Origin of the sequence: Lewinella sp. W8 (assembly GCF_004375085.3) — a bacterium.
In the GTDB taxonomy this organism is placed as follows: domain Bacteria; phylum Bacteroidota; class Bacteroidia; order Chitinophagales; family Saprospiraceae; genus Neolewinella.
Genome location: NZ_SNAQ03000002.1, coordinates 288358 through 346028 on the forward strand (window position 1 = coordinate 288358; position 57671 = coordinate 346028).

A 57671-nucleotide genomic window follows, 5' to 3' on the forward strand; every position below is an offset into this window, starting at 1 on the left:
CAGGATAATATTGTAGCGGTGGTACCACAGAATATCAACCGTATTGGTGAAGGCGTCAGTATGAGAAATCCACTGCGCTTCGCTCCGCCAGCCCAGGTTGTTGGCGTTGGCGCTGTGGATCAGCCCACCGGCGAGGTTGTCACCCATAGGAACCCAGTAGTGCTCGCCGGCTCGTGCGGTATTGGCGATGGTCGAGCCGCCCGGCAATACCGTTTGCGATTGGGCGTACTGCGTCCGGTGCATCCCGTTGATGATCAGGGACATATTAGCTTCGGTTGCCAGGGCATCTGCCGTAGAGATGGCATCCGTGGGGCTGGTATTCAGGAAATCCTCTTCGCAGGAGGAGTACAGCACCACCACGGCAAAGAGAAGGAAAGAATATTTTAAGTAGGACATCATTTTAAATGACTTTGAAGTTGGTACAAAGATTAGGTTGGGGTGGCAGGGGTGAATGGTATGGGAGTTAGTTGCTAACACCGATCATTATCATTCACCCCAACGAGTCCACCGCAACGCGTTCTAAGTAGTTTAAAAGTTGCCGTTGATCCCAACGGAGATGATCCGGGTAGGAGCAAAGGTGTTTCCGGCCGGCGTACCCGCGAGGTTGAACTGGGGGTTCAGGCCGCGGCGGGCAGCAGAAACGAACAGGTTCTCTCCGGTAACGGATAACCGCAGGTTTTCCATACCGATCCTTTGGGTTACGGCGTCACCGAACGTATAACCCAAGTTGATGTTGCGCAGGGAGAAGAACGAGGCGTCCGTCAGGAAGCGAGAAGATGCGGTGCGCACCAGCAGGTTGTTACCATTCTCCATCCGGGGAACGTTGGTGATGTCGCCGGGCTGACGCCAGGCGTTCATGATGTCGGGGTGCAGGGAACTTCCGTAGTTTCCACTGTGCATCATCGCAGCGTAGCCGTTGTCGAGGACGTAGCCACCGATGCCGAAGTTGGTCAGAATGTTCAGCGAGAACCCTTTGAAGAAGATGTTGGTAGAAACGGATCCGTTCACGTCGGGAACGGAGCTCTTGTCGAGGTAAGCTCGTTCCGTGTCCTGCCAGTCGTTAGTCACGGCGTGAGAACCATCTTCTTCCAGCACGGGGATGGTGTTGCCATCGTCGTCAAATTCATAAACGAAGTACAACTGGTCGCCAGTCGCGGGGTCTACCCCGGCGGTATGGAACATGTAGAAGTCGTAGCGGGAGCGTCCTTCTTCCCAGCGCTTGGTGCCCGTAACCACTGGCTCCGGCAGGCTGGTGATCTCGTTTCTGAAGGTAGAAGCCGTTACCCGAACGTTCCAGCGGAAATCAGGGCGGGTAATCAGGTTGGCCGTCAGGCCAAGCTCAATCCCGGAGTTTACCATGTCGGCAATGTTGGCGGGAATGGAGTTGGCACCGTTACTCAGCGGAATGGGCTGATCGAACAGCAGGTCGGTAGAAGCACGGTTAAAGTACTCCAAAGAGCCATCCAGGAAGTTGTTGAACAAGGTGAACTCAAGGGCAACGTCAAAGAGCTCGGTGGTTTCCCACTGGAGTTGGTCGTTACCGATTTCAGAGAACACAATGGCCGGGTTACCAGCGTTAGAGGTCAGGTCAAACAGGGCGCGGGAAGCAAAGAAGCCCAGGTTGTCGCTACCCGTGAGGCCGAAGGAGGACCGTAGCTTCAGGCGATCAATCCAGGAAACATTCTGGATGAACTGCTCCTGATCGAGGCGCCAGGAGGCACCTACACCCCAGAAAGCACCCCACTGGGAGCCGGGGCTGAAGGCCGAAGACCCGTCATACCGTCCCGAAAGGCTGAGGTAATATTTACTGTCAAAGTTGTAGTTCGCCTGGGCGAAGTACCCCTCAATGCGCTTAACGGTGGTGGAGCCACCAACGCTAACTGGCGAAGCAAAGTTTGCGAATTCGAAGATGCCCTCTGCCGTTTGATCGACGGCCAGCGCGTTGTTGCTGCTAAACGTCCGATCAAAGCTTTCGTGGCCGAGCTTAATGTCCAGGTTGTGCAACCCACCAATGTTGGTGGTGTAGTTCAACTGCTGCACAAAGTTCTCAATTTGCCGGCGGAAACGAGTTTCGCTGTAGCGACCGGTTGGCTGAGCATCACCAATGATGTTGTTTTCGTACTCCTTCTCCAGACCTTCGTTGATGTCCCGACCGTAGTTCAGGCTCAGACTCAGTCCGTTGATGGGCAGGGCAACGTCGGCATAAAAGCGGAAACCGTAGGTGTTATCCCGGTCACGCTCGTCGTTGAGCAGCAATTCCTGCAGGGCGTGACGGCCCTGGTTGATGGGCCGGGAGCCAATGTTGAACTCGGGGAAACCTTCCCCGTTGTCAAATCTTGGGTTACCGGCCGCATCCAGCACGATGTTACCCTGCTGGTCGTTGACGAATACGGGGTAGATGGAACCGATGTTCTTCGCAAAGCCGAAGGGGTTCACGATGCTACCGGTACCGGCAGAACTGGGGCCGGCGGCGGTGGAAACCGTTACGTTGGCACTACCACCCAGGGTCAGCCAGTTATTGGCGTCGAAGTCGGCGTTGACGCGCGTGGTCAGGCGGTCATACTCGGAAGTTTGGATGAAGCCCCCCTCTTCCAGGTAAGAAGTAGAGAAAAACACACTGTGGTTTTCGCCACCACTGGCTACGTTGACGTTGTAATTCGTCCGGGTGTTGGGCACCTGCAATTCATCGTACCAGTTCAGGCTCTGGTAAACGACCTCAGCGTTGGGGTTGAGCCGCCCGTCCGTGCCGACAATCTGATCGTTGGGGACGTTGAAGGGGTTGTAGCCGAGGTTTTGGTAAATGTTTGCGGAGGCAAACTCGGCGCTACCGTCGGCGGCACCTGAGTTCTTCAAGGCTTCCCACATGATCTCATAGTACTCGCCGGGACTTACTTCGTCGTAAAAGGGAACCGCCGGAGATACCCAGCCGTGGTTGACGGAAGCGGAGACCTGCGTTCTGCCCTTACGGGAACCTTTCTTGGTGGTGATCAGCACTACTCCGGCAGCTGCTCTGGAACCGTAGAGGGCAGTAGAAGCAGCATCCTTAAGTACCGTAATCGACTCGATGTCTTCCTGGTTGATGTTCACCAATCCGCCGTCGAACTGGACACCATCAACGATGAAAAGTGGTGTCGCACTACCGTTCAGGGTACCGACACCGCGAATGAAGATTCCCGGAGAGGAACCAGGACCGCCGTTGGCGGAAGTAAACTGAACGCCGGTAGCAACACCTTCGATGGCCGCAATCGGAGAGGTAACAGTACGTACCTCCAGGTCTTTGGCCCCGATGACGTCCGCAGAACCCGAAAAGGCCTCTTTGGTAGTCGTACCGAAAGCCGTAACGATAACCTGCTCCAGCACTTCGGCGGAGGTTTCCATCGTCACGTTAATGACGGCCCGGTTGTTGATCTCAATGCTCTGGGTGCCGAAGCCCGTATAGCTGAACTGGAGCACATTCTGGCCTTCGGGGACGCTAATGCTGTAGTTGCCGTCCAGGTCAGTAACCGTTCCCGTAGTTGTTCCTTCGACCAGGACACTAACCCCGATCAGACTCTCGCCGTCCTCGTCGGTGACGACGCCCGTGACTGTTTGTTGCGCCATGGCTATGCCCCCAACAAAGAGCATCGATATTATGGCTAATAAAAGTCTTTTCATGCTTCAATGGATTTCGATTAAAAAAATAGTGAGTAATACACTGCTCCCGAGAGAGCAGACAGGTTTTCTTTGATTAAGAGTTCATTGAAGCTTTTTCCACCAGAACAACGCGACCATCGGGAAATAGCATGACTCCGCTGATGACGCTCTCCGCCGGGTCTACCCATCTTAGGGTAGGCCGCCGAAACACTGCCATCAAATTCCTAGTCTATTTCCAGTACGTTAAAAAAAGTGCGAAAAACTCTAATAAATTCTACCCTTATGGATGTATTGGTAGATAAGGCCTAAAGAAACCGCAGCTTTCGGGAGGGAAAGTGCGACGGCACAAAACCGCGAGTGCGGTTAACTGGATGCATTGGGTCTTTCTCTGGGGGTCCTTATAAAAAAAGTAATTCTTTGGTTGATTAAGGGCATTCGTTTGGCTAACGACAAAGAATAACAAAACGCTTCCTGCGTCTACGGAAAGAATTGGATTTTGTCCCCGGGTATTCCCGCCATGCGGTGGAGCCCAATGTCCAAAAGTAACCAAAACTAACTGAGGGTCAATGGCCCTACTCAGGGTCTCGGCACCCGCGGTCCCTCGCCCAAAAAATGGGCATTTCCGCGTATCTTTCCCCTTTCACCAACCAAATGACCAAGTGTTACGAATCACGCTACTTTGCTTTTGCACCTTACTGTCCGTCGTGCTTTTTGCTCAGGACGAAGACAAGGACGCCCGGTATGAAGCGGGCTGGAACAGTCTTTCCTTCCGGTCCATCGGGCCGGCCTTCACCTCGGGCAGAATTTCCGACTTTGCCGTCAACCCCGATAATCCGAGTGAATTCTTCGTGGCCACCTCCGCCGGTGGCGTCTGGAAAACCACCAACCGGGGACTGAACTTCAAACCCGTTTTTGATCGCCAGGGCTCCTACTCCATCGGCGTAGTGGAAATGGACCCCAACAACCACAATGTCGTATGGGTCGGCACGGGGGAGAACAACAACCAGCGAAGCGTTGCCTTCGGCGACGGCGTGTATAAGAGCGTCGACGGGGGTAAGAGCTGGAAGCACATGGGCCTGAAAAACTCCGAGCACATCGGCATGATCGCCGTTGATCCCCGGGATGGCAACGTCGTTTACGTGGCAGCTACCGGTCCGCTGTGGAGCGCCGGCGGAGACCGCGGCCTCTACAAAACCACCGACGGCGGCGAGAACTGGGAGAAAATCCTGGACATCAGTGCCCACACCGGGATTCACGAAGTGCACCTCGACCCCCGTGACCCCGATCTGGTGTACGCCGTCGCCCACCAGCGCCGCCGGCACGTATTTACCTACATCAGTGGCGGACCGGAGTCCGCCGTCTACAAATCCACCGACGGGGGAGAAAACTTCCGCAAGATCATGACGGGGATGCCCGGTGGAGATAAGGGCCGCATTGGCCTGGACATTTCCCCCGCCAACCCCGACGTAGTCTACGCCGTCGTGGAGGCCCAGACCGGGCGCGGTGGGTTCTACCGCTCCACCGACCGGGGAGAAAGCTGGGAGAAAAGAAGCTCATACAGCTCCAGTGGCAACTATTACCAGGAAGTGATTGCCGATCCGGTCGACGTTGACCGCGTCTACGTCATGAACACCTTCGCGGCCGTCAGTACGGATGGCGGAAAGAATTTCGGCAACGTTGGCGAGCGGAACAAGCACATCGACAACCACGCCCTGTGGATCGACCCCAACAACCCCAACTACCTGCTCAACGGCAACGACGGCGGGGTGTACGAATCCTGGGACCGGGGACAAACCTGGCGCTTCTTCCCCAACCTGCCGGTAACCCAGTTCTACAAGGTGGCCGTCGATAACGACTACCCCTTCTACAACGTCTACGGTGGCACGCAGGATAACTTCAGCTTCGGGGGCCCCAGCCGCACCACCGAGCCCACCGGCATTACCAACCGCCACTGGTTCGTCACGACGCTCGGTGACGGGTTTGAGCCCCACGTAGATCCGACGAACCCCAACATTGTGTACAGCCAGTCGCAGTACGGTAACCTCAGCCGCTTTGACCGCGCTACCGGGGAAACCACCAACATTGTTCCCCAGCCCCCCAAGGGAGACTACTCCTACAATTGGAACTGGGACTCTCCCCTCCTGGTCAGCAGCCACGACCCCAAACGGGTTTACTACGCCTCCGACCGGGTACACCGCTCCGACGACCGCGGCCAGAGCTGGCGGGAGGTCAGCGGCGACCTGACGCGCGGCATCGACCGCAACAAGCTCAAGGTGATGGGCAAGGTTTGGCCCATGGACGCCGTGGCCAAGAACGTCTCCACCACACCCTACGGTAACATTGTGGCCCTGGCGGAGTCGCCCCTGAACGAAAACCTGCTCTACGCCGGCACGGACGACGGCCTTCTGCACGTCTCCACGGACGGGGGCGAAAACTGGACCCGTTTCGGGGAGTTCCCCGGGGTGCCGGACACTACCTACGTCAACGAAATCATTGCTTCGGCCCACGACGAAAACGTGGTGTACGTAGCCTTCAATAACCATAAGCGGGGTGACTTCAAGCCCTACTTGTTGAAGAGTTCCAACCAGGGTAAGAAGTGGCAATCCATCGCCGCCAACCTGCCCGAACGCGGCTCCGTCTACGCCATCGCCGAGGACCCGGAGGTGGCCGACCTGCTGTTCGTAGGCACGGAATTCAGCTGCTACGCCACCGTTGACGGTGGAAAATACTGGCGCAAACTCGGTCGGGGACTCCCGACCGTAGCGGTGCGGGACATCAACATCCAGGAACGGGAGAATGACCTCGTGCTGGCCACCTTCGGCCGCGGCTTCTACATCATGGATGACTACTCCGCCCTCCGCGAACTGACGCCGGAGGTCATGGAGCAGGAAGCCCATCTGTTCAGCGTCCGGGACGCCTTCCAGTACCTGCCTTACAGCCCGATCGCGGCCAGTAACACCATCTCCTGGCTCGGCCCCAAGGGCTTCCAGGGGGAAACGTACTACCTGGGCACCAACCCCAAATTCGGCGCGGCCTTCACCTATTTCCTCAAGGAGGGCTACAAGACCAAAGAGGCCCTGCGGGAGGAAGAGGAACGGGAGCGCCGCAAAGAGGGCGAAGACGTCTTCTACCCCACCTACGATCAGCTCACCGCCGAAGCGGAGGAAGAGAAACCCTTCCTGATCTTCACCGTCCGGGACGCCAACGGGGCCGTGGTCAACGAAGTACGCACCGCCGCCCAGAAGGGCATCAACCGCGTGCACTGGGACCTGAAGTACCCGGACATCGACCGGGTCAACAAGAGCAAGGGAGACCCCTCCAGCAACCTCTCTAGTGGCATTATGGTACTCCCCGGAGACTACACCGTTGAGATGTCCAAGAGCATCGACGGCACCATCACCAAGTTGGCGGGGCCCGTGGCCTTTAAGGTCAAGGATCTCGAGAACCGTACGTTGCCCGCTACCGATCCGGCGGCCATGCTCGCCTACCACCGCGAGTTGAGTGAACTGTCCAAACAAGCCAACGCAATGCGGGGCACTTACGGCGAGTTAAGTGAGCGGCTGGAGTACTACCGCGCGGCCATCCGGCTCGTGGACAATCCGAAACTTGCGGAGCAGGTAGACGCCCTGGACGAAAAACTCAAGGCTATCCGGATTGAGCTTTACGGCGACCCCATCAAACGCCAGTTGGAAATTGATCAGGCACCCTCCCTAAGCAGCCGGATCAATACGGCCATCTGGACGGGCAGCTCCTCATTATCCGACCCGACCAAGACTTCCGCCATGGTGAAGGCCATCGCCGAAGAAGAACTCGGCCCCGTGATGAACCGCCTGCAGGACATCATGGAGAACGACATTCCGGCCATCGACGCCGCCCTGGACGGTGCCCGGGCACCCTGGACGCCCGGCCGGGTGATTGGGCCGAAGGGAAAAAAGTAGGCTGAGGCTGAGGTCAAAATCATAAAGGAAACCGAGACATTGGATAATGTCTCGGTTTTTTTTGCCCCTCTGGATGCGACGGAGCGCGGGTGCAATGAATAAAGGATTGAATGACTGAAGGATTGAAGGAGCCGGTCCTCGGATGCGTCGGAGCGTAGCGGAGCTCATCCTAGGTCTCGGTGAAGGCAAGAAAAAGGAGAAATGTAGGACTAACGCATCATTAAAAATCTCCGGAAAAGACTTGCGCCCCGCCCAATCGATTTATGGTCGGGTAAGCACAAGCCGGGCTAAAAGACCAACAGGTAATAACGATGATGCGCAAAAGGTCATGATACGCCCCAGACTGCGCGACCGGCTTGCGGAGCAAGCCTTATCCAATACTCTCTCCGCTGATCAGAGCATTTTCTACAGAAGCAAATTCTATTTCCTTCCGGGCTACCCATGGCTCCTTACTCAATCCCTGGCACCTGCGTCCTCGCCCTTGCCCTCCTCCCTATGGCGTAACGCGTGCCCTTCCTCACGCATAAAGCAACAATGACCAACCCTTCCTTACCCATGCGATTGCTCCTTTTCCTGACCTTCGTCCTCATCATCCCGGCCTTCGGCAAGGCCCAGGTAACCATCGGTCTCAAGGGGGGCGGGACCATTGCCACGGTCAACGAAACCCCTACCCTGGCCAACATCACCGAAACGGGCACCATCAGCGGACTGACCGGCGGCGTCTTCCTGGAATTTGGGGAAGGCCTGGCCGTCTTCCGTCCGGAGGTACTGTTCCAGCAACGGGGCTACGATTACACCTTGGCCAACATCGACTCCACTTTTCTGGAGCAGTTCAACTATCTCGACATTCCGGTTACCCTACGGCTACGGCTGGGAAAACCGAAATTCCGTATTTACCTGGAAGGGGGCGCCAGCCTGGGCTTTGTGCTCGACGGTATCCGCCGGGCCAGCGCCAACGGCAACAGCGTGGAGACGGACCTCCTGGCCAATGGCCTGATGGGCCCCAACGACGGAGAAAGCCGCGGCTATGACCTGGCGGGTATCGTGGGCGGCGGCCTGGAATTCAAACTCGGACCCGGCCGTCTCAGCTTTGGCGGCCGCTATAATGTGGACCTCAACGACCTCTACGATTTTAAGGACCAAAGCGCCCCGCCCGACTGGCGGGAGGTAAAGTGGCGCAGCTTCGACTTCACCGTGGGGTACGGGTTTACGCTGGATTTCTTTTAGGGCAACTGGTTTCAATCGTGTGGTAAGTGATGCGTTTACTGTTATTAGCCCCGGAAGGGAAGGCCCTTTAGTTAGTAGAGGTCATAGCGCCAATCATTCTAGTTTTTTGCGTTAATGGTCGAGCCAGCACTTAGTATTGTTGAGGAAATATCTACGCGACCTTCCGTCGGGTATTGATCACCCTTCTCCGTAAAAGGTTTGCTCCGGGAACCAATCTCCCGTGAATTTGCCAAACCCAGAATCTGTGGCCTTCAGGGCCCCGGCCGGTCAATCGCAGTACCTGATTTCATACAATTCTCCCTTTCCATGAAAGGCCAGAAGTTTCGCGGAGCAATTCCCCTGACCTTTACCGTCAGTAAAAACACCGCGTATCCCTAAGTGGGCATTTCGGCTACAACCCAAAAACTCATGCTCCGTACCGCACTACTATTACCCCTACTCCTTGCTGCCTTTTTGCTAAACGCCCAAACCAATGAATGGATTGGAGGCGATAGTTCGTGGGATGACCCCAACAACTGGTCCCTGGGAAAAATCCCGGCCCCAAACCATGATGTCCGCATCAACAGTGGCGGCAGAGTAAAAATCCCGGGGGGCTACTGGGAAGCAAGGTCCATTTTGCTACAGCAAAACGCCCATTTACGGATTGATCCCGACGCTCGCCTGAGAATATTGCACTGGGCCTTCAACGGTACCGCCTTAACGAATAATGGCGAAGTGGAGGTTCAGGGCCACTTAGAAGTATACCAGGGTTCCACGAACAATAACGCCACCGGAATTTTCAATGATGGTCAATTTACCGTTGCGGAGGGGGGACTGCTACAGGTCCAGTCCAGTCGCTTTGGTATTCGAAACCAGGGAGACATTGACCTGTACGATGAGTTACGGATTCAAAATAACTACAATAGTCTGATGCAACAGCATAACGGTGAAATGACCATTCATTCGAGCGGACGCTTCGTAGCGCTGGATAATGACAATCTCGTCATGGGCATAGCCCCCGGCACCAGGGTAACCAATGCCGGGCAGATTGATATCGCAAGGCGCATACACGGGAATGGAATTCTCGTCCAGGGGCACCTGGCGAACCTTATGAGTGGCGACATCCTGGTACAAATCTCTAACTACTCCGGCGTTTCCATATCGGGCAATACGGGGCACCTCCTAAACCAGGGGACCATTCGGTTTACCGGTAATGACCAGGGAACCCGCGGGTTATACGTTGGTCAGGGGGGCCATCTTGAAAATACCAATAAGGGCCGGATTGAAGCCCGGGGGATTAGCTTCCCGAATGAAGCGATTGGGGTATTCAATCAGGCTCAACTGACTAACGAGGGCGTCATTGACCTGGATTTAATCAATACGCCTACCGCCATCACCGTCAACAATAGCCAGTTTTTAAATGTGGCGCAGGCGTCCGTCGTAACGGACGGTGCCATCGGCCTGCGGGTGGTCAACGGTGGAAATTTGCGTAATGAGGGAGGCTCCCTCATCCTATCCGCGAGTGATATCGCCCTACACGTAGCGGGTAGTGTGACCAATGAAGACTGTGGGCGGATTAACCAGACGGGTGACCTCCTGGTGGAAAACAGTAGTCCCTTTCATAACGCCGGCATTTGGGAGCTTGAAGACACTGAGATTCGCACCCAATACGGCGGCGGTGAGATTGCTAACGATGGCCTGATCTACGACCCCACCAACGCCATTGCTAACCTTTCTCCGATCTACTTTGAAAATGACGCCGCGGTCCTCCATCCACTGGACTTCGTTCCCGTCCCTGGGGAAACTTACTTTGACATCTTCGACGTCAGGGGCACGAACTGGGGCGAAGTCGGTATGGACTGGACGCTCGGAACCAATGGCTCCGGCGGAAGGGGAGCCCTTTATTACCCTCACGATAATGCCCTGGAAGCCCTGCATCACCTACCGGTGGGAACGGACCACTTGTATACGACCGCTCGCTTAGCGGGTTGCCAGAGTCGGGAATACCGCATTGATTTTGCTGGCCCCGTGAGTAGTAGCCGTAAAAATACTTCGCAGCCCCCCGAAATGGACGTGACTGAAAGTCAGGTCTTCCCTAACCCAATTGCCGCCAATTTCCAACTGCGGCTGGCGCGGGCCATGCCCGCCAATGGTTTCCTCCAACTGCTTGACCAAAACGGCCGCGAGGTCGCCCACTGGCGGGTTACCCCCCAGACCGACCGCGTCAAGCTCGTCCGTCCCGCGGGTTTAGCCGCCGGCAGCTACCTCCTCAGCATCAATTTCGGGGACGGTAATACGGAACAGCGTTGGCTGCTTTTCCGGTAGCCATCCGGCATGGCGGAAGGGCGTGGATTTCAAAACATCTATCCTCCTTTCTGGGAGTATAGGTCTTGTCTCAGCCCGTCATAAGGGCGGCGGAGCGCAGGTGCAAAGTAGAAAGGATAAAAGGACATAAGGATTGAATGATTGAAGAAAGGGCGGAGTAACGTAAATCGAAAAACCAGGGAGCAGGCTTGCTCCCCGCCTAATCGATAATTGGTCGGGCAAGCACAAGCCGGTCGTCAAGACCATCAGCTAATAAAGAAGCGGCCAAAATCATGGTGAATCCCTACGCTTCTAGATGGAGTGGTCACCTTTCGGCGAAAGGTGACACCAAACCCTTGTCGGCTTACTACTTCCCATCATCGGCTAAATAAAGTAGGCCCTCAGCCGTGGATGACCCGCCGGCAGTCTAGCCCATTGGTGTAAACGCAAAAAGCCATCCCCGGGGGGATGGCTCTTGCGGTCTGGACGGACCACTCGGATGGTACAGCTTACCTCGGGTTTTCCGTCTAAAGGCTCAAAAAAAGCTCGATTTTCGAACTTTAACATTTCTCACAAACGGCTGTCATTGGAAAATCTGGTGACAGATAAGACCGCTAGTATAAGATCAGATAAAGTTTACAGAATCACTAATTTACGCTGTTCGATTCCCCCAATCTGCCGTAAGTACAGGAAGTAGATTCCAGGGGGTAAATGATCTATGGCTAAACGGTGCCGCTGACTGCCAGGAGCTACTTCGGTCACCGCTCGCCACAGTTCCCGGCCGGTGGCGTCCACCAGCCCGAGGGTCACCTTCCCGGGGCGCAGCTGGTCATAACTTAGGTAGGTAACGCCCGCCGTCGGATTCGGGAAAAGCTCTACTCGGGCAAACTGCGGTGGGGGGCTTTGCTGGCAGGGCACATCCTGCCGTATCATATTGCCGTGTTGATCGTAGTGGAAGGTGATGACGGACTGACTCGCCAGCGTTGGAGTGATCGTCAGGTAAATTGTAATCGCCAGGAGACTGCGGAGGAAAAACGCTAACATGGAAAGGAATATTTAGAATATTCCAGTAAAGCGCCCGTTTCAGTGGACGCTCTACTGGAGTAATGGTTTGCAATAGACGGAAGGGTTAATGTTAATTGGAGGGCCCAATACAGGAGCGATATATGCAGCCATTCCGGAGGAAGTTGATATTCGGCCGGATATTGAAGTCCAATGGCTGCATGGTATTGGGGTTGAGGAGCCGGATTGGGTCGTAGAGCCCTTTGATCTGGTAGATTACACCATTATCGTTGAAGGTGGACCATCCATTCTCTCTCCCCAGAAAGGTGCCAGAGGGATTCCGATACCAGTCAGGTAGAGTACCATCGGCAAGTGTCTCTATCTCGAAGGGAGAAACAAACTTGCTGAAGGGCCATGGCACACCGATTATGTTGTTCAATCGATCATTTATCTTGCTCTCGATCTGTTGAGTTATCCAATCCTCGTGGAGTTCTTCGTTGTACATCTGCATACTGACGCCGGAGAGTAAGGCTGGGGGGATAGCTCCACCTGTAAGGTGTGCGGCAAGTGAACTCGTTGCGGCAGCGGAGAGCAATCGGGTCGATAAACGTGGCTGTAAAGCGGGACTACGCAAGGGGGAAGTTAGGCCACCGAGCCCTCCGGAAAGCATACCAGAGTAGAAGGAACCCCGTTGTGCCTTTGCCATAGTGCCTTGGACCATTCCATGGCCCACTACCTTCACCCCCATATGCCGGAGGAAGTTTGGCTGCTGCTGTGCAAGATTTCCCACGGATCCCGATAACCCTGCGCTCAACGCCCCGAACGCGAAACCGTTGGCGGTAGCAGCGAAAGTTGATCCTACACCGGCCCCGTTGAGTAGGGCACCAGTCAGGTTACCTGCGGCTCCAGCCAAGCCCGCAGATAGCGGAGCAGAGGAAAGCGAGAGTCCCAGCGGGCCAGTGGCTACCGTAACGGCTACCACTACCGTGACAACGACGATGGACTTCCAGTGCTCCTTTATCTGGCTACCGAGCCACCGTACGAAGTATCCCGATGGATCGATACTGGATACGGGGTTAGCGCTATAACCAAACCGGTTCAGGGTGTGGGGTAGGATGCTAATGTAGGCTACATCTGGACTCAAAAAGAAGCCATTCGCCGGTTGTAGCACCCGCCCCCCCGTGAGGGTCAATCCTGCCAGCCCCGTGCTCGTGTGGAAGCCAAAATGCTTACTCACCGCCGTAGGATCAGTTTCTTCTTCGGAAGAATAGAGGTTCCAGTCCTGGTCCCTTGCCTCTCCGAATGGCGCGAACTGGAATCGTTGTAGCACGGTGCCCTTTGCTCCGGTTACCGCCGTCACGGATCCTAGGTGATCACGGTGGAGGTACTGGATGATATCTTCTCCCTGCCAAAAAATGGCGACGGCGTAGACCTCGCCGTTCGCCTCCAGGTAGGTACTTTGACGGAACTCGTCTCGGCCGCTAAGTACGCTTCCGAAGGGAAGCATGACGGTGGTGAGTAGATGCTGATTGTCGACGATCTTGTCGGTCTTTGTCAGGGTACTACCGTCGCCGTAATTCAGGTAAAGTACAGTCTGACCTTGTCGGATCTGCCTCACTTGCTTTTGCTTTGTGTACATGACCTCCACCGGCTCGGGACAAACCTCATCGTTATTCAGTCCGACGCCCGCCGGCCTACCTGACCCATCGTAGTTTATTTCCCCTCGATCGGAACGGTGGATCAGTGCGCCGTCTTGCGCATACCGGTAATCGACAACCTCCTGGCCTTCCACCTGAGAAGTTGTCATCTGGTGGAGCTCGTTATAGGTGAAATACTCTCGTTTGTTCGTCACTGATTCGGAACGCTCTAAGACATTTCCGACATCATCGTGGGTAAACGTCCAGTCTTGTCGTACCACACCGTTGGTAGCACTGCTGACCTTAATTCCCATTAGCCATCCCCTTGCTTGATTATAGGTCTTCTCCGTGAAGTTGTTGTCGCCACCGAGACTGACGAGCGGGATGTCGGAGGGAGCGACCTCCAGTAGTGCATAAGTCAGCTGGCCATTCCTGTGTTGGGATACCTCGAGCCCCCGGTCGAAGAGGCGAGAAATGGTGTCCTTCCGCTCGGTGTAGATCGTTTGAAGGTTGTTGCCCACCTCGTCAAAGAAGTTCTTGGTTGCGAAGGGGAAAATACCTCTTTGGCCACGATGTAGGGTGTCCTGACCGAAGGCATTGCGAAAGACCTCTTCCCGGTAATTATTGCTCGTTCGGTGGACAGACACCAAATCGCCACGGAAATCGTATTGGCGGAATACGGTATCCTGGTCAGCCAGTACGGTGGCGTAGTTGAGACCCCGGAGGTCTCGGAGGTACTGGATGTTGCCGTCGGGGTGAGTGTCCACTACCTTTTCGTCAAAGGCGTTGTAGTACGAGGAGTCTTTTCCGGAAGCGACGTCATTGGTACAGTCCAGAAGATTGCGAGGCGTGTAGTGGAACACGGCCCGGCTTTCTTGGTCTTCTAAACCGATGGACGTGCGGTTGTTGCTCACATCGTAGGTCATTACGGTGGTTACCCCGGCGGCATTCGTAACCGAACGATCGTTGCCGTGGATGTCTCGCCGGTATACGGTCTGTTTACCTTCCTCGTCGGTTACGGTCATCTGAAGCCGATCGTATAAATAGTTAACCTCGGTGCCATCTGGATGACGCACGCCAACGAGCCGATCGGCCAGGTCATAGCGGAAGGTAGTCCAGAGAGGTTCTTCTCCTGACCAGTAGGGGTACGATGCTTGGGTCTTTCGTCCGCGTCCGTCGTATTGGGTATCCTCTACGCTTACCCGGCCTCCGAAGCTTAAGGTCTCTTTTCGTAGCACCTGGTCAGCCAGATTAAAATAGCTGACAGTCTCCCGCCCCTTAGCATCCTTTTCCACCAAACGGTAGGCCACTGGTACGCCGTAGATATACTGTTCTTCCATTAGAGAGTGTTCCTGTTTGACCCATCGGTGGTCTCCCGTCCTGTGCCCAGTGCTACGATAAAATTCGTCGAATTCGTAGGTGGTAACCAAGCCATTGGGGGCGCTGCGCTCTAGGACTTTACCCGATACAGGGTCGCGCTTGAAGTGGGTGGTGTATCCGGCGGCATCCGTTACGGAAGAGAGGAGCTGGTGATTGTCGTATTCCTGGGTAACAGTCCTGGTTTGCGTACCGCTTCCTGGACCGGCCCAACCAGTAGTAGACTGTGACTCGACTTTCCCGTAGTTGTTGAACTCTTTACTGACTTCACGTCTTAGGTAGGGGTTGTCAGGGTCGAGAATTTCGTGGTCCAGGTTGCCAGAATCATCGTAACCATAAATGGTCATTCGCCGGAGGGTATCTTTCCCCGGGGCGGTGACTTCACGTAACAGTGACTTTATTCTCCGCTGGCTGTTGTACTCGAAACTGGTATTCTCCTGTTTTCCATCGGACCAGCGAGTCGTCGTGGTTTTGGGCAGTTCGTTATTCAGGTAGTCGTGATGGGTGGATTTTTGGGACAGGAAGCTGCCTGTATAGGGATCGTTTGTGGTGATCTTATGATCGACCTCGAGAATAGAGAATGATTTCAGTTCAGGGTGGTCCACCACTAAGTGGTTAAATTCCTCCTGGCGCGTAAGCTGATCGCTCAGGCGGATACTCTTCTTCTGGATGGTACTACCCGCAAATCCAGGAAAATGACGGTATTCTGTTTCCTCGGTGCTGCTGGTCTGGTGGTTTCTCACGATCCGGGAGGAGAACCCCTTGAAACCCCAGTCCCGGCTGCTCATGGGATCCCGGTATTGGTAGGAAAGGTATTCGTGCCCCCCCGTCACCGTTGGCCGCTTCAGGTGGGAGACCACGTGAATCGGGACGGCGGTTTTCACCAAGCTAGGATCCTCCACAGCACGTGACGTCATCTTGCAAACTGCGGGCTCCAGTGCATTTTGGTAGGTGATCTCCGTCGTGCCACCGTTGCCTTCCGTTACGCTAGTAAGCAGTGTCGGCTCGGCGTATAATTCGTGAAAAGTGTGACCGCTTCCTTCCCGCTGTTGGGTGAGGATGTCCAGGCTAAGAGCTGACTGGAAGCGGCCGAGTTTTAGGTCGATCTCGCCATCCTCAATTCTGCCCCTGGCAGGCCCAACCGTTTCAAGTAATATGACTCGGGAGGTATCGGCAAACGAACCTTTTCTATCGTTATAGAAGACGTATGCTGCATTGGTAAGCGTTACCACAAAGCCTGATGCGTTAGGCGTACACGTTAGGTCGCCTGCCTTACCAGCAACCACTAGATCGTCATAACCATCGTTGTTCAGATCGGTGAAAAAAGGAGTGTTTACGGTATTGGGGTAGTAGTGGTGATCAAGGATCCGTCCGCCCTTGACGAATCGCCATTTCCCGGTATTCCGGTGGAGCTGGTAATACACACGGTGATCATCCTCGCAGTATTCGTGATAGACCTCGACCAGGTCCGTGTATCCGTCAGAGTTCACGTCGGTAGGGGTCAGATGACGAATGGTATTCTGCCCGTTCATTCTCTCACTCAGGTCAATGAACTTGTTGAACTGGTTGGTATGGTCGTCGAAGAGCAAAAAACCAGCTTGCTTTTTTTTGAATACCAGTAGGTCCGATTGGCCATCAGCGTCATAATCCCCCACGGTGAAGTTAATAAAATCGCCTTCAATAAAACCTTCGGCGACATTCAGGCTCAGAACGTCCGGGTGGGATCGAAATCCAACCTGACCGGATGTACCGACTTCTGCCAGCAGTACCTTACCGTGGTCTTTACGATGGAGGAGAATGTCTAGCAGCCGGTCTCCATTAAAGTCCCCCAAAACTGCTCTGGCCTCCTTGAGATCTCCACTCAGAGTAGAGAAGAAGGCCAACTGGTAATTCACCTGATTATTGGTACTTACGTTGACGTACACCTCAAGCCGACCCTTCGTGAGTGCGATTAGGTCATCCCGACCATCTCCAGTCACATCCCCACTGACCAGAGATGCCCCGTCCTTATTGAAGTCTTTGTGGAGACGTTTATTAAAGGCTACGCGAGCTAATTTTTCTGTCTCGGAAACGGACGAAGAATTGAACAATGGGTTCTGAGCATAGAGCATGGAAATACTAGACCGAGCCTGAGACTTGAAGTTGGGACTAGTTCTTAACACCCTTAGGAAGATTCCATCCGTCTCCGGTTCCCTGCGGATGTAAGCAAAATCCTGGATTCCATCCAGGTCGGCCTGCGTAGGGGTTACTTGAATGGTGTTTTTCGCGTCGTGCCCCTCAAAATCGGGGATAGGGTTATCGTACTGCTTCCGGAATACCTGGCCTGCAGTAGTGTTGTAGTTAAAATCCGTCGGTGCAAGTGCTCGCTCGTTCTTTCCAAACTCTTGTACTCGGTGAACGACCAGTTGTGAGGCTTGCCCGTGGAGTTTATAACTGAATCGGTAAGACCTCACTTTTTCCGTCCCGTGGAAACAGCTAATTTCGGCGAGTTGTTGAGTTTTACGCCGTATATAGGTCCCAATATACGTGGTGGGGTGGAAGTAATCAGTATACTTGAAGCGTACGGAATATTGCGGTGTCTTTCCGGTTCGCTCGTTGCCGGCGTAATCTATCTGGAGCGGATAACCATGTCCTCCTTTTTCCAGGTAACTCACGGTGTAGTAGTTGCCGTTTTTGTCAACTACTCGGTTGATAAGCCATTCAACTGGTGCTGTACTACCCTGAGGTTCAATGCGGCTATCCTCGGTTTTTCCGAAGTAGAGGGTAGTACCCTCTTGCGTCTTGAGGGTAAAGTACTCTGGCAGCCCGGAGGGCAGCCGGCGGTGGCTTCGGATGACCTCCCACGGTTGATCGATTGCCCGGAGCTCGTTCCCGCCGATACCTAGTAGCGGGGTGCCGTTCAGACTGAAGCGGGCCGTGGCGTCGAGGGAAAGGGCACGATTGTTTTCTCCTAAGGCGGGATGTTGCGCCCTCAGACTAATTTTAGGCAGCCCCCGTAGAATTGGTAGTCCCTCTCGGCCGGAGACGCCGTAGTCAATTTTTGGCTGAAACGTACCCACTGGTAGTAACACTGTTCCGGAGTAGAGAAAGTCTCCGGTTGGTGTTACCTGAACTTCACCGGGGGAAAATCCCGTATAATCCGATCGTTCGGATTGGGAGTAAATAGTAGAAAAACAAATGATTAGGACGAGGGTTGCGAAAGACGGAAGCGCTTTAATTCGTTTCATAGTAATGGAGTTTTCTATCAGTTGTCGGTCACACCAACAAGGCAAAGAGACGGGGTTGATTTTTTTTGAGCAAAAAAAAATGAATACCATTAGCCTCCTTATTTCTTACACTTTAATCATTGATTTTCAGGTAGTTGTAATTGTGCACATTTCCAACTAACTTCCTTTTTTTTAACTTCCCCCTTTATTACCTTACATCTGACATCGATTTGAGCACTAAAGCGATCAACCACCACCTAAAACCAGGTAGTTGGGACAAAATATAGTGCTGGCTTACCTTGGACTTTCATGACAGATCAAGATATTGTAGAAGTTGGAGGCCTATTGCTTGAGTATTACAACCTCCAGCTACTAGAAGAAATAAGGGCTGGCTCCCGGCCTGCTGATGGCACAATTTTCTTAACTAAGGAAGAAGGTGTTCGAACTATTGCTGGCAAGCCCCTTGATGGCTTACTTTCAATTGATCAAAATAGAAAGGTTAGGTTTGAGAAAATAAGCATGTATGATTCTCTGTACAAAGATCTCGCTAGCCGAGTAGAATCTGCCGCGTCCCGTTATTTTGAAGAAGGGGATAGATGTAGTAAACTACATCCAGTAATTGGTAAATTAACAGTAATTGGTTTTAAAGATTCTTCCTTTGCACCTAAATCTTCGATCAGATTTCACACTTTTGGAAAACAAAAAGCTAGGGATCTTCTCAAGAAGCCAGAGAGCTTCAAGGCTTCAGGAACCCCTTTCCTTAGAATCTTACTTCGGGTTCTAATTTACCTTTATGATCAAAGTAGTAAAGCAGAGTCTTTCCCTAAATTGACTACCGAAGCTTTAGAGCTACGACGAATACATTACAAATATGACGCAAAAATCCGTCTGGAAGAAGCTGATTTAGAGTGGTTGCTAGATTGGGTAAAAGATCAACTAAGAAATCGTCCTAAGCCGACTCCCAAAGAACCAATTTTGGAAGTGGCTGTCGTATATGGAGACGACCGAGGCCAAGCTACTTATCAAAGCATATACAAAAAAAATAACGCGGATTTTGAGCGAGCACTTATTCGCCTCAGGGATATCAATGCAAAAACGTTTAAGCTTCAAACAGCAGATTTGACACCGTTTACTGCTGTATGTTTCCTACTTAATAAGGAAATGTTCAATCGAAAGTACTCCGATGACAAGCTGTCTTTCCTTGACTTGCTAGAATTAGTTGCCAGAAAAAACGAAGCGGTGACTTTTCTATTGGCATATGTAGATAACCATGAAGAATATGATGAGTTAAGGCGTATTGTCGATGAATCCTCCTTTGGACCGTTGATTAGGGAGGAAAAAATTCACGAACCTGGTCTGAATCTACTTTTTCGAAAAATTGCAGGAAGGGTCGAATTCCTGAGTAGTGAGTTGGCCCGAACCAATGAAAAACTACACGAAGCAGGTAAACTGAAGGATGCTATTGTCACCAATTTGAAGAAAAAAGAGGCAGACCGAAAACAACTTAGTGAAAAACTATCAGCCAGAGATTTAGAATTAGGGAGTCAGAAAAAAGAACTTGCATCGGCTCTTAGTCGCATACAAACATGGAAACGACTATTTAAAAATATGTCACAGATATTTGTCTTAGGAGGCTTATTTTGCCTTATTTGGTGGTTTTGGCCAGAGGGGCCTAGTGTTAAATACTCCTATATTGAACTGCTAGATGAACAAGTAGATGAGATTCCGCATGGTTTTGAGGATAGCTTTGAACCATTCTATATTCGCTTTCTTGACAATCGTTTTTTGTTAGTTTCGAACACTTTTAACCAATATTCAGTCCCTACAGTATTGAGGTATGATACCGACATCAATCCTGATTCCGCCAAAATCGAAACAATATTAGACCCAGAGTTGATAGATAATGAACCCGTTTCCGGCTTTGGTGTGATCGATAGGAATAGGGTTATCGTTATGCGTGATAATAACCAACCACCATTCTTAATAACACTTGATGAGGAAGGATTTTCAAATCCGCAAGTCCATGAAAAATTTAATGTACAACCACAGAATGATAAAGCTCAAGGAGATGCAATAGATGTTGCTTTGAATGATTCTTTGGCAATCATATCCTACTATAGAAGCGATATGGTCTTTCTTCTTAACTTGACTCGTGACACAAATAATGTTACTTCTATCAATCTGAAAGAACTGATCGAGGATAAAGTTGAAGATTTTGAAAATGTAGTCCTAAAGCCATCAGGAGTCGCATTTCATTACAAAAAGGGAAGCGACTCTCCTGTAGGGTTTGTGACTTGTCTAAACATTGACAAGGAGACTGTGCCCAAAATTATTTACATTGAGATAAGAGAGAATGGTGCTATTGGAGATCACTATACTCACCCTCATTCTGAGATAATAGAGTACCTTACCGATATTCGAATTGTAGGAAACAATCTTGTCGCAACTAGCGACAGCGATGGCCGCGTTTACACTACTAGTCTTTTAAATGTTAGCCGTTGGAAAACTGAAAAACCCGAAGATGTTGCAAAAATCAAGGATATTTACTCTTACTCAGAAGGAGGTACTCCCGCTGATATTATTCTTGACCCAAGTGGTACTCGAATGGTGGTAATTCACCAACAGAATGCCCGTGTGGACGTAATGTACCTCCAATCTTCTACAAGTCTACTCAGATTTGAAAGGATTGAAGAGTATTCATTCACTAAAGTTTTGCTAGACCGTAAAAACTCGGATTCTAACTCCAAAAAAGCGAGCGGATTTAAGGCTCGCGGAGGTGCTGTGAGGTGGGAAAAGGATGAAATCTATATTACTGATGAAGTTGGAGGGAGGCTGTTTCGTCTTGAGGTCCCCCTCAATTAACCCTATCCTAAAACTGCCCCATGCTTGAACCCTTGGCTAGCGCCGAGCGTCACATCAAAACCGCATTAAGCGGGTCACGGGCGTACGTAACACAAAATTTCCAAGGAAAAGTGCCGTTGACAAACGGGGATTACCTTAACACTATTAAGCGGGCAGGGGGGGCGCGCCCTTGGGCAGGATTTTTCGTCGTGATAAGCTAACAGGATGGGTTCCAAGCCATCGGGACGAGGGCTTACACATTAGAAGTATTCCCGATGCGGGAATTCCCGTTTCGCTCAAAAGAGCGGTAATTTCGGCAGCTACAAGGACAAAAAAAAAGAGAGGAAAGACCTAAGTCTAACCTCTCTTCGTGGTACATTCGTTCTTAAACGACCGCTAATTTGACTTCCTGCATTTCTGCTTTCTGTCTAATTAGCTGTTAAACAGCCGTTTGTGGAGAACGTATGCGGTCTGGACGGGTCCGACGGATATAACGGTACGCCCTGCTCCCTCAAAACGGCACTTTACACCCAAAATCCATAAATCACTATTTACCAAAGAATTAGCAAAACATGACATATTTGGCTTATGTGTAGCCTTATGTTTCACCTTATGTAAATCGGGTACACTTACCACTAACTTAGAGGCAGCAAAAAGAAAAACCATGCCGCCGCGCCCGAACTTTTATTTAGAACGCCCGAAGCCAGGAAAGCCTACCGCAATATCGCTTCACTTCAATTGGAGCGGGGCGCAACTTCGGATGAGTACGAAGGAATATGTTTTACCTGAACATTGGGATAAGAAGACCCACCGGATAAAGGAAAAATTCACCGATATAAACCCTGACTACATCGAAGTAAACCGGGTGCTCGATGAACTGGCAATGTTTGTCACCAATACTTACAACAAGTTTCGCCGCGAACGGAAATTAGTTGAACTAACCCCCGAAGTATTGAAGCGGTACTTAGTTGCCTATCGGCAAGGCCGAACCGATGGACAGCCAGCCGAACCTGTTTTGGATTACTACCGCCGATACATGGAAGACCGGCTAAGGAGTTCCTTAAAGGCAAGCACCACCGACAGCGAAATGGTTAGCCTAAACCTTTTTGAACGTTTCGCCGCCACCCTACCGGGCGAACTCCATTTTGAGCAAGTAACGCTTCGCTTATTTGAACGTTACCGGGATTGGTTTTGGAACAATACAGATACCGGGGATTCGACTATCCACAAGCACCTAAAGCGATTCCGCCAAATGTGCTCCCATGCCGCCGCAAGCGGTCAGGATATGGGGTGCGACGTGAACGCCATTAAATTAGCCTCGCAACTTCGTTTAAGCCCCGCAGCAAAGGAAACCATTGCACTATACACCGAAGAATTACAAGCCCTTCACCAGTTGGATTTATCCTCCAAGCCTCACTTAGAGAAGGTCCGGGACTTGTTTGTTTTTTTCTGTCACATCGGACTACGTTTCAACCGGTGGAAAGAAGTTGGCCCGGACAATTTCACCGTGAAGGATGGAACGTATTACCTAGACATTTATACCCAAAAAGGAAAGGCAAAACGGGTCATCATTCCGTTGGATCCTATGGCCGTAGAGATTGGTAAGAAGTACGGATTCAAGCCACCAAACATTACCGGCCAAGTATTCAACCGACAAATAAAAGAAGTTTGTCTTCTCGCTGGATTCACGGAGGAGATACGGCAAGTGAAGCAGATTAAGGGCCGGTCGGAAATCTTATCTACTCCTAAATATCAATTGGTTAGCACTCACACGGCCCGCCGATCATTCGCAACGTCTGCCTATGAAGCGGGCCTTCCCGTCCGGGACATTATGGCCCTTACCGGCCACAGTCAGGAAAAAACGCTTATGCGATATATCCGGGAAGACCCCCGACGGAACGCAGAGCGTATTGCAAAACATAACCGATTCAATAAATAACCATGCCGACAGAAACCATATCCGAAGTGCTCGAAGCCTTCAACGCAGAAATGACGCCCATCCCCACAGGCCCAATTACCGCAGAGGAAAAGCTCGCCCTACTCAAAGAAGACAGGCAGAAACTGCGCGCCCTGGTGGATAAGCTAAGCAAGCTAGTCAAGCAAGCGGAAGCCTAAAAACAAAAAACCCCGCCGGTGCAAATGCCTGGAAGCTTCACCGAGCGGGGTAATTCACTTAATGTAAATCTTAACAAAGATGCGTCTTTTAAAATCAATCCCAAAGAATCGGGAGTTCTACAATGAGCACGGCCGCAACCTTAGAGCCTTTGCCCTTATCGCTAACATCGGTCAACTGCTTTCGGCCGCGTCCCTATCGCTGGCTGTTTATACCCTGCTTTCTGATGCCATAGCGGGCCGGGGATTAACCCTCGCAAGTACAATCATTGCCACCGCTGCCGTCCTGGTGGGGATCTTCATCGAACTGGCAAACCGTATGTTAGCCCGCCCAGCAATTCGCCCCGCCGTTGTCCGCAATCAGTTTGCAGACGACCCCGAGCAACGCAAGCGGCACCGACTACTCACAAGGTTCAGCCGTTTAGGTTTGGTAGTCGTTGGCTCCCTTTCCTTTGGTCTTTCCTATATGGGGAGCATGGACGCCGGGGAACTGATTACCGACCAACCGCCCGCCCCCGCCCTGGATAGCTTGGCCCTGGTGTTTCAAGCCGATACCGCCGCCCTGTTAGCCCCCTACCGGATACGCGCCCAGGCAGCGAACGAAGAATTTACCGCGACCGCCGCCGCAAAGGAAAAAGCCGCCCAGGATTACGCCGGATGCGCCGCCAGGGGGAACGGTTGGTGCAAGAAGAAACAACGGGCAATACTCGCAGAAATAGACGCCGCCCGCGCTGCCTATAACGCCACCTTAGCCACTATTGCCACCGAACGGGGAAAAGCATTAGCCCAGGCCATTAAAAGCCGTGACGCCGCCAACAATGAAGAACGGCAACGGGTGGCCGAGCTGACGATGGAAGCCGAAACCAAGAGTAAATCTAACGGGTACATTTTCGCCGTTGTCACCGCTTCGGGGCAATTGGTTTTCTACCTGATGTTTTACCTGATCTTACAGATAACCGCCGGTAGCGAAATAGAGGAGGAGCTACAACCAAATGAGTTCAATAATCTACCGTCCGTTACTGCCGACCTAAAGGCACTTATTAGCCACCGGGTAGAACGTGGAGCACGGCGATTGATAGCCCGGACCTTTGGGGAGCGTGACCGCCTGGAAGCCCCCCTACCCTACGTTAGCCTATACCAGGAGGAGGCCACCCCGCCGCCGGTTATCGCCAAGCGTGAACCAAGATTTTACCAACGGTCCGAAGACCCGGCCACACACGAAACAACGGCCACCGCCCCGCGTGCCCTTTATAGCACACCAACCACACACGGCACACACGAACCACACACGGCCACCGTACACACGAAAGCACCCTATATGAGTGCAGACCTACGGGAAGCAAAGCAACGGCTCAAACAGTACAAGAAGCGGCTGGGAGAGCACAAACAGAAAGCCATAGCCCAGGAACGGAAGTACGGGGAAGTGAAGACCCGCACAGCCGATGCAATCACTAACAACCTGGAGAAGGTGGAGCAATGGAAGCAACGGGTAAAAGCATTGAGCAATGAAGGGTAAGTTTTGGACCACCGCAGATAGTGTAGCCGTCCTGCTGCTGTTCGTTGTCCTGCTGCTGCTGCTGCATCAATGACCGCCCGCCCATCTTCCTGGATAGTTTGGCAGGGACGTTAAATCCTAATGGGGTTAATCAGCATAGTGCAGGGTATAGTAATACTACACCCACTCGCGGAGCCACCTACACCACCGCCCGCCTAAAGAGAGATAACCCTTGCCCCATTAAGGTCTTTGGCGCTCTTTCAAATGTTTATCCACGACTCCACATCAATGATATAAACGCGACTTTTTAGCTAAAAAAATTACAGATGAACTACCCACCCCGCCCGCCGCCAAGACCCCGAAAGGGCATTGTTTTCCGCAGCCACCTACGATAATGTTTATCCGCGTCCAAACCACACGCAGACCGCTGATGAAAACCCGACCCCCCATAGCTAAAAAAGAGGGGGGGGGTACCTAAAAAAATGAGAATATGAAACCAAGATTTTCCTTAAAGGACTTCCGGCAACTGGCAGAGCAGCTACAAACGGAACCGGATGTACCCCGCCTCCTGGACAACCTTGCGCTAACAAAGGAGGAGCTGGATTTACTGTACCTATTTACTGATAATTACCGTGAAGAAATATGGGGGCATGGGATGTGCTACGAAACGGAAGAAGCCTTACCCCATGTGCACAGCGCAAGTGCTGTTTTGGCCCAGGTTTACGAATACAAGGAAGGTCATAAATACAGCGAGCGGGAGTACTACAATACGTGGACCTACGGGCATTATGCTATGTGGTATAAATACTTCCCAGATGACTTTAGTGGGATGACGATTGGAGAGGCCGGAAGAAAACTTGCAAAGGAATACGGCCATGACGAAAAGTGGGTTGCCAACTTTAGGAAAAGGGTGCCCAAGTATTCCACACCCAGCCAGCGGCAAAAGCACTCAAAAATCATTTACCAAATTCACTGGCGAGTGATTAGCCAGGGTATAGAAATTCCGACCGCTCTAAAAAATGATTTACACGCCCTTTGGAAGAAACATAAGAGAAAACGCACGGTACGATAGCAAATCGCATTGCGACAGCTCCCACCTTTGCAATGCAAGTAAATACAATCCAATGCCTAAAGTAAATGCCGTTTTCAGAATGGATCCCCAGGACAAAGAATATGTCGAAGCGGAGGCCGCGTATCACAATATCACGCCTTCCACCTATCTGCGAATCCTAACAGCGTCTAGCGACCCGGATAAAGATTTAGTCGACCGTGTACGAACGCGCCACATCGTCAACGAACTAAACCGGATGGCCCTACCAACAGAGGGAGCACTTTCCGCAGTTAACGACGTGGAGCTGATGTATGCCATCGGAAAACTTTGTTCCTACACTTCCGCAATAATGACGTGCCGGTATTTGGGCCGAATTGCAGAAGCGAAAAAACTTGAACATGAACGCGCCGCCGTGGAATCCGATTTATACCGCCTGTTTGGGGCGGCCATGGAAGCGCAAAAGCATAACTAACCCTATTAACAACAGCCTACGGGCTATAAAAACGAAACTAAATGAGTGCAACTAAAATCCGAACGGAGAAAGAAATCAAAGAAGACCGTGCGGCCAAAGTAGCCGACCTGGAAGCCCTGGAAAACAAAGCCAGGGGAAGGGAAATGACTAACGAGGAGCAATTAAGGTTTAACCGCCTATTCACCGAAATCGAAGACTTAACCGGAGAATTGAAGCAGGGCCAACGTCGTAGACAGCTTTGGGCACAAGGGGCCGACCGTCAAGACGGAAGAACGCCCAACAGAGGCAGCCGTGTGGGGAGAAATTCCGCCCCCGCACTTCTTGGGGACATGGCTACTTCATTAGTAAGGGGTGAAATCAATCGCCGGGACGGGTTAACCTTCAGCTCTAACAATCACATAATTGAAACGGACAACGTCCTAAGCAATATCGCTTACCAACTTTCCACCGAAAACCGTCTAACGGAACTAGGTGCAAGGTTGGAACCGATGGCAAACTATTCTGTGTTGCCCGTTGAGGAGCAACGAGCACAGGGGCAACATTGGACGTCCGGGGACCAAGTACAGGCCGATACCGCCATGGTAATGTCCGCCCGTGACATCGATCATAAGACCTTTGTTGCAATGGTCAAGGCTGATAAGAATTGGCTTATTGACGGTGGGGAACTTGCCCGCGACTACATTGGAACGTCTTTGGCCGCGACGATGAATGAGCAGTTAATTGCTTCGGTCCTTCACGGTAGCGCAGCAAACAAGCAGCCTGACGGGATAGACAATACTGCCGGCATCCCCACGATTGACGCGGGTGGAGCAAGCGTAACCGACCACGGATTCCACCTGGACGCAGTTTCCGAGCTAATGTCGAAAAACGTCCGCCGGGAAAATATCGGATACATCTACGGGAATAAAACCTTCCGACAAGTTGCTGGACTAACGGGGACTGATGGGCAGCCCCTGATGCCGCCCGCCGCCATTAGTGACCTTCGCCACTTCCACACGACAGCCGTGAAAGAAGACTACGGAGCCGGAAACGATCAAACCCGGATGTACTTCGGTGACTTCTCTAACCTTCTTGTTGCCCTTGGTGGCACGTTCCGTATGGAATTGGTGGAGAAATACGCAGATACCCTACAAACCGCCTTCCTGGTTTGGATGCGGTACGACATTCAAGTAATACGCCCTGACAACTTCGTAATTGTGGAGAACCTATCCACGACGTAAAGACCTTTTTTCGATTCTCATTTAATAAGGGCCTGGACGGGGCGGGTTGGAAAGTCACCCGCCCCCGAAGGGATACCCACAAAGAAACTCCGAGCGGTGTCGGAATCAAGTTTACCCTTCTTGACCCGACGCGGCTCAGCCTATGGCAGAGCGGGGGCGGTAGCGTCTTCCTGGTTAGTACAGCCGCCCCCCTACCATAGAATTTAGCGGAACTGCTTTGGCCTAGACCGCGCATAAAAAGGGGATGCCGCCCGCAGGGTGGCAATAAAGAACTTGACTAGCTGGGGTTCACGAACGCCAATTCGCCCAGCTATCGAATAACTGCATTTTTCAACCGCCCTTGCGGGGCATAAAAAAGCCCCGCCGTACGCCAATACGACAGGGCAAAATTCATTCATTATGTCTTGTGACATATCGAATAACTGTTACACAAATTTACAGGAAAATACCCGCCTTTCCAATTCTGACAAGAGTTCGCCCAGCACGACAACCCCCGATAAGTATAACGGGGGTTCCCATGCAGAGAAACCCGTTCAATTCATCGGGGTAGACAAATTTGTGGTGACCTTGCAGGGGGTAAAACTCCCCGATAATGTATCGGATACCTTTGGTGGCGCAATTTCCCTAACGAAGGATTTAACCCTATCCACCGGGTACGAAGCCGCCAACGGTCGGAAGGTATTGGGGACTAGGTTCTACAAACTTGCTTTTACCATCCGGCACGGGACGGAGTACGAACCCGTGGCCCATCTGCTGTATTTCAGCCGTGACGGGGCGGCCCGTAGTGAATTAACCATCCGAAACCATGTTCTGTATCGGAAAGGCTGGACAAATACGCTCACAGCCATTTTAAGAGCCCTTAATGCCCAAATCTACTGTTACACCGCCATAGACATTGCCGTAGACGGATACGGCCACCTGAATACCTTTTCCCGTGTATTCAAAGAAGACAGCGTAAGGAACTACGGCCGGGGTACTATGACTGCTTACTTTGATAGCTCCGGTAAGAATTTGGCCGGGGTAGACTTGGGAGTAAAGACTGCTGACAACCGAATAACGATTTACCGGAAGTCCGAAGACTACGAAAAAAAGCCGTATATCAAAGATGCGCACGAAGCCGCCGGGCTGGATACTTCGCAGCCGGTAGACCGGACGGAAGGAAAATACCGCCGCAAATTTCTTGCCCGTATTGGCGGGATGGCAAGCGAAGACGACCGCGCAGCCCTAGAGGAGGCGTATGAGGGCATTATTAAATCAAAGAAGGCCCGAACTAAAAAGAAGTACGCAGAAAGCAAGGCTATAAAGCAGGGCCGGGACAGGGAGATAAAGCAAGTCCGGGAAGATGCAAAGGCCGCCATTGCCCAGGTGGACTACCACAGCCCCGAGGCCGACGCGATTCGTAAGGACAGAGAGGACCGTATAGACGCGATACGGGCGAAGTATCGTAAACGGCGCAACCTGCTGCAAAAAGAATTGAGAGAGATTAAGGAGGAGGTAGAAATGGGCATAGTTATGATTGACGATGCCAATAACGACCTGCTCACGAATGGCATATTTGATTACCGCCGCCTGGAAGATCCCGCCGTACTTGCGGACATTCACAAAAAGGGCGCGAACAGCCTGATAAAGCTCCGTAGACAGCGAAGCGAAAACGAAACCCGCCCCGACCAACAAGAATATATAAACATCATTGATTACGACGCCCTAAGAGCATTAGACATCAAACTAAAAAAGGTGGCGAAGGCTCCTAGCCCGGTGTGGGGAGTGCAGCGGAAAATATCGTTTGATATGCGCAATTCCTTTAGGGAATTGGATATGATGCAGGGGGAAACGGCGTTTTTGGAAGCCATGCGCGAAAGCGCAGCCTTAGCCCGCAAGTTTGGTATTGCGGACTGGTTTTATAAGAGCCTGGATAAGTGGGAAAAGGATAAGGAATATCATTGGGCGATAACGTCAGCAATGAAGTCCGCAGAGGAGCGGAAGGTCTATTCGGTGGCGCGTCTACCTGGATTTATCCCGCCCGATTACCGGATGCCATCAAAACCCGTTGACGTATCGCGGATAAATGATCTTTCCACAGCCATAAACGCCGCCTGATGAAGTTCACCGACCTACCCACCACCAAGCGGGGCGACGTTGGGGAACGTATCGTCTACGACCATTTACGGGCCAAGGGATGCCACATCTACGAACCCGAAGACGGCCCCCACCCTATTGACCGGTTTATGGTTGCCCGTGATGGCCAATGCTTCGCTTTTGATGTGAAGACATACCGCCGTCAATTCACCCGCCCGTACACTGGAATAGATGCCCCCGACTTTGAGAAATACACTTCTTTGCGGGGTGTTACGGTCCTGCTGTTTTTCGTGGATGCTTTTGAACGGTGTATCTACTGGATAAAGATTAACCCGGAAGGCCACCGCGCCCCATCTGATGAACCGGCCACCGGTAACGGACTGATATACGAACATCGGAAGGTGTACTTCCCCCTATCCGATATGACGGTCTTACGCGCCCTTACTGATGAAGAACTAAGGGAGCTTGGCCCCCAGGACCGCCCCGAGCGGTACGAATACACCCGCCCCTATTTCCTGACCGATAAAGCCCAGGCCGATGCTAACTAATACCGTCACGACGATCACAGTAAGCCCGGAGGAGTTACTCGATGCCCTGGAAGAAAGATTGCAGGATAAACGCTCCCAAGCCTTCGGACCCATTCTAAAGCGGTTGCAGTTTGTCACCGTCGACCAGGTGGCCACAATGGCCCAGGTAAGCCCGCAGACGGTCCGAAACTGGACAAAAGAGGGAATTTTAACCGAGGCCCGGAAGGGATGCAAAGAGCGGTATCTACTTTCCCGGGTGCTCGATTTTATTGCGGCAAGGGATGACCGGAAGCACAAGCACTCTAAATGACATTAAAATGACAAAGCGAGGGCAAAGGTTATGTACGGCACCCCTTAAACGCACAAAAGCCCCTGAAAATCAGGGGCTTAGTGCGGTCTGGACGGGACTCGAACCCGCGACCTCCGGCGTGACAGGCCGGCATTCTAACCAACTGAACTACCAGACCAGTAGTCTTCGCTATTCAAGAATTTTACTGCGTTTCAGTAAGTGTTTTCTCAAATGCTGCGCAAATATAGGGTCATCGAATCACTCCCTGCAAGCATTCCGGCAAGAAAACCGATACTTTTTTTGCGTGCTTTCGCTAGGTCATTGAAAACCAAGCAAAAGCACGCAGAAAAAGTTTTGTCATCAGGTAGGGGCCAGACTAGCGCGTCAGCACAATCCGTTTGGTGTAGAGCTGGCCTCGGGCCCGGAGGCGAACGAAGTACATCCCGGCCGCGGCACGGCCGCCGGCCGCATCCGTAGCGTCCCAGCGCCAAGAATACGTCCGGTCACCGTTGGGGTTGACCCTGGCCGACTGCACCACCCGGCCACTCACGTCCAGCACGTCAATGCCCACCTCATCCATGAAGGGCAGCTCGAAATTGATCGTTACCGCCTCGCGGAAGGGGTTCGGGATGGCCACTACGTTAGCAAAGTCCGAAGGATCCTGCTCCGTGACGCTGGTGGGGAAACAGCTCGGTGGAACAATGACGTTGATCTGCTGGGTGCAGGTCGCCGTCAGACCGGAGGCATCGGTAGCCGTCCAGGTGAGCTCGGTGGTTTCCTTAAAGATGGTATCCCCCACCAGGGAAGACAGCCCGTTGGCGCTGAGCAGCGTCACGCCCTCACAGTTGTCCGCCGCAATGGGGTCAAAGTCCGTATTGGAAATGACCACAAAATCGCAGCTGAAAGTCGAGTCCAATTTGACGGTCACCTCGGGACAGTCGAGGGTTGGTGCCGTCACGTCGTTGACCGTCACGTCAAACGTACAGGTGGAGCTTTTGCCCGTTTCGTCGGTTGCCGTGGCGGTGACGGTAGTGACGCCGACGGGGAAGTTCGTTCCACTATCCTGTGAGTAGGTAATGGTCACTGTGCTCGAACAATCATCCGTGGCCGTGGCCGTGAACTCGGCCGTCGCCATACAATCGGCACCCACGTCGACGGAAATGGGCTCGGGGCAGGCGATCACCGGCGCGGCTTCGTCCTGACAAACCACCGTGCCGGCGGAGAAGGAGACGTTGTCAATGAATATCCGCTCACTTCCCGCATCCAAGTCCGCCTGAATAGTTAACCGGATGGGATCATCGTAGGATTCGGTGATGGTATAGGTAACCGTGGTCCACTGCCCAATGGTTAAGTCCGGAAAACCTCCACTGCCATCCGCAGCAGCATCAAAAATTTCTTCCAGAAGGCCGAAAGACTCATTCAAAATTACTGCGGTAAATCTATCCGTTCCGGTTGAGGAACTTTCGTAGGAGGTAGATCGTATAAAGTAATCAAAACTTACCGTCACCCCGGAAAGGCCAGCAATATCAATGGGGGCGAAAACTGCGGAGACGAGTCCATCCGTATCTTCAAACACAAATCCCTTTTCGCCATCCGTGAAGGCGGCATCGGGATCATCCGTCACCCCCAGGGCATCGCCGTCCGTCAGTCCGGCCTCTCCACTAGTACCAAGCCTTGTCGGCGCAAAGGCCGTGATAAAACCGAGTTCCTTACCTCTGCCACCCGTGGTCACGGTAGGCTGCCCCTGGTTGTTTTCTAAAAAACGAAAGATTACTGGGTTCCCCGTATCTACGTAATCTTCCTGTGAAGCCAGGGCATCCTCGAAGCTGGTGCTGGGGGGGGCATTGGGCTCACAGTCACCGTCGTCAATGGTCAGGGCAAGTGCCGTCAGGTCCATGCTGGAGGCACAGCCTCCTTCGCCGCGTACGTAGTAGGTAGTGCCGAGTTCAGCGCCCCCAAAAAAGTCGTACTGGTCGGAAGAAGTCCGGGCTACTTCCTGGGTACCTTCGGCGTCGGAGTAGATCACCCATTCGGTGGCGTTCCCCAGGCTTCCGGAGATTTCCATCCGGAAGGGAACACCGGGACATACTGTTGCCGGTGATTGCCCCAGGGCAGCGAGGGACGGCTCCGTGCACTCGGGCCAGTCGGCCTCTACCACGCCCGTGGAAAAGATAATATTATCGATGGCCATCTCCTCCGCACTGGCGTTGGTATCAAACTCGATCACCAGCTGGACGGTCGCCCCCGCCAGGCCGGAAAGGTCAGCCGTCAGGGTCGTCCAGACTTCGGTGGTAGGGATGGCCTCGTTGATGGCGGAAAACAGCATGGTGCGGTCACCGGTAGCGGTATTTATCAGATAAATTTCGATGCGATCATCGGCACCGTCGCCGTTTTCGTAGCTGGTATTGGCGACGATGTAGGACATGGAAAACATCGTGCTTCCGTCCACTACGACGGGATTAAACCGCAGGGTCGCCAGACCGTCGGGGTCCTGGAGCACGTAGATATTGTTGTTTCCGCTGGGGGGAGGGTTCGCGGCAATGTCAATGGTCAGACTGCCCATGTCGTTATCCGGAGTCGGCGCTACGGTGTAGTCAACGACGCCGAAAAGCTCTCCGTCGGTCAGACCACCTCCCGCGTCACGATCCCGCGTGGGCGTGTAGGTTACCTGGTAACCGGGAATTGCCCCCATGGTGGCCGCGTTGGGTTGCGTCTGGGGTGCCATGGTGGCGGGGAGAATGTGTTCGGTGAAGGGGGAAAGTGGATCCACGTAGTGGTGGGAACCGGGGGTACTGGTGCTGAAGTCCTGGGTGACCTGCGCCGACAGCCCCCCAAAGGCGAGGACGACGAAGAATAGCCCGGACAATAATCGAAGTGAGTGCAAATAATTCAAGAGTCAATAATTGGTGTTGCACACAGAAGTGCATAGGTGAACAACACCCCAATAATGATCTACCGATAATCTGAATGAATCCTGGAGCGAACTAGTGGTGGGCAGATGTTTTTCTCAGGGTGTTTTGAACGGTTTTTACCCGAGTAAGATAGGTCCAATCTTCAACTAACCAAAGGGATAAGCATAGGGGAAAACCCCCAATCTGATGGGCGTTTTCCCCCGGTACAAATAGATTCTGATGCAGATTACGGCAATTCGTACTACTCCAGGGCAAACTTGACGGGCAGGTTAAACCGCACCCGCACGGGTAGCCCCGCCTGAATACCCGGCTTGAAGCGCTCCCCTTCCCGGCTAATGGCCTCGACGGCTTTTTGCGCCGCCTCGGAACAGCCACCACCAACTTTACGCACCACTTTTACGTCGCTGATGCTGCCGTCCTTTTCTACGGTGAACTGTACCACCACCGTACCCTGAATGTTGTTCTCCCGGGCCAGGGTCGGGTACTTCACCCGGCTTTGCACGAAGGAAAGCAGCGCCCGGTCGGAACATTGCTTCGCCTCTTCTCCCGACAGCCCGAAACATTCACTGCCGAAGACGGGCATCCGCTCCACAAAAAGCAGGGGCTCGGAAGACTCCTCCACGGGGGGAGGTGGCGGCGGTGGAGGTGGTGCAGGCGTGGGTTCGGCAATTTGCGGCGGGGGAGCCAACACCGGCTCCTGGTCGTCAATACCCTGATCGATGAAATCAACGGTTTCCACCTCAGGTTCGGGGGTGGCTTCAATCACCGGGGGTGGCGGCGGCGGGGGTGGCGGGGGTGGTTTGTGATCGGTCGGTGGAATGTCCACTTCAATAATGTCTTCGGTGTCCATGACCAGATCGTAGACGTGGGGGCCCGATTCGGGCTGAGTCCAGTTGATGGTCAGGAAGGTGGCCAGGATGGCCACGCAGAGGGACAGTCGGTGCAGAGGAGCCCGGTAACTAAAAACACTGGCGGCCTTCCCCTTGACGGACTGCGGCGCCCGCAGGCGCCGTAAGAGCAGGATGACGAGCAGCACCAACAGGCACAAGCCCCCCAGCCCCAGCAGCACCGTGGTGCCGCTGAACGTATAAATCAGCATACGACAATGAGGTTAAATGATGAATGGATTCGCCCGGCCAGACGCTTGCCTGATAGATGTACGGAAGGCCCAAATTGGTGGGTTAGGGGTAAATTTTCCGTCCCGCACCCGGGGTCACGGCCCTACCCAATTCCTGGCACCTGCGCGCCGTCGCCCAATAGTCTTCCCCTACTTAATGACCGTGATCGTGCCCGTCCGCTGCCTAACCTCACCGTCGACGTACCGCAGGCTGATCCGGTAGGTGTAAACCCCACCACTGACGGTATTCAGGTCCGTGGTCGGTTCCGGCCACGCCGCCGCATCGCCAACCCCGGCGTAGCGCAATCCACCCCAGCGATCGTAGATCTCCAGGGACTGCACCCGCCGCACCGCCGGGCCCAAATAGGCCCGAAACCGGTCATTGATGCCGTCTCCGTTGGGCGTGATGGCGTTGGGCAGATATACCTCGCGGGTGGGCAGGACCGTGACCGGAGCCGCCGCCAACCGCACGCAACCATCCGCATCCCTCACCCTAAGCTTCAGGGTATCCGTGGCCGTCGGCAAGGCACGGGGCGACGGACAATCAGTGCAGTCAAACCACCCCTCCGGGGACCAGGAGAAGGTGGCATCTTCCAGGGAACGGTTCGTCACGTAGTCCACGGATAGCCGCTGCCCCAGGTTTACCCGGGTCGTGGGCAGCCTTAATTCGAGGGTGAAGGGATTGGGTTCCACGACCTCCACCGGATCAGCAACTACGGCGCAACCGGTAGCGTCCACCACCCTTACCCGGTAGGTTCCCCGCGGCACCCGGTAGGCGCGCTGCCGGGGCACCCCCGCTTCGTTCAGGAAGAAGGTGAAGGGGCCCGTCCCGCCGGAAAAATCAACCAGCACCCGCCCGTTGCCGTCCGCGTCCGTACAGAGGACGGGTTCAGCCCCGGTGGTGAGGGAAAGCGGCGGCGGTTGGGGCAACTGAAATTCGTAATCGTAGGGGCAACCAAGGCTATCCTCCAGCCGCAGGCGCACCAGGCTGGTGTCCAGTGCCTCCAGCACCGGTTGTTCACCCAGCACCGTGCCGCTTCGTCCGCGCCACACGTAGCTGGTCACCGCCGAGGCGGGCTCCACCAGGGGTACGATCCTACCGTTGGTGTCGCCGCCACACTGCAAGCTGTCGATGGAAAAACTAACGGCAAAGGGCTCCGGCGGCCGGGCAATCTGGGGCGCACTGAGGCGACAGGCGTCTCCCGCCTCGACGCGCAATTGGTAGGTACGCCCATCCATTTCGTCGGAGGGAATGGACAGCGACATGGCGGTTGCTCCGGGCAGGGCCACTCCGTCCCGGTACCACTGGTAGCGATAATCGGGGCCTTCTCTTCCGGTCAGCAGCAGGCCCCGCCGGCAAGCTTCACCCCCGGCGTTTTCCACGATGGCGCGGCGGGTGACCGACGCATCAATGTCTTCCGGCCGCACGCGGGGCGGCAGGACCTGCCGCAGGTCCACGGCGTCCAGCACCCAGTAGATTTCGTAATCAAAAAAGACCTCCGCTTGCTGCAGCGCCTGGGTCATGGCGCCCCCGAACGCCAGGTAGCGAATGGGCTCGGCCGGTGCCGTGAAGTCAATTTGAAAGCGCTCTAGCTGGCGGTTACGGTCCACCCGGATGGCGACCGAATCCAGGGGCGTCCAGTTGTCCCAGTCCCCGCCGAAGATCAGGCTATCCCGGCCCCGAAAGCGATAGGGGGTGGAATCGGGCACCGCACTGTAGTACCAGCTCAGATTCTGAAAAACCTCTCCGGAGAGCATAGAGGACATCTCGATGAGGTCACCTCCGGCAATGTCCAGGTTAAAGGTCAGCCGGTAGGTTCCACCGGGGACGGTCGGTTCCCGTAGCTCGACCATGGCCGTTTCGATGGTCGTGATCTGGGTGGCTTCGTAGGCCGCAAATCCGCCGATCAGAGAAGCGTTACTGCCCAGGTCGACGTAGGGTAAAAAGGGAGAATTGATGCGCTGAGCGTAGCAGCGTAAAACGTGTTCAATGGTCGTAATCGAGTTGCCCGGCAGCCAGGCGTCCACGCAGGGGAGCATTTCTCCGGAGAAGTAGCAGCCCTGGCACTCCGGCAAGTCCCGGCGGGCCTCAAAACTGGCATTCGGAATCAGGTTTCCTTCGGTTATTTCCGGGACGGTGGAGCAATCACAGTCGAGTACGTCGTTCAGGTCCACCAGCCCGTCACCGTCGTCGTCGCGGCCGTTGGCGCAGTCTTCCTTCGAACAGCCCCCCGCCACGAAGATCAGTTCTCTGGTGACGTTACACTCCCCGTCGCGAGCGTACCGCAGTCCGAACTCCACACCCTCGGGGTTACCCACGAAGGTTAGGGTATCTCCCGTGGCGCCCACGATGGCCGTGTCGTTCCGGTACCATTGCAGGTCCAGGGAGCCGGGGAAAAGGGCCGTGAGGCGGACGCCCCCGCAGCTCAGGTCCATCGTCTCGACGATGGCCAACAAATCTCGGCTCCGGCAATCGCAGTCGGGGTCCGCCAGGTCCACCAGGCCGTTCCCGTCATTATCGACCCCGTCGGCGCAGTTTTCGCTCTGCGCACCCAACACCCCTGCCCCGAAAAAGAGGAGAATGATCAGCAAGAATCGTGGAGGGATGGGGAACATGGAGAGGATTATCGTTTCCCGGGAGGGGGCGGCATCCAGCGGGATTGCCTCGATTCGGGGAAAGGTGTCTTCGCGTTTACGTGGCCGGTAATTGGGCAACGGCCCCGAGATCAGTCACTCATCGGGATCGTTGATTCTTAGGAGAATGCAACGGCGTGCGGGTGCAACGTACATCCCAGGGGCGCCAGGACACAAGGTAAACGTAAGGAGAGCAATCCCCTGGCAGGCAGGTGACGAATCCCGAATTTCTCTCGGTACGTAAGGAAAAACCCTCCTTGGCGCCTTCGGCCCAAAGTAACTTTGGGAAAAAGCCGATTTGTCGGATTCCGTAATTTGGCAAACAAATCTCGCTTTTCGTCAAACGATACCCAGGCAATATTCCGTTAACGTTCTGTTTGCTTAACTTGGCGTGATGAAAAGGCTCCCCCTCCTACTCCTGTTGCTGCTTCCAATTCTCGGATTTGCCCAACCGCCGGCGAGTATTGGACTGGACATGGCCACCAGCCTGCAGGACTACGATGGCAGCCTCATCCCGCCCCGGGCCTACCCCACCTACGAGCTGTACGAGAGGATCATGACCGAGCTGGCTGCCCGGTATCCGGACAACTGCGCCCTGGAAGAATGGGGCGTCTTACCTTCCGGCCACCGCATCCTTACGCTGAGAATTACGAAGAACGTCCGCCGCTCCGTGGGCAAGCCCCAGGTATTACTGACGGCGGCCATGCACGGCGACGAAACGGCCGGTTACTGGCTCATGCTGAAGCTGGCCGAGCACCTGCTGCGGGCCGAACCGGGCCGCCTGCTGGAGGACACCGAAATCTTCATCAATCCCCTGGCCAATCCCGACGGCGCCTTCCCCCGGGGAGGGCAGTCGCTGGCGGGTTCCCGCCGGGGCAACAGTCAGGGCGTCGACCTCAACCGAAACTACCCCGATCCCGACGACGGGGCCCATCCCGACGACTACGCCTACCAACCGGAAACGCGCATCTTCATGGAGGCCGCCCGGAGGCACAGCTTCGACCTGGCCCTTAACCTCCACGGAGGGGCCGAAGTCTTTAATTACCCCTGGGATACCTACCGACAGCGGCACGCCGACAACGACTGGTGGCGCCGCATCAGTCGGGATTTTGCCAGCCGGGCCCAAACGGCCAGCGGCAACGGCCGCTACTTTCAGGGCCGCCATCAGGGAGTGACCAACGGCCACGACTGGTACCCCATTGCCGGCTCCCGCCAGGATTACATGAACTACTACCACCGCTGTCGGGAAGCCACCCTGGAGGTGACCAAAGCCAAGCGTTTTCCCGCCCGCGAACTGCCCAGCCTCTGGAAGTACACCCGCACCGCGTTGCTGGGGTACCTCAACGAAGCACGCCGCGGCGTGCACGGTTACGTGGTCGACGCCAATACCGGCAAACCCCTGAAGGCCCACGTGTCCATCCCCGGCCACGATTACGCCAACTCCGACGTTTTCACCGACCCCCGCTACGGTAACTTCTACCGCTTCCTCTCCACCGGAACCTATCAACTGCAGGTATCCTCCCAGGGTTACGAAACCGAATGGGTTTCCCTCAACGTGAAGGATACCCAGCGGACCGACCTCCGGATTGAACTCCGGCCGCGGATGAAGCCCACCGAACTGGCCGTCAGAAAGCGGTAAGGCTTTGATCCGGCGTTTTCTCTTCATGTACCCTTAACCCTATCCGTATCGGCATGTCTGGCAGCATTCCAATCTTTCTGCGGGAACATCAGGAGCTTTTACACTCCCTCGAGCTTCCGGTCCTGCGGATCGAGGCGACCCCCATCATGGATGGTTTGACGGGTGACTCACTTCCCCTGATGGAAAGTAAGTTCGGGGGGCTCCCCTACTTCCCGGACCACGTGGCCTGGCCAACCGATATCCAGGGAGACTTTATGCTACCGGTAGCCCAGATCAACTTTTCCCAGGCTCCGGCATTACCGGGATTCCCGACTTCCGGCCTCCTACAGCTGTTCCTCTCCCCCACTTCCTGGTACGACAACGTCGCCAAAGTCATCTATCATCCGGCGGACGATCTCAATTATCTTCCCCGCACGGACTTCAGTTTTCTGGAAGCGTCCGTCTTTGCGGAAAGTCCCATTCAGGCCGTGCACCGCTTGTCCTTTCGGCAAGATGTGGATCCGGGCTCTTCGTCAGATTTTCGGTTTGGCCAGCAATTTGGACCGCTCGCCGACCTGGAATTCCCCGACCAGCTATCCGACGAAGAAGCGGAAGAGTTTGATGAATACTTTGACGGTTCGGGCCACAAGATCGGCGGATACGGAGCCTTCACCCAGGATGACCCCCGGGATTACGGGGAGGCCAGCGGGAAGTCCGTCCAACTTCTACAAATCGACACCGACGAATTCATCACCTGGGGAGATATGGGCATTGGTCACCTGCTGATTGATCCGGAGGACTTACGGACGGGACACCTGGAACGGGCGGTTTTTTACTGGGATTGTCATTAGGGGGAATCTTAGGCTGTTGGTATTTTGGTCTGTTGGTCTGTTGGTCTGTTGGTTTTTTAGTCTGTTAGTCCGTTAGTCTGTTAGTCCGTTAGTCCTTCACGGGAGGAAGGTGAAAGGATACCCCGATAAAGTTTTCTCTTGCCACCGTTGATCACTTTCTCCACCCCAAAATCTCTCTGAAATCTTTTTCACTTTTTCCCGGGTTGTGGGCCTTGCCGCAGGGGATACGAGTATTCCGTCTCGCTTCACGGTCCCTCACCCCGACACCATGCTTCAACCTAAGGACGGGCAAGAGGTTATGGTAGGGAAGCAAAGTCAGATTTTCTATCTTTGCCGCCCCTAACCAAGCCAAAGTACGTCCATGTCTAACGCAATATTTAACATCGCCATTCCCGCCAACGAACCCGTGCTGGGATATGCTCCCGGTAGTCCGGAGAAGGCCGAGCTGCAGGAAGCCCTCAAGGCCGCAAAAAGTGAGGTCAAAGAACTCCCCGCCTTCATCAATGGTAAGCGGATTCTGGAGGGAGAAAAAGTTAGTGTGCACCCTCCCCACGAGATCAAGCATACCCTCGGTCATTTTTACCGGGGAACGCAGGATCACGTGCACCAGGCTATCGACGCCGCCCTAAACGCCAAGGAAAGCTGGGCGGCTACGCCCTGGCAGGAACGGGTGGCCGTTTTCCTGCGGGCGGCAGATCTGCTGAGTGGTCCCTTCCGCGCTAAAATGAATGCGGCAACCATGTTGGCCCAAAGCAAAAATGCCTACCAGGCCGAGATTGATGCGGTGGCCGAGATGTGTGACTTCTTCCGCTTTAACGCCTACTTCCTGCAGGAAATCTACAAAGAGCAGCCCCTGCACAGCCCCAAACCTACCTGGAACAAGCTGGAGTACCGTCCCCTGGAGGGCTTTGTGCTGGCCATTACCCCCTTCAACTTCACCAGCATCGCCGCTAACCTTCCGGCCGCCCCCGCCATGTGTGGCAACACCGTGGTCTGGAAGCCCGCAGAAACGCAGATTTACAGTGCGGTAGTGATCATGGAGTTGTTCGAAGCCGCCGGACTGCCCCCGGGCGTCATTAACCTCATCTACACCGATGGTCCCGAAGTAGGGGACATCGTCTTCAAGCACCGCGAATTTGCCGGACTGCACTTTACGGGTAGCACCGGCGTCTTCCGTCATCTTTGGAAAGAGATCGGTCAGAACATCGAGCACTACCGTAGCTACCCCCGGGTAGTGGGGGAAACCGGTGGCAAAGACTTCGTGATTGCTCACCCGAGCTCCGACGCCGAACAAGTGGCCGTCGCCCTACTCCGGGGTGCGTTCGAATTTCAGGGACAAAAATGTTCCGCTGCCTCCCGGGCCTACCTCCCCGCCAGCCTCTGGCCGTCCATCAAGGAGCGCCTCCTGGCCGACATGAAGACGCTCAAGATGGGTACGGTGGAAGATTTCGGCAACTTCATTAACGCCGTGATTGACGAACGGGCCTTCGACAAGATTGCCGGATACATCGATGGAGAGAAGGAGAACCCGAAGGTCGAGATCATCGCCGGAGGAAACCACGACAAATCAGAGGGCTACTTCATTGAGCCCACCGTGATCGTCACCACCGACCCGAAGTCGCGTACGATGGAAGAGGAAATCTTTGGTCCCGTACTGACGATCTACGTCTACGAAGACGACCAGTGGGAGAACGCCCTCAAGCTGGTAGACGAAACGTCTCCCTACGCGCTTACGGGTGCCGTCTTTGCCACCGACCGCAACGTCATCGATCAGGCCACTAAGGCCCTGCGCAACGCAGCCGGTAACTTCTACGTGAACGACAAGCCAACCGGTGCCGTAGTGGGGCAACAACCCTTTGGTGGAGCCCGCGGTAGTGGAACCAACGACAAGGCCGGTTCCGCCCTCAACCTCTACCGTTGGATTTCCCCTCGCCTGATCAAGGAGAATTTCGCGGCGCCACGCGATTACCGCTATCCTTTCCTCGGGGAATAAGGCAAACAATAATGAAATGAAGGGAGGACCGAATGGGTAAAACTGTTCGGTCCTTTTTTATTGACTAGAACACGCTGGATTCATGCTCCTCACAAAGAAAAAACTCAAAAAATGACATCTATCATTTTGAATATCTAAATATCTATATATCTTTACGGCATAGGTAAGCGAGTATTCACCATTTCCGTTTTTCGAAATCACTTATCATGTCGATCATTCACCAACGGACCGCACTTGCGTGCGGCCTGCTCCTGGCAGTGCTTTGCCTTAGCGCACCACTCGGCGCACAGAAAAACAGTGAGGATACTGATCACACTTACCGTCCGCTGAAACTGAAGCTTGACGAAAAGGGTGACAAATACGTCCGCTTTATCCTTTGGCACCAGATGTGGGCCACCACCAATAATCTGGCTGGAGGCAGCAATAAGGTACAGCTCACGCCCTCCATCCGTCGTTCCCGTATCCTGGCCTACGCCCAGATTTCTCCCCGCTTCCTGCTGCTCACCCATTTCGGGCTGAACGGCCTGACGCCCGGCAACCTGACTACGTTGGGGAATAACGGGGACGCCCCCCAGTTCTTCCTGCACGGAGCCTGGACGGAATTCAAGGTAAGTCAGGACAATTCGCTTTATGTGGGGGCGGGCCTTCACTACTGGAACGGTTTGACCCGCCTCAGCAGCGCCAGCACCCTCAATTTCATGACCCTGGACCAGCCACGGCCATTTGCTCCCTGGCACAGTCTGGGATACGGAGACCAGTTTGCCCGCCACCTTGGGGTCTACGCGAAGGGGCAGTTAGGTAAACTGGACTACCGGGTGTCCGTCAACTCCCCCAGCCGGGCATCCCTCAATAATGGAGTTTCCTACGCTGCGTTGAGCAACATTACCTATAACGGTGTGATGCACGCGGATGCAGATAACCTGCCCACCGGAAACGGCATTTATCAGGGCTACGTCCGGTATAACCTTTGGGATGCGGAAGGAACCAAGCTACCCTACAACGTGGGCACCTACCTGGGCAAGAAGAAAGTATTCGCCCTGGGTGGTGGCTTTTATCTGCACCCGAACGGTGCCTATGACCATACGGAAGGCCAGGAAGGTCACGTAGACGTCGGCCACTTCGCGGTGGATGCCTTTATGGACTTGCCCACCAAAGGTGGGTGCTTCAACGCCTACGCCTCACTCATGAACTTTGACTACGGAGAAAACTTCGTGGGCCGCTGGGCGGGCACCGGTACGGCCGTGTACGGGCAGGTGGGCTATTTCCTGCAGGCGGCCAAGATTATGCCTTACTTTGCTTATCAGGTGGGGAACTACGATGGCTTTGAGGAAAACATGACCTCCTTTAATGCCGGGATTAACTACTTCCTCAACGGGCACAACGCAAAACTCACGCTGGAATTTCACCGCATCAACAACGATCTAACTACTACGCGTGGAGACGTCAGCCAGCTACGGATGCAGGCGCACGTTTTCCTTTGATCAGGAGGGCTTCCGGCGATATCCGCCGGGAGCCACTGAACCAAACTATTCCTTCACCACAATAACCTGTCTTCATGATCCTCGATCAAGAAAAATTAGCGCCGGAGAACGCCCCTACCGGGGGACCAACTCCGGAAGATCTGGCCCAAAAGAAACGGACGGCCTACTGGAAAGAAAACCTGAGCTATCTGGTGGCCCTACTGGCCGTATGGTTCGTCGTCAGCTACGGATGCGGTATCCTCTTCGTAGAACAGCTCAACAACTACCGTATCGGCGGGGCAAAGCTCGGCTTCTGGTTTGCCCAGCAAGGTTCGATTTACGTATTTGTGCTGCTGATTTTCGTCTACGTGTATCTCATGAACCGCCTGGACGACAAGTACGGCTTCGGGGAGTAAGCCCCCCATTACTCACCCTTTATCTAAACTAGAAAATTTAAGTTCCAATGGACGTACAAGCCTGGACCTTCCTCATCGTAGGGCTCACTTTTCTGCTCTACATCGGCATCGCCATCTGGGCGCGTGCCGGCTCCACCAAAGAATTTTACGTCGCCGGCGGCGGGGTACACCCCGTGGCCAACGGCATGGCTACGGCGGCGGACTGGATGTCGGCGGCCTCCTTCATCTCCATGGCCGGGATCATCAGCTTTGCCGGTTACGACGGCAGCGTTTACCTCATGGGATGGACCGGAGGCTACGTACTCCTGGCGCTACTGCTCGCCCCCTACCTGCGAAAATTCGGCAAGTTCACCGTCCCGGACTTCATCGGGGACCGCTACTACAGCAACACTGCCCGGACGGTAGCCGTGATTTGCGCCATCGTGGTTTCCTTCACCTACGTTGCCGGACAGATGCGTGGTGTCGGGCTGGTCTTCAGTCGTTTCCTGGAAGTTGACATCAACACCGGGGTGTACATCGGGACCCTGATCGTATTCTTCTACGCCATCATGGGCGGCATGAAGGGCATCACCTACACCCAGGTGGCCCAGTACTGCGTACTGATCTTCGCCTTCATGGTGCCGGCCATTTTCATTTCGCTGAACATGACGGGCAACATCATTCCCCAGTTAGGCTTCATCAGCGAGGTCAACGACGGTAGTGGCGTCGCCCTGCTGGATAAGCTCGACCAGTTGCACACCGACCTTGGCTTTGCGGAGTATACCAACGGCAGCAAATCCATGATCGACGTATTTGCGATCACCTTTGCCCTCATGGTGGGCACGGCGGGACTACCCCACGTCATCGTCCGCTTCTTCACCGTACCGAAGGTGAAGGACGCCCGCATCTCCGCCGGCTGGGCCCTGCTGTTCATCGCCATCCTCTACACTACGGCCCCCGCCATTGCCGCCTTTGCGCGTACGAACCTCATCGACACCATGCAGGACAAGGAATATACCGCCATGCCCGAATGGTTTAAAAAGTGGGAGGAAACCGGCCTGATTGCCTGGGTGGATAAGGACGGCGACGGCGCCATCAACTACGCTCCCGGAGCGGCCATGGAAGGTAAGCCCGTCGCCCAGCTGAAGGACGGCCTGCCCCTGCGCGGCGATTACGGTCAGGTGATGGTCGCCAACGCCGCCACGACCACCGAAAACGAGGTCTACATCGACAACGACATCATGGTGCTGGCCAACCCCGAAATTGCCGGTCTGCCCAACTGGATCATTGCCCTGGTAGCAGCGGGCGGTCTGGCCGCCGCCCTCAGTACGGCCGCTGGTCTGCTCCTCGTCATTTCCACGGCCCTTTCCCGGGACCTGATGCGCATGCAGATCAAGCCCAACATGAGCGAGAAAGAAGAGCTCTGGTGGGCCCGCGGCGGTGCCGCCATGGCCGTCATCGTGGCCGCCTACTTCGGCATCAACCCTCCCGGATTCGTAGCCGCTACGGTTGCCCTGGCCTTCGGCCTGGCCGCCGCCAGCTTCTTCCCGGCCATCGTGCTGGGCATCTTCGACAAACGGATGAACCGCCAGGGGGCCGTTTCCGGCATGATTGTGGGTATCCTCCTGATGTTTGGCTACATGGCCGTCTACAAGCTGGGATGGTTCGTTGACGAAGTTCCGAGCAAGGACAGCTGGTGGTTTGGCATCTCCCCCGAAGGCTTCGGCACCGTCGCCATGGTGGTAAACCTGGCCGTCTCGCTGGTCGTCAGCCGCATGACGCCTCCCCCACCCCAGTCGGTACAGGACATCGTAGAAGACATCCGCATCCCTAGTGGTGCCGGCGAAGCTCACGACCACTAAGCTCCAACAATGCCCCTGCGACACGTTAAACGTCCGGCCCTGATCGTGCTCTTCCTGGCCAGCATGCTGCTCCTCAACTTTCCGTTGATTGGGCTGGCGGAGTCCGTGATCGAAGCCGGACGTTTTCCGTTGTTGCTCCTGTACCTCCTGATCATCTGGATCGGTATCGTCTTCCTCATCGCCCGCCTCTACGGCGCTTCCCCAAAGCAGCGTAAGGATGAGTAGTCTGGCCGCCGTTTCCATCTTCCTGGGCTACCTCCTGATCCTCTTCGGGGTGGCCTACATCGCCGAGGGCCGCCGGGGATGGCTGGGGCGCATGTTCCACAACCCATTTGGCTACGCCCTGTCGCTGACGGTTTACTGTACCGCCTGGACCTTCTTCGGTTCCGTGGGCCGGGCGGCCAATGATGGGCTCTCCTTTCTGCCCATTTACCTCGGCCCGCTGATGCTGGCCCCCGTCTGGCCCTTCCTGATGGAGAAGATCATCCGGATCGCCAAATCGGAACGCATCACCTCCATCCCGGACTTCATCAGCAGTCGGTACGGCAAATCCCGGACGCTGGGCCTGCTGGCCGCCACCTTTCTGGTCATCGGCACCGTGCCCTACATCTCCCTCCAGATCAAGGCCATTGCCGCCATCTTCGACCTGCTGACGGAAGGCACCACGCTCACCCACGCTCAACCATTTTATCGCGACAATGCCCTGTTTCTCACCCTGGTACTGGCGCTTTTTACGGTCATCTTCGGCGTTCGTCGCCTCGACGCCAATGAACGCCACCAGGGAGTAATTGCCGCCATTTCGTTCGAGGGGGTCTTTAAGCTACTGGCCTTCTTGTTCGTGGGCATTTTCGTCGTATGGGTGTTCTTCGGGCGGACGGATACGCCTTCCTTTTTTGAAGCACTTACGCTGCCCTCCCTGGCGGGGATGAGCAGTATTTCGGCCTCGGGAATCACCGGCTGGGACTGGTTCTGGCTCTGCCTGGTCAGCATGGCGGCCGTCGTGCTCTTACCCCGACAATTCCACGTTTCCGTCGTGGAGAATAACAACATCGGAGACCTGAAAAGGGCCGCCTGGGTCTTCCCCCTCTACCTGCTCCTCATCAATCTCTTCGTGCTGCCTATCGCAGCGGCGGGATACCTGCACTTCGGGGCGGAGGGGCTGGCCAGCGCCGACACCTTCGTCATCAGCCTGCCCAAATCCCTGGGCTATCCCCTCGTGGCCACCATCGCCGCTCTCGGGGGCTTCGCCGCGGCCACGGGCATGGTCATCATGTCGACAATTTCCCTGAGTCTGATGATCAGCAACAACATCGTGCTGCCCTTCCTGCTGGAATTTGACCGTAAGGCCAACCGCAACGATTCGGACCTGAGCAAGCCACTCCTCAACATCCGGCGCCTCATCATCTTGTTGGTGCTGCTCCTGGCTTACGGTTACTACCAGAGTGTCGGCAACCGCTACTCGCTGGTCGCCATCGGACTGATCTCCTTCACCGCCGTCGCCCAGTTCGCGCCCAGCGTCCTGGCCGGCCTCTACTGGAAAGCCGCCACCAAGCGGGGCGCCCTCATCGGACTGGTTGCGGGCTTCATCTTATGGTCCTACACCCTGGCACTGCCCACCACCGGGGGGATGCTGGGTTTCGGGCCGGAAATGATGGCAAACGGCCCCTGGGGACTTTCCTGGCTGCGACCCCATCAGCTCCTGGGCGCCGGGGGAATGACGCCCATCGCCCACGGCGCCTTCTGGAGCCTACTGGTCAATTGCGCGGGGCTGGCCATCTTCAGCCTGAACGACCAACCCGACGCGATGGAAATCCGTCAGGCGGATTTCTTTGTCGACCACGACAAGTACCGCCGGAACAATCAGGAATACCAGACCCGCCGTCGCCGGGCCAAGGTCAGCGATCTGGAGCAGCTCCTGAGTCGGTTTACGGGCGCGAAGGGGGCCCGCAAGTTTGTCCGCAATGCCCTGGGTGCCGGTCGTTATGACCGTCTGCGCCGGGGAGGACTGGCCAGTCCGGAACTGCTGCTGAAGGTGGAGCAGAAATTATCCGGGGCCATCGGCACCGCTTCCGCCCAGGTACTGATGCGGGGGATTACCAAGGAGGATCCCATCAAACTGGAGGAGGTGATTGCCATTTTGCGCAAGACGCAGGATGCCGTGCAGTACGGTAAGGAGCTGGAGGTTAAACAGTCCGAGCTGGAAGCCGTCACCACCCAGCTGCGGGCGGCCAACCAGCAGTTGCGGGAGCTGGACGAACTCAAGGCCGAGTTCATCAGCACCGTCACCCACGAACTACGCACGCCGATAACCTCCGTCAAGTCGCTGGCCAGAATCCTGCTGGACCACCACGATATGGAGGCCGAACAGCGGGCTACCTTCCTGAAAATCATTGTCTCCGAGAGCGAGCGGCTCACCCGCCTGGTGAGTCAGGTACTGGACATCGAAAAGATCGAGCAGCAGCGATGGACGGACGAGGGTCACGTCCTGGACTTCAACCAGCTGGTCCGGGACGCCATCAGCAGTCTCCGCGCCCTGCTCCGGGAACACGACATCTTCCTGGAAAAAGAGCTTCCGGAAACGCCACTCTACGTTACCGGTCCGGCGGACCGACTGACGCAGGTGATCGTCAACCTGCTGGGCAACGCCATCAAATTCGTTCCGGACGAAGACGGCCAGATTCGGGTTAGCCTACGGAAAGACCCTGCGACCAGCATGGCCGAACTCCGCATTCAGGACAACGGTCCGGGCATCCCCCCGGAGAAACACGAACTCATTTTTGAGCGCTTCACGCAGATCAGCTCCTCCACCCAGGGCAAGCCTTCCGGTAGCGGCCTGGGACTACACATCAGCAAGACCATAATCGAGCGTTGTGGCGGGAGCATCGGCGTAGAGGCCGGCTACCGGGAGGGTGCCGGATTTCTGATTCGATTGCCCATCAGCCCGGCACCTGCGCTGCGTCGCCCAGACAATATTTCACCCTCCGAAACCACCCCAAAAGCCCCCCCACCCCCGACCTCAACCTGATTTTTTTTCATCACCCCGGCGAGCGGTGGCCCCTCCACCTGGAAAATTGTCCACCGCCCGCTATCTTAACTCCCATCAAATGTTATCGACCATGCAGTTACCACTTCAGATTAAATCTTTCGATCACTACCAGGAGGTCTACCAGCAATCCGTGGACAACCCGGAGAGCTTCTGGGCCGAGCAGGCCAGAACCTTTGACTGGCACCAGCCCTGGGATAAAGTGCTGGAGTGGGACTTCGAGGGGCCCAACGTCAAGTGGTTCCCCGGGGGCAAGCTCAACATCACGGAGAACTGCCTGGACCGCCACCTCGAAGAACGGGGTGATCAGACCGCCATCCTCTTTGAACCCAACGAGCCCGGGGACCCCGCCATTTCCCTGACCTACCGGCAGCTGCTCGACGAAGTGAGCAAGACCGGTAACGCCCTGCGGGAACTCGGCATCGGCAAGGGGGACCGGGTGTGTTTCTACATGCCCATGGTGCCGGAACTGGCCATCAGTATCCTGGCTTGCGCCCGGATCGGGGCCATCCACTCCGTGGTTTTTGCCGGCTTCAGCGCTCAGGCACTGGCCGACCGCGTCAACGACGCCGAATGCAAAATGATCATCTGTTCGGACTACAACAAGCGCGGCGCCAAGACGATCCCCGTCAAAGAAGTCGTCGACGAGGCCATGGGCCTTGGCTGTCCCTCCATTGAAACCGTGCTGGTGCACCGAAATACCGGGGGAGACATCGGCTGGGACCCCAGCTACGACAAGTGGTACCACGAGGCCACCGAAGGGCAATCGACGGACTGCACCCCCGAGGTGATGGACGCCGAAGACGTCCTCTTCATCCTTTACACCTCCGGCTCCACCGGCAAGCCCAAGGGAGTGGTCCACACCTGCGGTGGCTACATGCTCTACACCGCCTTCAGTTTCCTGAACGTCTTCCAGTACCAGCCCGGCGACGTCTACTGGTGTACGGCGGACATCGGCTGGATCACGGGCCACAGCTACATCCTCTACGGTCCACTGCTGGTGGGCGCGACCACCATGATGTTTGAGGGGGTACCCACTTACCCCGACGCCGGTCGGTTCTGGGAAGTGTGCGAGAAGCATAAGGTAAACCAGTTCTACACCGCCCCCACCGCCATTCGGGCCCTGATGGCCCGGGGCGATGAATTCGTGGAGGGCTACGACCTGAGCAGCCTGAAGGTGATTGGTTCGGTGGGGGAACCCATCAATCAGGAAGCCTGGGAGTGGTACAAAGAGAAGATCGGCAAGGACACCGTGCCCATCGTTGACACCTGGTGGCAGACCGAAACCGGTGGAATGATGATTTCTGGTTTAGGGGGGCACAGTCCGCAAAAACCCACCTTTGCCGGCTATCCCCTCCCGGGCATCCAGCCCTGCCTGGTGGACAAGGAAAACATTCAGGAAGTGGAGGGTAATCCCGCCTCGGGACTGCTCTGCGTGAAGTTCCCCTGGCCGAGCATGCTGCGTACCATCTGGGGCGACCACCAGCGCTGCAAAAACACCTACTTCAGCACCGTGCCCGGCATGTACTTCACCGGCGACGGCGCCCGTCGCGACGAAAACGGCATGTACCGTATCGTGGGCCGGGTGGACGACGTCATCAACGTTTCCGGTCACCGGATGGGAACGGCCGAAGTCGAAAACGCCATCGATGAGCACCCGGAGGTCGTTGAGACGGCCGTCGTGGGCTACCCCCACGACATTAAGGGACAGGGCATCTACGCCTACGTCATCATGGGCCCCGGCGATCACAACGGAGATGAGGTTCGCAAGGAAATCATTGATATTGTCCGCAAGGAGATCGGCCCGATCGCCAAGCCCGACAAAATTCAGTTCGTGTCCGCCCTGCCCAAGACGCGTTCCGGCAAGATCATGCGACGCATCCTGCGAAAAGTAGCCGCCGGGGAAGCCGATCAGCTCGGCGATACTTCCACCCTACTGAATCCGGAAGCCGTGGATGACATCATCCGGGGCAAGCGGTAAGAAGCAACTCACTTATCTATACTTACCTCCGCCTGCCGTCTTCGGACGGTGGGCGGGTTTGTTTAGGATTGAGGCTTGAGGATTTAGGACGAAGGAAGGGAAAAGAAGGAAGATTGAAGAAGGAAGAAAATCCTGGAGGAGGTCTGCTCCGCAGGCCGGTCGTTTGTTTAGGCTCAAGGCTCAAGGATTCAGGAAGAAGGAAGTTTGATGAAGAAAGAAGGAGGTTCTGGACAAGGCTAGGAAAAAGGAAGACGGAAGACGGAAAGTAGCGTTCATCGGATGCTTCCCGAGCACCGTGAGGGATCATCCGATGCATCGCGGGCTTCTGAGGAAGCTTCTCGGGGCGACGGAAACACCTCTCTATCGGCCTGGAAGGCCGTTCCTTACTGCGGAGCGGGGTCTGCGGCCCGTTCGCAGAACGGCCCGGGCCCTGCGACACCCAGGATGAAGGATCAAGGACTTAGGCTACAGAATAGGGGTATACATCAAACCGCTGCCTTTTCGCGCACCTGTCCTTATTTTGCCGTTGATCCAATCCATCCCCCATGCATCTCCGATCCCGCCTTCAGCAGGCTACTCCGCTGTACAACCTTTTCCAAAACACTCCCGGCTCCTGGAATACGGAGTGGATCAGCGCGGGTGGCGTGGAGAGCATCACCCTCGATTTACAGCACGGAATGGTCGAGCAAACGGACCTCCTCCCCATATTACAAGCCATGCGGGCCGGGGGCAGCATCCCCCTGGTGCGGCTGGCCTGGAACCGCCCGGAACTGATCATGAAGGCACTCGATTACGGGGTGGAGGGACTGATCTGTCCGATGGTTGATTCCGCCGCCGATGCGGCGGCCTTCGTACGGGCGGCGAAGTATCCTCCACTGGGTAACCGGAGCTTCGGCCCCTTCCGGGCCGGCCTGCATACCGACGAATACTTCGCGCGGGCCAACGCCGAGACCCTGTGCTTCTCCATGGTCGAAACGGCCGGAGCGGTAAAGGAATTAGCGGCCATCGCGGCAACGCCCGGACTGGACGGACTCTACGTCGGCCCCTTTGACCTCAGCGTAAGCCTGGGCCTGGAAAAACGGGCGGACTTCAGCGACCCGGAGCTTCTCCGCGTCATCGATGAGGTGCTGGCCGCCGCGAAGCGAAATAACCTCTTTACCGGCATCTTCACCGTCGATCCTCAAGACGCCCGGGCCATGGCCGAGCGGGGCTTCGACCTGGTCACCTGCGGCACGGCCAACCTCGTTTTCCAGCAAGCCATGCGGGACTGGCAGGCGGCCTGGGAGGCCTAACGCATCCTACAATTCCTGGAGGAAGGCGAGGGTATCTACTCCGTCGGCGTAGTCGGTCAATCCGGGCCGTTGGGCCCGGCCGAAGGGGAATGTAGGCAGGGAAAGGAAGCCATCCGGCGCCGCGATCAGCTGAATCTCTTCCCGGCGGTTGCGCAGTTCTTCTTCCAGCGAAGACACGTCCCGGTAGGTACTATAGTGCAGGGTAGCGATCCGGGAGGCGATCTGATCGTTTTCCACGATCATCAGCGGACCACTGAGGTAGAAGTTTTCCTTGTTCAGCGTCGTCAGGGCGTAGTTGTAATCAAAGTTATTTTTCCACTTCGTGTGGTTCTGGAGGGTTTTCCATTCGTGGAGGACTTCCAGCAGCGGATTGAAGTCATAGCCTTCCGGAACGTAGAGTTTGGATACGTTGCGGCAGCCCAGTCCGAAGTACTCAAAGATGTCCCTTCCCAGCGCCCGGAAATCCTCGGTGGTTTCATCGCCGCGCAGCACGGCGACGGCATTGCGATTTTTGCGAATCACGTGGGGGTACCGCCCGAAGTAGGCTTCAAAGTAGCGCGAAGAGTTGTTGGAGCCCGTCGCGATGACCGCGTCGAAGCCTTCCAGCCGGTCGGTGAGGGTAAAGTACGTTTCCGTCCGTTTGTCATATTTGGCCAGCAGCTTCAGCAGGTAGGGCATCACGTATTCATCCTTACTGCTCAGCTTGATGAGGGACCGGTGACCGGCGATGAACACCGAGAGCACGTCATGAAAACCCACCAGGGGGATGTTGCCCGCCAGAACCAGTCCGATGGTTTTGGGCGCGGAGGACCCGACGGCTTTCGGGGCCGGCCAGTCGGGTATGGCGTAGTTACGTACCCAGGCTTCCAGTTTTTCGCGGCGGAGGAAGGCATCCGCAATGGCCATCAGGCTCGCTCGCTGGTGCTCCAGCGTAAACCAGTCGTTGTGAAACTGGGTGCGCTTTTGCAGCGCCTCCAGAAATTCATCGTTATCCCGTCTCAGGTGGTCGCCCAGGGCGACCATTACGTCAATTCGTTCTTGGAGCGTCATCCGTGTGGCTTGGTCCGGGATTAGTAACGCATCAGGGGTCGTTTGGATGAAGGAAGGAGAAATTAGTTCCCCAATGGCAAAATACTCCCCGGCAGGATCTGCCGGATACCCTACCTATCCCCGCTGGACGATATTTCTCAGTTCCGGCAGAACCTCCGCTTCAAACCAGGGGTTTTTCCGCAGCCAGATGTTGTTGCGAGGAGAAGGGTGCGGCAAAACCAGCAGTTTATCCGGCAGGTATTCTTTCCACGACCGGACGGTCTCCGTCAGGGTGCGCTTGCGCCGCTCCCCCAGGTAGCGGGCCTGGGCGTACTGCCCGATGAGGAGCGTTAATCCCAAATTGGTTAGCTGCTCCAAGAGTATTCCGTGCCACTGCGGGGCGCATTCCGGTCGGGGTGGCAAATCCCCCGACTTTCCCTTTCCGGGGTAACAAAATCCCATCGGGATGATGGCAAAGTTGCGGGCATCGTAAAACTCCTCCACGCTTACGCCCAGCCATTCCCGCAGGCGGTCGCCACTCTTGTCGTCCCAGGGGATTCCCGTCCGGTGCACGATGCTGCCCGGGGCCTGCCCGATGATGGCCACCCGACTTTCGGGATGTGCGGCCAGCACCGGATTTACGCCGTGGGGCAAGTGGTCCCGGCAAATCGTACAATCTCGGATGCGATGAAGGATTTCCATCCCCAAGAATAAGGAAAAGTGATCACTCCACTATTCGTGCGCCCTTACGTTTACTTCCTCGATCTTTTTGAGTACCGGACCGGGATTATCCCCGTCCCGGAGCAGCGCATCGTAGTAGGTGAGCAAAAGCTTGCGACCAACGGTCAGTCCCGTGGCGGGATCTATCTCGCTGCGGAAATTATCCGGATAAATCAGCGGATTATCGGTCAGGGAATTATGCCCGAAGCCCGGCAGCAGGACCATGAACACCGCCGCCGATCGGTTCTCGATCATGCTTCCGTAGTTCTCCTTGGCGTAGGGCCAGGTCCCGTCGGAGCAGAGCAACAGGGTGGGAAATGTGATTTGCCCTTCGTAGCGCACCGCCCGGGGCGGGATTCCCTCCATTGATGCGTAGGCTTTCACCCGGCCGTCCCGGGCCGCCAGGGCACCGGCAATCCTCCCCCCGAGGGAGTGCCCGAATAAGCCGATGCCATCCAGTTGCAGCCGACCGGTAAACCGATTCGCTGCATCCGCCCGGTTCAGTTCTTCGAGGTGGCGTAGGACCAGGGTCAGGTCCTCCACCCCCAGTTCCGTAGGCGCCTGAAAAAAAGAATCCACCTTTTCGTAGGGGCCACCCATCATCCCCCGTGGCGGCCGAAAATCCTTGCTGGGAGGAATCACCAATCCGTCGCCGTAAACGGTATACCCGATGCCGGGCATGTCCACGGACACCACCACGTAACCGTGGCTGCTCAGCTCTTCGGCCAGCACCGTGTACAGGTAGCGTTCCGTTCCCCGTCCCGGAACAACGACAATCACCGGAGCCTTCCCGCTCCCTTCGACGAAGGGCGCCCGGAGGTAACTGTTCCCCGTCACCTTTCGGTAATCGGCGGACACCGGATTGTAGGGAGCCCTCACTTCGGAGGCGGACCTTTCCGCCGGATACCAAATCTGGACCATCAAAGAGCGGGGTGACCGTCCCCGTACGGGCCCGAACCGGGCCGGGCGATCAGTATCCGCCAATTCGAAGGAGACCGTACCGACCGGCAGTGGCCCAGTGGGCGGCGGCAGGTGAACGGTATCGGGCTGCCCCACCACAACGGTGGACCACATGAGGCAGGAAATCAGGAACAGTCGCGCGGGCAGCGGGGCAATCATACGAAGCATTTGACCCCAAAATAGGAGGTTATGCCTTCGCAAATCTTACCGGTCAACCTAAGTGCCATAATTTCTGGTGGCCCGCCATATGACCAGACCAGTAGCGGGAAAATGGCCATCCGGTGCTCGCTACCTCCAGTCGTTGAATTCCTTAAGCGGAACCTTGATCCGTACGCTGATGGTGCCCTCCGACATCACCTTCAGGCCGGGAACGTAGTCGGATTCGACGCCCCGGCAGCGGGCTTCGTTGGCCGCGCTGCTCGCCGTCAGGCGTTCCATGCATTCCACGACGTGCTCGCCGTTAAGGCTGGCCTCAAAGGCGTTTTCGTCGAAGCGGGTCACGGAAAGCCGTCCGGAAAATATGGTCGAGGAAGTCAGATTTTTGGTATCCATCAATTTGATGGCGAAAGTCGCGGGTGCCACGTATTCCTCGATGGAAAGATTCGCCGCTTCGGAAGCCTCCACCTGCTCCAGGAGCGGTTGCGTGAGGGCCTCAATCTGCCGTACGGCCTCGTCGGGGGAAAGCTCCCCCGATTGCATCTTTCGGGAAATTTCCTTCGTTTTGGCGGCAATTTCTTCGGCATTCATCCGCATGGCCCCGGCTTCCCGGGCGCCCTTCTCCTCGTCGTATTCCGCCATTTGCCCCCGCAGCAAAGCCTCTTCGGCCAGGTTAGCCTGCTGATCGGAGGTTTCGATCAGGACTTCGTCTTCGGGCAGGATCGGAAACTTAACGCCATCCGGGAAGTTGACCTCCAGCTGTAGGTAATAGCCGTCGGGCACGCCCTCCAGGTTATCGCCCTTGACGATGTCGCCAGCCTCCGTGGGTAGGGCATATTCGGCGAGGTAGACGGAGATGTGTTTACCGTCGGTGCCCACGCTGCCTTCCAGCACTTCAAACTTGGTAAAGCTTTTGCCGCCGTACTGGATGCTTTGGGCACGAAGGGTGGTAGAAGTAAATAGGAGAGCAAGGACCGTCAGGCCGTAAAAAAAGTGCTTACTGACTTTCATGAGGGGGGATTTGTTTGTCCGTTTATGGGTAAAGGGATTAGTCCGTTACGCGGAGCGGGAGAAATTACGCATTCCCGGATAGTCTCTTCGCTACGATGCTAGCATTCCGTTGCGAAAGTACCCGCGAAAGCCAATCCTGAAGCGGAAGCGGAGGCTACTCCGGGATTTTACCCGGGCCATCCCTACGCAAAGCGAATTATTCTTCCGACTTTACCCGTGGCTTGTCCGTGACTCGCCCAAAAGAACAGATCATGCTCAACCTCTCCACCCTCCTGGAGGATAGTGCCCGGCGCTATCCCACCAAGGATGCCTTCATTTTCATGGATACCCACCTGAGTTACGCCCAGATCAACGGGGCGGCCAACCAGATCGCCAATGGCCTCGCCGCGGCGGGCATCCGGGCCGGAGATAAGGTCGCCCTCAGCTGCCTGAACCTCCCCTACTTCCCCATGATCTATTTCGGCATCCTCAAGGCCGGTGCCGTGGTGGTACCCCTGAGCGTATTGCTCAAGCGGGACGAGGTAGAATACCACCTCAAGGATTCCGAAGCCAAAGCCTATTTCTGTTTCCTCGGCGCGCCGGGACTCCCCATGCTGGAAGAAGGTTACGCGGGTTTCCGCTCGGTTCCCTCCTGTGAGCATTTCTTCGTCATCACCGCCCAACCTACGGATCCCTCGCCCATCGACGGACTGACCACCCTGGGCGCGCTCATGCAGGGGCAGTCTCCCACCAGGGAGACCGCCCAGACCGGCGCCGAGGATACGGCGGTGATCATCTACACCTCCGGCACCACCGGGCGCCCCAAGGGCGCCGAGCTCACCCACAGCAACCTGGCGCTCAACGCCATCCTCTCCGCCGACCTGTACGGAGCGGGGGCGGAAGACAAACTCCTCACCGTCTTGCCGCTCTTCCACATTTTTGCCATGACGGTCATGATGAACGCCGGCGTCTACCGCGGCGTCACCAACGTGCTCCTGCCGCGCTTTGACGCGGAGGCCGTTCTGGGGCTCATGCTCAAGCACGAGGTCAGCATCTTCGCCGGGGTACCCACTATGTACTGGGGACTGCTCAACTACGAAAACAAAACCTTCGACCTTGACGCTATTGCCGCCAAGCTGAAAATGTGCCTCTCCGGCGGGGCTTCCCTGCCCGTTAAGGTGCTGGAGGACTTCGAGGCCAAATTCAACGTCCAGATCCTCGAAGGCTACGGGATGTCGGAGGGCTCTCCCGTCGTGACCTTCAACCAGTTGGAAAAGGGGCGTAAGCCCGGCTCCATCGGCACGCCCGTGTGGGGCGTGGAGGTTAAGATCGTGGGGGAAGACGACCAAGAAATGCCCGTTGGCGAAAAGGGAGAGATCGTTTATCGGGGGCACAACGTCATGAAGGGCTACTTTAACAAGCCCGAGGCCAACGCCAAAACCATCCGTAACGGCTGGCTGCACTCCGGGGACGTGGGCGTCATGGACGAAGACGGCTTCTTCTACGTCGTGGACCGCACCAAAGACATGATTATCCGCGGCGGACTGAACGTCTACCCCCGCGAAGTGGAGGACGTGATGATGAAGCACGAGGCGGTCAGCCTCGTGGCCGTCATCGGAGTGCCGGACGATCAGTTTGGGGAGGAAATCAAGGCCTGCGTGGTGCTTAAGGAGGGTGCTGAAGTATCCGAAGAAGCACTCCGGGAATGGACCAAGGAGCGCATCGCCGCCTACAAATATCCCCGCCACGTTGAATTCCTCGAGGCCCTGCCCCAAAGCGCTACGGGAAAGATTTTGAAGAAGGAGTTGCGGAAGGGATAATAACGGACTGATTTACAACCTACTACTGACCGTTTTAGCGGGGGTTTGAATCGCTGGGCGGTGGGCGGTTGTACGAAGATGTGGGCTGAATTGTTCGGTTATGCTTTTTTCTAGAAGCTTGTTTTCTCTTGGTCAGTGATGACGCATTTCAGGAAGGAATCCCTGGTGTCGCCTTTCCCCGAAAGGCGACCACACCATCAAAGAGGGTAAGATAGTACAAGATCGATTGGCCACATTCTTTCGCGGAAAGCCCGTTAGGCACCCCAGTCCGGTTGGGTTTCCTTTCGAGGAAAGGAAACACCATATACTTATCCCTGGGTGATTCCGTCCCTCGACTGATCATGCTTTTCGTAAAGCCCGGAACTTGGGAAAGTTGAATCAAAATAATTAAATCAGTAGCGGCAAGTATACCTTGCCGCTACTGGACGCCTATACATTCGGGCGCGATTCCA

The 57671-nt window shown here is 55.3% G+C and carries 36 protein-coding genes and 1 tRNA gene (1 of these 37 running past the window's edge); 25 read left to right on the forward strand and 12 right to left on the reverse strand.

Annotated features, from left to right (window positions below):
• Together E1J53_RS03665 and E1J53_RS03670 are read right to left on the reverse strand one after the other, a co-directional pair.
• Window positions 1-399, reverse strand: the 5' portion of a protein-coding gene (locus E1J53_RS03665; protein ID WP_134271522.1) for a RagB/SusD family nutrient uptake outer membrane protein. The gene continues 1269 nt to the left of window position 1, outside the view; the window shows 399 of its 1668 coding nt (coding positions 1-399); it begins with the start codon at window positions 397-399; its stop codon lies beyond the left edge, outside the window.
• 129 nt (window positions 400-528) lie between these two features.
• On the reverse strand, window positions 529-3654 hold the full coding sequence (locus tag E1J53_RS03670; RefSeq protein ID WP_134271521.1) for a SusC/RagA family TonB-linked outer membrane protein: 3126 nt from the start codon (window positions 3652-3654) through the stop codon (window positions 529-531).
• A gap of 638 nt (window positions 3655-4292) precedes the next feature.
• Here E1J53_RS03670 and E1J53_RS03675 point away from each other — a divergent pair.
• From E1J53_RS03675 to E1J53_RS03685, 3 genes are all read left to right on the forward strand, one after another.
• Window positions 4293-7571, forward strand: coding sequence for a WD40/YVTN/BNR-like repeat-containing protein (locus tag E1J53_RS03675; protein ID WP_368671723.1), 3279 nt, complete (start codon window positions 4293-4295; stop codon window positions 7569-7571).
• 555 nt (window positions 7572-8126) lie between these two features.
• A complete protein-coding gene (locus tag E1J53_RS03680; RefSeq protein WP_173021354.1) occupies window positions 8127-8798 on the forward strand; it encodes a porin family protein in 672 nt (223 codons plus the stop codon).
• Window positions 8799-9206: 408 nt separating this feature from the next.
• Window positions 9207-11102 carry a hypothetical protein gene (locus tag E1J53_RS03685; protein WP_134271518.1) on the forward strand — a complete coding sequence of 632 codons (1896 nt, stop codon included), beginning with the start codon at window positions 9207-9209 and terminating at the stop codon, window positions 11100-11102.
• 615 nt (window positions 11103-11717) lie between these two features.
• Here E1J53_RS03685 and E1J53_RS03690 read toward each other — a convergent pair.
• The gene (locus E1J53_RS03690) at window positions 11718-12125 is read right to left on the reverse strand and encodes a T9SS type A sorting domain-containing protein (RefSeq protein WP_134271517.1); all 408 of its coding nucleotides are present in this window, start codon (window positions 12123-12125) and stop codon (window positions 11718-11720) included.
• A 91-nt stretch (window positions 12126-12216) separates the two neighbouring features.
• On the reverse strand, window positions 12217-18414 hold the full coding sequence (locus E1J53_RS03695) for an FG-GAP-like repeat-containing protein (protein WP_134271516.1): 6198 nt from the start codon (window positions 18412-18414) through the stop codon (window positions 12217-12219).
• A 198-nt stretch (window positions 18415-18612) separates the two neighbouring features.
• Here E1J53_RS03695 and E1J53_RS03700 point away from each other — a divergent pair, with 198 nt between their 5' ends.
• The 10 genes from E1J53_RS03700 (at window position 18613) to E1J53_RS03745 (ending at window position 30407) form a co-directional block, all read left to right on the forward strand.
• Window positions 18613-21165 carry a hypothetical protein gene (locus tag E1J53_RS03700; protein WP_134271515.1) on the forward strand — a complete coding sequence of 851 codons (2553 nt, stop codon included), beginning with the start codon at window positions 18613-18615 and terminating at the stop codon, window positions 21163-21165.
• A 643-nt stretch (window positions 21166-21808) separates the two neighbouring features.
• Window positions 21809-23083, forward strand: coding sequence for a site-specific integrase (locus tag E1J53_RS03705; RefSeq protein ID WP_134271514.1), 1275 nt, complete (start codon window positions 21809-21811; stop codon window positions 23081-23083).
• A gap of 2 nt (window positions 23084-23085) precedes the next feature.
• Window positions 23086-23259 (forward strand): hypothetical protein, encoded by a 174-nt coding sequence (locus tag E1J53_RS03710; RefSeq protein WP_154640128.1) that lies wholly within the window; start codon window positions 23086-23088, stop codon window positions 23257-23259.
• 79 nt (window positions 23260-23338) lie between these two features.
• Window positions 23339-24772: a hypothetical protein gene (locus E1J53_RS03715; RefSeq protein ID WP_134271513.1), complete on the forward strand. Its 1434-nt coding sequence runs from the start codon at window positions 23339-23341 to the stop codon at window positions 24770-24772.
• Between the two features lie 469 nt (window positions 24773-25241).
• The gene (locus E1J53_RS03720; RefSeq protein WP_134271512.1) at window positions 25242-25823 is read left to right on the forward strand and encodes a hypothetical protein; all 582 of its coding nucleotides are present in this window, start codon (window positions 25242-25244) and stop codon (window positions 25821-25823) included.
• A 52-nt stretch (window positions 25824-25875) separates the two neighbouring features.
• A complete protein-coding gene (locus E1J53_RS03725; protein WP_134271511.1) occupies window positions 25876-26274 on the forward strand; it encodes a hypothetical protein in 399 nt (132 codons plus the stop codon).
• Window positions 26275-26315: 41 nt separating this feature from the next.
• Window positions 26316-27494 carry a phage major capsid protein gene (locus tag E1J53_RS03730; protein WP_134271510.1) on the forward strand — a complete coding sequence of 393 codons (1179 nt, stop codon included), beginning with the start codon at window positions 26316-26318 and terminating at the stop codon, window positions 27492-27494.
• 399 nt (window positions 27495-27893) lie between these two features.
• Window positions 27894-29591 (forward strand): hypothetical protein, encoded by a 1698-nt coding sequence (locus tag E1J53_RS03735; RefSeq protein WP_134271509.1) that lies wholly within the window; start codon window positions 27894-27896, stop codon window positions 29589-29591.
• A complete protein-coding gene (locus E1J53_RS03740; RefSeq protein WP_134271508.1) occupies window positions 29591-30118 on the forward strand; it encodes a hypothetical protein in 528 nt (175 codons plus the stop codon). Before E1J53_RS03735 ends, E1J53_RS03740 begins: the two co-directional genes overlap by 1 nt.
• On the forward strand, window positions 30108-30407 hold the full coding sequence (locus E1J53_RS03745; protein ID WP_134271507.1) for a helix-turn-helix domain-containing protein: 300 nt from the start codon (window positions 30108-30110) through the stop codon (window positions 30405-30407). Before E1J53_RS03740 ends, E1J53_RS03745 begins: the two co-directional genes overlap by 11 nt.
• 83 nt (window positions 30408-30490) lie before the next feature.
• Here the strand turns inward: E1J53_RS03745 and E1J53_RS03750 are convergent.
• The 4 genes from E1J53_RS03750 to E1J53_RS03765 all read right to left on the reverse strand — a co-directional run bounded on the left by E1J53_RS03750 (window position 30491) and on the right by E1J53_RS03765 (window position 37031).
• A tRNA-Asp gene (locus tag E1J53_RS03750) sits at window positions 30491-30564 on the reverse strand.
• Window positions 30565-30762: 198 nt separating this feature from the next.
• Window positions 30763-33279, reverse strand: a complete 2517-nt coding sequence (locus E1J53_RS03755) for an HYR domain-containing protein (protein WP_134271506.1) — start codon at window positions 33277-33279, stop codon at window positions 30763-30765.
• Window positions 33280-33539: 260 nt separating this feature from the next.
• The gene (locus tag E1J53_RS03760; RefSeq protein ID WP_134271505.1) at window positions 33540-34397 is read right to left on the reverse strand and encodes an energy transducer TonB; all 858 of its coding nucleotides are present in this window, start codon (window positions 34395-34397) and stop codon (window positions 33540-33542) included.
• A 168-nt stretch (window positions 34398-34565) separates the two neighbouring features.
• The gene (locus tag E1J53_RS03765; RefSeq protein ID WP_134271504.1) at window positions 34566-37031 is read right to left on the reverse strand and encodes a gliding motility-associated C-terminal domain-containing protein; all 2466 of its coding nucleotides are present in this window, start codon (window positions 37029-37031) and stop codon (window positions 34566-34568) included.
• 412 nt (window positions 37032-37443) lie between these two features.
• On the opposite strand from E1J53_RS03765, the gene E1J53_RS03770 reads away from it, so the two are divergent.
• From E1J53_RS03770 to E1J53_RS03820, 11 genes are all read left to right on the forward strand, one after another.
• Complete coding sequence (locus tag E1J53_RS03770) at window positions 37444-38688, forward strand: M14 family zinc carboxypeptidase (protein WP_134271503.1); 1245 nt, start codon at window positions 37444-37446, stop codon at window positions 38686-38688.
• Between the two features lie 53 nt (window positions 38689-38741).
• A complete protein-coding gene (locus E1J53_RS03775; RefSeq protein WP_134271502.1) occupies window positions 38742-39518 on the forward strand; it encodes a YwqG family protein in 777 nt (258 codons plus the stop codon).
• 361 nt (window positions 39519-39879) lie between these two features.
• Complete coding sequence (gene pruA / locus E1J53_RS03780; protein ID WP_134271501.1) at window positions 39880-41511, forward strand: L-glutamate gamma-semialdehyde dehydrogenase; 1632 nt, start codon at window positions 39880-39882, stop codon at window positions 41509-41511.
• A gap of 206 nt (window positions 41512-41717) precedes the next feature.
• On the forward strand, window positions 41718-42992 hold the full coding sequence (locus E1J53_RS03785) for a porin (protein WP_134271500.1): 1275 nt from the start codon (window positions 41718-41720) through the stop codon (window positions 42990-42992).
• Window positions 42993-43066: 74 nt separating this feature from the next.
• The gene (locus tag E1J53_RS03790) at window positions 43067-43387 is read left to right on the forward strand and encodes a DUF4212 domain-containing protein (RefSeq protein WP_134271499.1); all 321 of its coding nucleotides are present in this window, start codon (window positions 43067-43069) and stop codon (window positions 43385-43387) included.
• A 47-nt stretch (window positions 43388-43434) separates the two neighbouring features.
• The gene (locus tag E1J53_RS03795) at window positions 43435-45228 is read left to right on the forward strand and encodes a sodium:solute symporter family protein (RefSeq protein ID WP_134271498.1); all 1794 of its coding nucleotides are present in this window, start codon (window positions 43435-43437) and stop codon (window positions 45226-45228) included.
• Window positions 45229-45237: 9 nt separating this feature from the next.
• Complete coding sequence (locus E1J53_RS03800; protein ID WP_134271497.1) at window positions 45238-45453, forward strand: hypothetical protein; 216 nt, start codon at window positions 45238-45240, stop codon at window positions 45451-45453.
• Window positions 45446-48253 carry a sensor histidine kinase gene (locus E1J53_RS03805; RefSeq protein ID WP_134271496.1) on the forward strand — a complete coding sequence of 936 codons (2808 nt, stop codon included), beginning with the start codon at window positions 45446-45448 and terminating at the stop codon, window positions 48251-48253. The genes E1J53_RS03800 and E1J53_RS03805 overlap by 8 nt, the downstream gene beginning before the upstream one ends.
• A gap of 91 nt (window positions 48254-48344) precedes the next feature.
• Window positions 48345-50252 carry an acetate--CoA ligase gene (gene acs, locus E1J53_RS03810; protein ID WP_134271495.1) on the forward strand — a complete coding sequence of 636 codons (1908 nt, stop codon included), beginning with the start codon at window positions 48345-48347 and terminating at the stop codon, window positions 50250-50252.
• A 113-nt stretch (window positions 50253-50365) separates the two neighbouring features.
• Complete coding sequence (locus tag E1J53_RS03815) at window positions 50366-50521, forward strand: hypothetical protein (protein WP_154640129.1); 156 nt, start codon at window positions 50366-50368, stop codon at window positions 50519-50521.
• Between the two features lie 276 nt (window positions 50522-50797).
• On the forward strand, window positions 50798-51544 hold the full coding sequence (locus E1J53_RS03820) for an HpcH/HpaI aldolase/citrate lyase family protein (RefSeq protein WP_134271494.1): 747 nt from the start codon (window positions 50798-50800) through the stop codon (window positions 51542-51544).
• A 6-nt stretch (window positions 51545-51550) separates the two neighbouring features.
• On the opposite strand, the gene E1J53_RS03825 is transcribed toward E1J53_RS03820, so the two are convergent.
• From E1J53_RS03825 to E1J53_RS03840, 4 genes are all read right to left on the reverse strand, one after another.
• The gene (locus E1J53_RS03825; protein WP_134271492.1) at window positions 51551-52594 is read right to left on the reverse strand and encodes an acyl-CoA reductase; all 1044 of its coding nucleotides are present in this window, start codon (window positions 52592-52594) and stop codon (window positions 51551-51553) included.
• A gap of 114 nt (window positions 52595-52708) precedes the next feature.
• Window positions 52709-53281 (reverse strand): uracil-DNA glycosylase family protein, encoded by a 573-nt coding sequence (locus tag E1J53_RS03830; protein WP_134271490.1) that lies wholly within the window; start codon window positions 53279-53281, stop codon window positions 52709-52711.
• Between the two features lie 24 nt (window positions 53282-53305).
• The gene (locus E1J53_RS03835) at window positions 53306-54421 is read right to left on the reverse strand and encodes an alpha/beta fold hydrolase (RefSeq protein ID WP_134271488.1); all 1116 of its coding nucleotides are present in this window, start codon (window positions 54419-54421) and stop codon (window positions 53306-53308) included.
• A 120-nt stretch (window positions 54422-54541) separates the two neighbouring features.
• Window positions 54542-55420 (reverse strand): hypothetical protein, encoded by an 879-nt coding sequence (locus E1J53_RS03840; protein ID WP_134271486.1) that lies wholly within the window; start codon window positions 55418-55420, stop codon window positions 54542-54544.
• Window positions 55421-55671: 251 nt separating this feature from the next.
• On the opposite strand from E1J53_RS03840, the gene E1J53_RS03845 reads away from it, so the two are divergent.
• A complete protein-coding gene (locus tag E1J53_RS03845) occupies window positions 55672-57219 on the forward strand; it encodes a long-chain fatty acid--CoA ligase (protein WP_134271484.1) in 1548 nt (515 codons plus the stop codon).
• Window positions 57220-57671 lie beyond the last annotated feature (452 nt).

Bases quoted from the DNA above. Each gene is read 5' to 3' on its own strand.
- E1J53_RS03825 (WP_134271492.1), bottom strand. From the start codon at position 52,594: ATGACGCTCCAAGAACGAATTGACGTAATGGTCGCCCTGGGCGACCAC.
- E1J53_RS03735 (WP_134271509.1), top strand. From the start codon at position 27,894: ATGTCTTGTGACATATCGAATAACTGTTACACAAATTTACAGGAAAAT.
- E1J53_RS03670 (WP_134271521.1), bottom strand. From the start codon at position 3,654: ATGAAAAGACTTTTATTAGCCATAATATCGATGCTCTTTGTTGGGGGC.
- E1J53_RS03680 (WP_173021354.1), top strand. From the start codon at position 8,127: ATGCGATTGCTCCTTTTCCTGACCTTCGTCCTCATCATCCCGGCCTTC.
- E1J53_RS03775 (WP_134271502.1), top strand. From the start codon at position 38,742: ATGTCTGGCAGCATTCCAATCTTTCTGCGGGAACATCAGGAGCTTTTA.
- E1J53_RS03700 (WP_134271515.1), top strand. From the start codon at position 18,613: ATGACAGATCAAGATATTGTAGAAGTTGGAGGCCTATTGCTTGAGTAT.
- E1J53_RS03795 (WP_134271498.1), top strand. From the start codon at position 43,435: ATGGACGTACAAGCCTGGACCTTCCTCATCGTAGGGCTCACTTTTCTG.
- E1J53_RS03770 (WP_134271503.1), top strand. From the start codon at position 37,444: ATGAAAAGGCTCCCCCTCCTACTCCTGTTGCTGCTTCCAATTCTCGGA.
- E1J53_RS03785 (WP_134271500.1), top strand. From the start codon at position 41,718: ATGTCGATCATTCACCAACGGACCGCACTTGCGTGCGGCCTGCTCCTG.
- E1J53_RS03840 (WP_134271486.1), bottom strand. From the start codon at position 55,420: ATGAAAGTCAGTAAGCACTTTTTTTACGGCCTGACGGTCCTTGCTCTC.
- E1J53_RS03765 (WP_134271504.1), bottom strand. From the start codon at position 37,031: ATGTTCCCCATCCCTCCACGATTCTTGCTGATCATTCTCCTCTTTTTC.
- E1J53_RS03760 (WP_134271505.1), bottom strand. From the start codon at position 34,397: ATGCTGATTTATACGTTCAGCGGCACCACGGTGCTGCTGGGGCTGGGG.
- E1J53_RS03690 (WP_134271517.1), bottom strand. From the start codon at position 12,125: ATGTTAGCGTTTTTCCTCCGCAGTCTCCTGGCGATTACAATTTACCTG.
- E1J53_RS03710 (WP_154640128.1), top strand. From the start codon at position 23,086: ATGCCGACAGAAACCATATCCGAAGTGCTCGAAGCCTTCAACGCAGAA.
- E1J53_RS03790 (WP_134271499.1), top strand. From the start codon at position 43,067: ATGATCCTCGATCAAGAAAAATTAGCGCCGGAGAACGCCCCTACCGGG.
- pruA (WP_134271501.1), top strand. From the start codon at position 39,880: ATGTCTAACGCAATATTTAACATCGCCATTCCCGCCAACGAACCCGTG.
- E1J53_RS03715 (WP_134271513.1), top strand. From the start codon at position 23,339: ATGCGTCTTTTAAAATCAATCCCAAAGAATCGGGAGTTCTACAATGAG.
- E1J53_RS03835 (WP_134271488.1), bottom strand. From the start codon at position 54,421: ATGCTTCGTATGATTGCCCCGCTGCCCGCGCGACTGTTCCTGATTTCC.
- E1J53_RS03685 (WP_134271518.1), top strand. From the start codon at position 9,207: ATGCTCCGTACCGCACTACTATTACCCCTACTCCTTGCTGCCTTTTTG.
- E1J53_RS03730 (WP_134271510.1), top strand. From the start codon at position 26,316: ATGAGTGCAACTAAAATCCGAACGGAGAAAGAAATCAAAGAAGACCGT.
- E1J53_RS03720 (WP_134271512.1), top strand. From the start codon at position 25,242: ATGAAACCAAGATTTTCCTTAAAGGACTTCCGGCAACTGGCAGAGCAG.
- E1J53_RS03845 (WP_134271484.1), top strand. From the start codon at position 55,672: ATGCTCAACCTCTCCACCCTCCTGGAGGATAGTGCCCGGCGCTATCCC.
- E1J53_RS03725 (WP_134271511.1), top strand. From the start codon at position 25,876: ATGCCTAAAGTAAATGCCGTTTTCAGAATGGATCCCCAGGACAAAGAA.
- E1J53_RS03740 (WP_134271508.1), top strand. From the start codon at position 29,591: ATGAAGTTCACCGACCTACCCACCACCAAGCGGGGCGACGTTGGGGAA.
- E1J53_RS03705 (WP_134271514.1), top strand. From the start codon at position 21,809: ATGCCGCCGCGCCCGAACTTTTATTTAGAACGCCCGAAGCCAGGAAAG.
- E1J53_RS03820 (WP_134271494.1), top strand. From the start codon at position 50,798: ATGCATCTCCGATCCCGCCTTCAGCAGGCTACTCCGCTGTACAACCTT.
- E1J53_RS03695 (WP_134271516.1), bottom strand. From the start codon at position 18,414: ATGGTATTCATTTTTTTTTGCTCAAAAAAAATCAACCCCGTCTCTTTG.
- E1J53_RS03800 (WP_134271497.1), top strand. From the start codon at position 45,238: ATGCCCCTGCGACACGTTAAACGTCCGGCCCTGATCGTGCTCTTCCTG.
- E1J53_RS03805 (WP_134271496.1), top strand. From the start codon at position 45,446: ATGAGTAGTCTGGCCGCCGTTTCCATCTTCCTGGGCTACCTCCTGATC.
- acs (WP_134271495.1), top strand. From the start codon at position 48,345: ATGCAGTTACCACTTCAGATTAAATCTTTCGATCACTACCAGGAGGTC.
- E1J53_RS03745 (WP_134271507.1), top strand. From the start codon at position 30,108: ATGCTAACTAATACCGTCACGACGATCACAGTAAGCCCGGAGGAGTTA.